The sequence below is a fragment of the Pseudomonas sp. NFACC42-2 genome (genome assembly GCF_900116055.1).
GTDB classification, from domain to species: Bacteria; Pseudomonadota; Gammaproteobacteria; order Pseudomonadales; family Pseudomonadaceae; genus Aquipseudomonas; species Aquipseudomonas marginalis.
Window position 1 is genome coordinate 1 of record NZ_FOZO01000028.1, and the last position, 57,671, is coordinate 57,671.

Genomic DNA, 57,671 nt, shown 5'->3' on the forward strand with positions numbered 1-57,671 from the left:
CACGGGCCAAAATCTCGTCGTCGGTTTTATTTGGGCTGTTGTGAGGTCGCCGGGACAGTTCGGATAAAGACCTCAAGTCGCCGTCGTGCCGGGCAATCCACTTATCGACGGTAGGTCGGCTAACGTCAAAGCGGCGTGCCAACTGGCTTTTGGTGAAGTTGCCAGAAAGCCAATCAGCTACCAGCTTGATTCTTTGATTCATGGGGGACTCTTGGTTCCAGGGCATGATCAGTTACCTCCTGATCATGCGTATTAGCCTGTAAACCATGTCCCCGGTTAGAAATGTAAACGATGTCCCCGGTTTGTACCGGGGCAAGCCCCCTCCCACCTTTGAATGTGTTCACAGATCAAAATGTGGGAGGGGGCTTGCCCCCGATGGAGCCCTTGAGAGCCCCACAAAACCCGAATCAGAACTTGTCGAGGGTCTTGAACTTGGTCTCGCGCACCACTTCCTTCGGCTTGTACGCGCAATACCCCGGGCGCGGCCCGATTTTCGGGTGGTTGCGGCAAGTATCCGGGCGCTTGTCATAAATAGTGCAGAAGCGCGTCTTACGATCCAGGTACAGGCAGTCGTTGTTGCTCATGCGCTGCAGGGTAAAAATCTCGGATTTGTTGTTGTAGCGCTCGACGATGCCTTCCTTCTGCAACCGCTTGGCGATGTTCTTCGGCGGGTCGCCGCGCTCGAATTCATCGACGATTCCAATACGGATCAGGTCCTTGATCTTCACCTCAACCGGCAGCGTGCAGCAGCTGGACACGCAGCCGCCGCACATGTGGGCGGAGTATTTCTGCCAAGTCTCGAGACGGTCGAGTTCCGCGGCGGCGATCAGTTGAGGCTTCATCAGGGTTCCAAAAGGTGGGGCTGTATCCGGGCGCGCGATCATACCGGGATTGGTGGTTTTTTGAACAATATTTTACGGATTTCAGCTCAAAGGCGCGGACGAGGGCTGATCGGGCACGACCCCTGCATCAAAAGCGTATTAAAGGTGAATGAGTTAAAAAACTGCCGAACCAGAGCGTCTACCGTCTGTCAGACCGACTAGGCTCTAGCAACTCCTTCAATCTCGCCCGAGGTCACACCGATGTCTCAGGAACCGCTTGCACGAGAAGCAGAGGTAGCCGCATTCCGCGATGCTGTCTTGACCAAACTCACCTACGCGGTGGGCAAAGACCCGGACCATGCCTTCGACCATGACTGGTTCGAAGCCATTGCCCTGGCCGCCCGCGACCAGATGGTCGACCACTGGATGGACCATACGCGGCGTATCTACCGCAAAGGCCAGAAACGGGTTTATTACCTGTCCCTGGAGTTCCTGATCGGCCGCCTGCTCTACGACAGCCTGAGCAACCTCGGCGTGCTGGAGATCGCTCGCGAAGCCTTGTCCGAGCTGGGTGTGGACCTCGAGCGCATTCGCCTGCTGGAGCCCGACGCGGCGCTTGGCAACGGCGGCCTCGGCCGTCTGGCCGCGTGCTTTATGGAAAGCATGTCGACCTTGGGTATTGCCGGCCACGGTTATGGCATTCGTTATGAGCACGGCTTGTTCCGCCAGGCGATTGTCGATGGCTGGCAGCAGGAACAGACCGAACGCTGGCTGGATTTCGGCAACCCGTGGGAATTCGAGCGGGCCGAGGTGATTTACCCGATCGGCTTTGGCGGCAGTGTCGAAACCCTGCCGGATGCCTCCGGCAAGCTGATCCAGGTGTGGACGCCCAACGAAACCGTGCGCGCCGTTGCCTACGACACCCCGGTGGTCGGTTGGCGCGGCGCCAGCGTGAATACCTTGCGCCTGTGGCGTGCCCGGGCGGTGGAAGACCTGCACCTGGAACGTTTCAACGCCGGTGACCACCTGGGCGCCGTCGCCGAAGTGGCCCGCGCCGAGAGTATCTCCCGAGTGCTTTACCCGGCTGACAGCACCGAAGCGGGGCAGGAACTGCGCCTGCGCCAGGAGTACTTCTTCGTCGCCGCCTCCTTGCAAGACCTGTTGCGTCGCCACAAGAACATGCACGGCTCGGTCCTGAGCCTGGGCGAACACGCGGCGATCCAGCTCAACGACACCCACCCCTCGATCGCCGTGGCCGAGTTGATGCGCCAGTTGGTCGACTTGCACGACATTCCGTGGGAAGCCGCGTGGGATGTCACCGTCGAAACCCTGTCGTACACCAACCACACCCTGTTGCCCGAAGCCCTGGAAACCTGGCCGGTCGGCCTGATGGAGCGCATGCTGCCCCGGCACATGCAGATCATCTACCTGATCAACGCCCAGCACATCGATGCGCTGCGCGCCAAGGGTATTCATGACTTCGACGTGCTGCGCGCCGTGTCCCTGATCGAAGAAGACAACGGCCGCCGGGTGCGCATGGGGAACCTGGCGTTCCTCGGCTCCCACAGCGTCAACGGCGTGTCCGGCCTGCACACCCAACTGATGCGCAGCACGGTGTTCTCCGAACTGCACAAGCTCTACCCGGAGCGCATCAACAACAAAACCAACGGCATTACCTTCCGTCGCTGGCTGTACCAGGCCAACCCCAAGCTCACCGATATGCTGGTGGACGCCTTGGGCCCGGACATTCTCGACACCATGGAAACCCGCCTGGGCGAGCTGGAAACCTTCGCCGAGAAACAGGCCTTCCGCAAAGCCTTCGCCGACCAGCGCCTGCACAGCAAGCGTGCACTGGCCGAGATCATCCACGAGCGCCTGGGCATTTCGGTGAACCCGGCGGCGATGTTCGACGTGCAGGTCAAGCGTATCCACGAATACAAACGCCAACTGCTCAACCTGCTGCACACCGTGGCGCTGTACCAGGCAATCCGCGCCGAGCCGGGCACCGACTGGGTGCCACGGGTGAAGATCTTCGCGGGCAAGGCGGCGGCCAGCTATCACCAGGCCAAGTTGATCATCAAGCTGACCAACGACATCGCGCGCACCGTCAACAACGACCCGACCGTACGCGGGCTGCTCAAGGTGGTGTTCCTGCCCAACTACAACGTCAGCCTGGCGGAAAGCATCATCCCGGCGGCGGACTTGTCGGAGCAGATCTCCACCGCCGGCTTTGAAGCGTCGGGCACCAGCAACATGAAGTTCGGCCTCAACGGCGCGCTGACCATCGGCACCATGGACGGCGCCAACGTGGAGATGCACGAGCGCGTGGGCGCCGATCACATGTTTATCTTCGGCCTCAGTGCGCAACAGGTGGAGGCACGTAAACATGCCGGGGAATTCAACGCCGGGCCCGATATTGCGGCGTCCCATCGTCTGAACGATGTGCTGCAAGCGATTCGCGGCGGGGTGTTCTCGCCGGACGATCCGGGCCGCTATGTGGGCTTGATCGACGGGTTGATCGACTACGACCGCTTCCTGGTCTGCGCCGACTTCGATTCCTACTGGGATGCCCAGGCGCGGGTCGAAGCGCATTGGCATGATTCCAAGGCGTGGTGGCGTTCGGCGGTGCTCAATACCGCACGGATGGGCTGGTTCTCGTCGGACCGGACGATCCGCGAGTACGCTACCGAGATCTGGAAAGCCCTCGACTAAACAGCGCAATCCAAATGTGGGAGGGGGCTTGCCCCCGATAGCGGAAGGTCAGTTGATAAATATGTCGACTGGCGCACCCCTATCGGGGGCAAGCCCCTCCCACATTAGGTTCGCGTCGATATACTGAGCGCCGGTTTGCTTAGGGAATATCGACCATGCAATGGATTTTCATGCTGATTGGCCTGGTGCTCGGCTGGACGCTCGATGAGTCGTTCTACGATGCGGGCATCGGTGCGCTGTTGGGGTTGGGCATCGGCCAGGCGATTCGCCTGTCGAAGCTGGCGACCCAGGCGCAGCAGCAGGCTGTTCAGTTGGAAACCACGCAGAAGGCGTTGATCGCCCTGGGTGAGCGCCTGCGGCAACTGGAAGTACCCACGCCGGCACGCACTGTCATCGTCGAGCCGCCTGTGCCTGAGGCGGCACCTGTCGCCAAGGCGCCTGAACTGGTGTGGGAGCTGCCGGCTGAATTGGCGCCTGTCGCCATGGTTGCCGAACCGAGCCAGCCATTGCCGGATGACGTCTGGACGCCTGCCCCGACGCCACGTCCGCCTCAAGAACCTGCCGCTCCCCGTGGCCCAAACCTGATCGAGCGCGCCATCGGCGGCGCACGCAATTGGCTGTTTGGTGGCAACACCGTGCTGCGTGTCGGCGTGGTGCTGCTGTTTCTCGGCCTGGCCTTCCTGTTGCGCTACGCCACCGAAGGCATGGTGGTGCCGATCGAACTGCGTTACGCCGGCGTTGCCGCGGCGGCCCTTGGCCTGTTGGGCCTGGGCTGGTGGCTGCGGTTGCGTAACAGTAACTACGGCTTGATGCTGCAAGGCACCGGGATCGCGGTGCTGTACCTGACGGTGTTTGCAGCGATGCGCCTGCACCCGTTGATCGACCCGAGCGCGGCGCTGGGCCTGCTGGTGGCGGTCACGGTGTTCTCGGCGATCCTGGCGATTACCCAGGATGCGTTGGGACTGGCCTGTGCGGCCGCGCTCGGCGGCTTCGCGGCGCCGATCCTCACGTCGACCGGCGCCGGTAATCATGTCGCGCTGTTCAGTTATTTTGCCCTGCTCAACGCCGGTATCCTCGCCATCGCCTGGTTCAAGGCCTGGCGCTTGCTCAACCTGATCGGCTTTGTCGGCACCTTCGGTATCGGCTTTGCCTGGGGCATGCGCTCCTACACGCCGGAACTGCTGTGGAGTACCGAGCCGTTCCTGATCCTGTTCTTCCTGATGTACCTGGCTATCGGCCTGTTGTTCGCCCGGCGCAAGTTGCGGGAGATGGGCGACGCGCCGGAATGCCGTGATGCGTTGTTGCGCTGGTCGGTATCCAAAGGCGACTACGTCGACGGCAGCATGCTGTTCGGCCCGCCGCTGGTGGGGTTTGGCCTGCAGTTCGCGCTGGTGCAGCACCTTGAGTTCGCCGCGGCGTTCAGTGCGCTGGGCCTGGGCATCCTCTACATGAGCCTGGCCCGCGTGCTCAGTGGCGGGCGCGCTTTGCTGCTGGCGGAAACCTGCCTGGCCTTGGGCGTGATCTTTGCCAGCCTGGCGATTCCCCTGGGTCTCGATGCGCGCTGGACTGCTGCGGCGTGGGCCGTGGAAGGCGCCGGAATCTTCTGGCTCGGCCTGCGCCAGCAACGGCCATTGGCGCGCGCCTTTGGCGTGTTGCTGCAATTGGGTTCGGCGCTGGCGTTTCTTAGTGAATTGCGCGTCGGCGAACACACGTTGCTGGAGGGCGCTCCCTTGGGGGCGCTGCTGCTGGGCGCGGCGTTGCTGTTCAGCTTTGACCAACTGCGCAAGGCCTCGACGGAGCAGGCGGCAGAGTGGGAGCGCAAGGGCCTGCCGGTTCTGGCCAGCCTCGGCCTGACCTTCGTGTACCTGCTCGCGCCGCTGTTGTTGCTGACTCAAGGCACTGCCATCAGTTGGGCGCTCGCCGGCCTGGCGACCCTGTTCATCGGCTTGCGGATTGGCTCGCGCACGTTCCTGTTCACGGCGTTCGCCGTGCAACTGCTGGGCGGGGCGTTGTTCCTGCTGCGCTTGCAAGGCGGCGACTCGGCAGCGGTATTCAACGCCGGCTGGAGCGGCCTGCTCAGCGCGTCGTTGATCGGCCTGGCGTTGATCGGCGGCATGCTGCTGGCGGCCCGCGACGATATGGTGCGCAGCGATGTGCGCCTGTTGCGTGGGCTGTCCGTGGTGCTGCTGGCCGGGTTGGTGCTGATCAATCTCGCCGTATTGTTTGTACTGCCATGGGAAAGCGCCAGTGGTGTGTGGGCAGCCAGTGGGTTGTTGATCATCTGGCTGAGCCTGTACCTGCAACAGCGCGTCAGTTTCGTGTTCGGGTTGCTGCTGCAAGTGATTGGCGGCGCGTCGTTCCTGCTGGCGGTGCCGGAGCTGCTCGGGCCTTTGACCAGCGAGGGCGTGCGTCCCCTGGGGCATAGCGGGTTCTGGACACCGATGGTGCTGGGCCTGGCCGCCTTGATCGGTGCCTGGCGCTTGCAGCGTGAACCCCATGCGCCGGTGTTTGCCGTGCTCAAGCTGCAACGCCTGTCTGACCTGCTGCTGGTGTGGGGCGCGGCGTGGTGGGCGTTGGCGCTGATCGCTGAAGTGCTGCGGTTTATACCCGATGAGCTGCGGGGTGCGTGCCTGCTGGGTATTGCCGCGATCAGCGTGGCGATCTGGGCGTTGCTCGCGACGCGCCTGCGCTGGGCGTCCCTGGGCATGCTCTGCACCCTGTTGATGCCGGCGACGGGGATGGTTTTGCTGGTGTCTGCGCATAATTATTACCACCCGGCAGCGCACTACGGCTGGCTGGCCTGGCTGGCGGTGTTCGGGGTGCATTTCATCGCGCTGCGGCGTTTGGCGACGCTGGTGCCGGCCACCGTCCTGAGCATTGCTCACGTGTTGGGTGGCTGGATGCTGATCGGCGTATTGGCGCTGGAGCTGCGCTACGGCCTGTTGTTGCTGTCGAGCGAATACAACGCCTGGCGCTGGCTGGGCTGGGCGATCCTGCCAAGCCTGTACCTGGTGCTGGCTGCTGCACCGCGCAACTGGCCATGGCCGGTGTCGGCGTACCCACGGGAATATCGAGTGCTGGCGGCACTCCCATTGGCGGTGCTGATGCTGGGCTGGTTCTGGCTGGCGAATACCTTCAGTGACGGCACGGCCAGGCCATTGCCCTATGTGCCGTTGCTCAACCCGCTGGACCTGGGCTTGCTGTTTGCGCTGCTGGGCGTGTACCTGTGGTCGCGCAGCGTGGCGCCGCAACGCGGGCCGCGTGCTGAATTGATCGCCCAAGGCATTGCCGGTATTTCGCTGTTCGCGTTCTTTATGGCCCTGGTGATGCGCACCGCACATCACTGGGGCGGCGTACCGTTCCATCTGGATGGGTTGCTGGAATCGATGTTGGTGCAAGCCGGCCTGTCGATTGTCTGGACCCTGATCGCCCTCGGCCTGATGATCGGCGGCCACCTGCGCCATCGCCGCGAAGTCTGGCTGATCGGCGCGGCGCTGATCGCGGTGGTGGTGGCCAAGCTGTTCTTTGTCGAGCTGAGCAACCGTGGCGGCCTGGCGCGGATCGTGTCGTTTATCGGCGTGGGCGGGTTGTTGCTGGTGGTGGGCTACTTTGCGCCGCTGCCGCCCAAGCGTGCCGAACCTGTGTTGGAAACTGAAGGAGCATCCTCTTGATCGGTAAGTTGAGCGTGGTCGTGCTGGGCATGTGTACGGCGTTGTCGGCGTGGGCGCAGGAAACGCCGGCCGACTTCAGCAGCCAGGTGCCGCTGAGCGTCAGCGGCAACGGCCCCTGGTATCGCCTTGAGTTGCCCTTGGCCGTGCAACTGAATGCGCGCCAGGCTGACCTCAGCGATGTGCGGGTGTTCAACGCCGCCGGTGAACCCCAGGCCTACGCGCTGGCGCGTCAAGCGTCGCAACGCACCGAAAGTCGTGAAGTCGCCGACGTGAAGTGGTTCCCGCTGTACGCCGCCGACACCGAGGCAACCTTGCCCGGTGTTGTGATGAAAACCACGGCCGAAGGCACCCTGGTGGAAATCAAACCCTCCACCGCCGCGAAGCCGGGCAAGCAGGTGCTGCGTGGCTGGGTGCTCGATGCCAGTAAAATCAAGGCGCCGTTGCAGCAGTTGAGCCTGGACTGGAGCCGCGAGCAGGAGGGCTTCCAGCGCTTCAGCATTGAAGCCAGTGATGACTTGCAGCACTGGGAATCCTGGGGGGATGGGCAAGTGGCGCGTTTGTCGTTTGCCGACGAGCGGGTCGAGCAGCATGACGTCAGTTTGCCGGGCCAGTCCGCGCGTTACCTGCGCCTGGTGTGGAAGGGGCAGGCGGCGCCGTTGCTGACCTCGGCCAGGTTGGCCAGTGCCACCAGCAGCAGCCTGCCGCTGCCGCTGGTTTGGTCGCAGCCGCTCTCGGGCACGCGGCTCAAGGCGGGTGAGTACAGCTGGAAGTTACCCGCAGGGCTGAGCGTCGAACGTTTGCGTATCGAGTTGAAGCAGCCCAATACGCTGGCGCCGGTGACCCTGGCGGGGCGACGTGACAGCAATCAAGCCTGGCAGCCGTTGAGCAATGGTTTGCTGTATCGCCTGACCCAGAATGGCCAGGACGTGGTGCAGGACGAATTGCAGCTGCCCGGCCAGACGGTCACCGAACTCAAGTTGCAGGTCGACGAGCGCGGCGGCGGCCTGGGCGTCGAAGCGCCGGCCCTGCACTTCGCGGTGCGCGCCACGCAGTTGGTGTTCCTGGCGCGGGGCGAGCCGCCGTTCACGCTGGCGCTGGGGAATGCCTCGGTGAAGGCGGCAAACCTGCCGTTGTCGACGCTGATCCCGGATTACAACGCCGAGCGCCTCAACACCTTGGGACAGGCCAAGGTGGCCGGGACCGTCGCGGTCACTTCGCCGCTGGTCCCGGCGGCTGTCGACAGCGGGCCGAACTGGAAAAAACTCGGACTCTGGGCCGTATTGCTGCTCGGCGTGGCGGCACTGGGAGCCATGGCCTACAGTTTGCTGCGCAAGCCGCCGGAGGCAGGTTAAATAAAGTCCATGAACTCTATTGGGTTTAAATCCTCTGATAGGAGGAAATACACCCCCGACTCGCGTTAAACTGCGCGGGTTTTTAGCCCCCCCCTTCATCGGAGCCTTCCATGTCCCGCGTTACCTTGAGTCGCTATTTGATTGAGCAGACCCGCAGCAACAACACGCCTGCCGATCTGCGCTTCCTTATCGAAGTGGTGGCGCGTGCTTGCAAGGAAATCAGCCACGCCGTGTCCAAAGGCGCATTGGGTGGTGTCCTGGGCAGCATGGGCACTGAAAACGTGCAGGGCGAAGTGCAGAAGAAGCTCGACGTGATTTCCAACGAAATCCTGCTCGAAGCCAACGAATGGGGCGGTCACCTGGCCGGCATGGCGTCCGAAGAAATGGACAATGCCTACCAGATCCCGGGCAAATACCCGAAGGGCGCCTACCTGCTGGTGTTCGACCCACTGGACGGTTCGTCCAACATCGACATCAACGCCCCGGTCGGCACCATCTTCTCGGTACTGCGTTGCCCGAACGAATACCTGAGCCAGAACGAAGCCCTGAACGAAAAGGCCTTCCTGCAGCCAGGCACCGAGCAGGTCGCTGCCGGCTACGCGATCTACGGCCCACAGACCATGCTGGTGCTGACCCTGGGCGATGGCGTCAAAGGCTTCACCCTGGACCGTGAAATGGGCAGCTTCGTCCTCACCCATGAAGACATCACCATTCCGGCTTCCACCCAGGAATTCGCGATCAACATGTCCAACCAGCGCCACTGGGAAGAACCGGTCAAGCGCTATGTGAACGAGTTGATGGAAGGCGAAGAAGGCCCGTTGAAGAAGAACTTCAACATGCGTTGGGTCGCGGCGATGGTGGCCGATGTGCACCGTATCCTGACCCGTGGCGGCCTGTTCATGTACCCACGCGACAGCCGCGAGCCGTCCAAGCCGGGCAAACTGCGCCTGATGTACGAAGCCAACCCGATGTCCTTCCTGGTAGAGCAGGCGGGCGGTGCGTCCACCGACGGCCACCAGCGCATCCTCGATATCCAGCCTGACGGCTTGCACCAGCGTGTGGCGGTGTTCCTGGGTTCCAAGGAAGAAGTTGAGCGTGTGACCGCTTACCACAAGAAGTAAGCTGCGGCGATAAGTGAACGGCGTTGTTGTGAGCCGGTTCACCCTTAAAGAAGCCCCGAAACGTTTCAGCGTTTTCGGGGCTTTTTTGTTTTCGTTCGTCGGGAACCAGACACCTCTTTTCCCTTCTAAGCTTCTGGCAGATACCCAAGCTGCTTCGTCCCTCCAGGAGTTATTCCATGTCGTTACGCCGTCTCGCTTTGCTGGCTTTTTGCGTGCTGTTGGCCGCTTGCAGCAAGGTCAATCAAGAAAACTACGCAAAGTTGTCGGCCGGCATGCCTAAGGCCGAGGTGGAGTCGCTGCTGGGCAAGCCGACCGATTGTTCCGGCGCACTGGGCATGTCCAGCTGCACATGGGGCGATAAAAACAGCTTTATCAGCGTTCAATATGCCGGTGATAAAGTTCTGATGTTTTCCGGGCAAGGCCTGAAGTAAACCGGGGCGAAAGCCTGCGGGAGAAGAAGAATGATGCGTTTTGTTTTGTTCCTTTGCGCCAGCCTGTTTTTGGCGGGCTGCGCCAGCCATTCTGGCGATGATCTGCAACCCAAGACAGCGAGCAACGTCAACCTCAAGCGTTACCAGGGCACCTGGTATGAGTTGGCTCGATTGCCGATGTACTTCCAGCGCAACTGCGCGCAGTCCGAAGCCCGCTACACATTGCTGCCTGATGGCGATATGTCGGTATTCAACCGCTGCCTCACCACCGAGTGGAAGTGGGAAGAAGCCAAGGGCACGGCCACGCCGCAGGTGCCTGGCAAGACCGACAAGCTCTGGGTGGAATTCAACAACTGGTTTACGTCACTGCTGCCAGGCGTCGCCAAGGGCGATTACTGGGTGCTGTACGTCAGCGATGACTACAAGACCGCCATCGTCGGCAGCCCGAGCCGGCGCTATATGTGGATCCTGTCACGCACGCCGACGGTCAGCGCGGACACCCGCGAAGACCTGTTGAGCAGGGCGCGGCAGCAAGGGTATGACACCACGCGGCTGATCTGGCGTACGTCGGATAAGCAGATGGCGAAGACTTCGCAGTAATTCTGGATCGCCACAGATCCAATGGTGGGAGGGGGCAAGCCCCCTTCCACATGTTTAACCGAGTAGGTCTTTCAATACTTGTGTAAACGCCCGGCTACTCTCTTCCTCGCCGGCATGTCGCCCATCCCGCACGACCCACTTGCCGTTGACCAGCACATCGCGGACCTGCCGATCACCGCCGGCAAACAGCCAGCGATTGAGGATGCCGTCTTGTGTCGCTGTCGCCAGGTAAGGGTCGTTACCGTCCAGCACGATCCAATCCGCACGCTTGCCCACTTCCAGTCGACCTATCGGCTGCCCCAGCGCTTGTGCGCCGCCGTCCAGCGCCGCATCGAACAACGTCCGCCCGACCATCGGCTGGTCGCTGCGATACAAGCGGTTGCGCCGTTGATCGCGCAGGCGTTGGCCGTATTCCAGCCAGCGCAGTTCTTCCACCACGCTCAGTGACACATGGCTGTCGGAACCGATGCCCAGGCGTCCGCCCTGGGCGAGATAATTCACGGCCGGGAAAATCCCGTCGCCCAGGTTGGCTTCGGTGGTCAGGCACAAGCCGGCAATCGCGCGGCTCTTGGCCATGCGCGTCACTTCTTCCGGGTTGGCATGGGTGGCGTGCACCAGGCACCAGCGTTCATCGACCTCGACGTTGTCGTACAGCCATTGCAACGGGCGTTTGCCGCTCCAGGCCAGGCAGTCGTCGACTTCCTTTTGCTGTTCAGCGATATGGATATGCACAGGGCACGTCTTGTCGCTGGCGGCCAATACTTCATTGATCTGCTGTGGTGTAACCGCGCGCAGGGAGTGGAAGCACAGCCCCAGTTGCTGCGCCGGCTGCGCCGCCAGAATCGGTTTGAGGCGCGCCTGCAGGTCCAGGTAGTTTTCGGTGCTGTTGATAAACCGTCGCTGGCCTTCATTCGGCGCCTGGCCGCCAAATCCTGAGTGGGTATAGAGCACCGGCACCAAGGTCAGGCCAATACCGCTGCTGGCGGCCGCGTGGCTGATCTGCCGCGACAGTTCCGTGCGGTCGGCGTACGGCTGGCCGCTGACGTCATGATGCACGTAGTGGAATTCGGCCACCGAGGTGTAGCCGGCCTTGAGCATCTCGATATACAACTGCCGCGCGATCACCTGCAGTTGCTCCGGGCTGATCTTGCCGACCATGCGGTACATCAGCTCGCGCCAGGTCCAGAAACTGTCATTCGGGTTGCCGGCCACTTCGGCCAACCCCGCCATGGCGCGCTGAAAGGCGTGGGAGTGCAGGTTCGGCATGCCCGCCAGTACCGGGCCCCTGAGCCGTTCGGCACCGTCTGCGCTGGCGTTGGCCTCAATCTGTGTCAGCAGGCCATCGGCGCTGACTTCAAGACGTACATCGTTGGCCCATCCACTAGGCAGCAGCGCGCGTTCGGCAAAGAAAGCGGACATGATTAGAGCACCCCGGTCGTGTGTTTATTTGTATATACATATACAGACGTTTGCCTGCTCGGTAAACTCCGGCAATCTATGCATCTTTTCCCCTTGCAAGGATTCCCTGTGCCGACTCCGCCCGCCAAGTCTTCACTGGCTGCCCACATGGACGAAAGTCCGGCGCCCTTGTATGCCCGCGTCAAACAGATGATCAGCCAGCAGATCCTCAACGGCAATTGGCCGCCCCATTACCGCGTACCGTCGGAGAGCGAACTGGTCAGCCAGTTGGGCTTCAGCCGCATGACCATCAACCGGGCCCTGCGCGAGCTCACCGCCGAAGGTTTGCTGGTGCGCATGCAAGGCGTCGGCACGTTCGTCGCCGAGCCCAAGAGCCAGTCGGCGTTGTTTGAAGTGCACAACATTGCCGATGAGATCGCCTCCCGCGGTCATCGGCATACCTGCCAGGTCATCACCCTGGGCGAAGAGGCTGCCGGTTCCGAACGCGCCGTCGCCCTGGAAATGCGTGAAGGCGGGCGGGTGTTCCACTCGCTGATCGTGCATTACGAAAACGATATTCCCGTGCAAATCGAGGACCGTTTCGTCAACGCCCTAGTCGCGCCGGAATACCTGCAACAGGACTTCACCCTGCAAACCCCCTATGCCTATCTCAACCAGGTGGCGCCGTTGACCGAAGGCGAGCACGTGGTCGAAGCGATTCTCGCCGACGTTGCCGAGTGCAAGTTGCTGCAGATCGAGCCGAGCGAGCCGTGCCTGTTGATTCGCCGGCGTACCTGGTCCGGCCGTCAGCCGGTGACTGCCGCGCGTTTGATCCACCCCGGTTCCCGCCACAGCCTGGAAGGACGGTTCAGTAAATGAGTGCAGTAAAAGTCTGGCGCGCCGCCGATTACGCGCGCATGCCGTGGAAAAACGGTGGCGGCAGCACCGAAGAAATCACCCGCGATGCCGGCGAGGGCCTGGAAGGCTTCGGCTGGCGCCTGTCGATTGCCGATATCGGCGAGTCGGGTGGGTTTTCCACCTTCGCCGGCTACCAGCGCGTGATCACCGTGATCAAAGGCGCAGGCATGGTGCTGACGGTGGATGGCGAGGAGCAGCGCGGGTTGTTACCGCTGCAACCGTTCGCCTTCAAAGGCGACAGCCAGGTTTCATGCCGCTTGATTACCGGGCCTATCCGCGACTTCAACCTGATCTACTCGCCCCAGCGTTACCATGCGCGGTTGCAGTGGGTGGATGGTGTGCAGCGGTTCTTTACTACGGCGCAGACGGTGCTGGTGTTCAGCGTGGCGGATGAAGTGAAGGTGCTGGACGAGGTACTGGGCCATCACGATTGCCTGCAAGTGGACGGTAACGCTGGCTTGCTGGACATCTCTATCACTGGCCGTAGCTGCATCATCGAACTGACTCAGCGCGATTAAAAAATGTGGGAGGGGGCTTGCCCCCGATAGCGGTGGATCAGTCGGTATATCCTGGTCTGACACACCGCAATCGGGAGCAAGCCCCCTCCCACATTTGTTTCTCACTGTTCTTGCGATCTGTTTCCAGGTCTCGCACCAATTTGTTACCGAACGCCCCAGCGTGGCGCAAAACCGCGCTGTCGTGACAAACCCCCTTCGCTATACAACCCCTTCGCAAGAAATTTCATCATGCCTCGAAGCCCTGATTTCCAAGGCTCGTACGCGCTTTTCAGAAAAATCCGAATACCTCCCTCAGAAAGTTGGCCGCTTGATTGCATATGCTTGTATGTACAAGTAAAGATGTGTGCGTAAGACTCTCCTTCGCACCATCCATGTTCGCGCATCGATCGCCGAGGAGTTCTTGTTGTGACCAAGCCTACAAAATACCGTGACGTCGAAATCCGCGCCGCCCGCGGTAACAAGCTCACCGCCAAAAGCTGGCTGACTGAAGCGCCGCTGCGCATGCTGATGAACAACCTCGACCCGCAAGTGGCCGAGAACCCCAAGGAACTGGTGGTGTACGGCGGTATTGGCCGTGCAGCACGCAACTGGGAGTGCTACGACCAGATCGTCGAGAGCCTCACCCACCTGAATGACGACGAAACCCTGCTGGTGCAATCCGGCAAGCCGGTCGGCGTGTTCAAGACCCACAGCAATGCCCCGCGTGTGCTGATCGCCAACTCCAACCTGGTACCGCACTGGGCCAGCTGGGAGCACTTCAACGAACTGGATGCCAAAGGCCTGGCCATGTACGGCCAGATGACCGCCGGCAGCTGGATCTACATCGGCAGCCAGGGCATCGTCCAGGGCACCTACGAAACCTTCGTCGAAGCCGGTCGCCAACATTACGACAGCAACTTGAAGGGGCGTTGGGTCCTCACCGCCGGTCTCGGCGGCATGGGCGGTGCCCAGCCTCTGGCCGCGACATTGGCCGGCGCGTGCTCGCTGAACATTGAATGCCAGCAGGTCAGCATCGATTTCCGCCTCAACAGCCGCTATGTCGACGAGCAGGCCACCGACCTCGACGACGCCCTGGCCCGCATCGCCAAATACACAAAGGAGGGCAAGGCCATCTCCATCGCGCTGCTGGGTAACGCCGCTGAAATCCTGCCGGAACTGGTCAAGCGTGGCGTGCGCCCGGACATGGTCACCGACCAGACCAGCGCCCACGACCCGCTCAACGGTTACCTGCCGGCCGGCTGGACCTGGGACGAATACCGCGCCCGCGCCAAGACCGAACCGGCTGCCGTGATCAAGGCCGCCAAGCAGTCGATGGCGGTGCACGTCAAAGCCATGCTGGAATTCCAGAAGCAAGGCATCCCGACCTTCGACTACGGCAACAACATCCGCCAGATGGCCCAGGAAGAGGGCGTGGAAAATGCCTTCGACTTCCCAGGCTTCGTACCGGCGTACATCCGTCCGCTGTTCTGCCGTGGCATCGGCCCGTTCCGCTGGGCTGCGCTGTCGGGCGACCCGCAGGACATCTACAAGACCGACGCCAAAGTCAAAGAGCTGATCCCCGACGACGCCCACCTGCACAACTGGCTGGACATGGCCCGCGAGCGCATCAGCTTCCAGGGCCTGCCGGCGCGTATCTGCTGGGTTGGCCTGGGCCAGCGCGCCAAGCTCGGCCTGGCGTTCAACGAGATGGTGCGCAGCGGCGAGCTGTCGGCGCCGGTGGTGATCGGCCGTGACCACTTGGACTCCGGCTCGGTCGCCAGCCCCAACCGCGAAACCGAATCCATGCAGGACGGTTCCGACGCCGTGTCCGATTGGCCACTGCTCAACGCCTTGCTCAACACCGCCAGCGGCGCGACCTGGGTTTCGCTGCACCACGGCGGCGGCGTGGGCATGGGCTTCTCCCAGCACTCCGGCATGGTCATCGTCTGTGACGGTACCGACGAAGCGGCCGAGCGCATTGCCCGCGTGCTGCACAACGACCCGGCCACCGGTGTGATGCGTCACGCAGACGCCGGTTACCAGATCGCCATCGACTGCGCCAAAGAGCAGGGCCTCAATCTTCCAATGATCAAGTAACCCGATGTGGGAGGGGGCTTGCCCCCGATGGCGGCGAACCCAGGACAATCCATCAGAGGTTGAATACACATGGCTGCAAACGACACCACCCCGTTGATCGAAAGGCGTTCGATCGACTACATCCCGGAAGCGGAAAGACACGGTCGTCTATTGAGCCAGTTCACCCTGTGGCTGGGTGCCAACCTGCAGATCACCGCGATCGTCACCGGGGCCCTGGCCGTGGTGCTGGGCGGTGATGTGTTCTGGTCGTTGATCGGTCTGTTGATCGGTCAACTGCTGGGCGGCGGCGTCATGGCGTTGCATGCGGCGCAAGGGCCCAGGCTGGGCCTGCCGCAGATGATCTCCAGCCGGGTGCAGTTCGGTGTGTACGGCGCGGCGATTCCGATCGTGCTGGTCTGCCTGATGTACCTCGGTTTCACCGCAACCGGCACCGTGCTTTCCGGCCAGGCCCTGGGCCAGTTGTTTGGTGTCAGCGACAGCGTCGGGATCCTGATCTTCGCCAGTGTCATCGTTCTGGTCACGGTGCTCGGTTACCGGGTGATCCACTTCATCGGCCGCGTTGCCAGCGTCATTGGCGTGATTGCCTTTGTCTACCTGTTCAGCCGTCTGATGAGCCAGGCCGACGTTGGCGCACTCCTGCAAATCCGCCACTTCAGCTGGAGCAGCTTCCTGTTGGCGGTGTCGCTCGCGGCCTCCTGGCAAATCGCCTTCGGCCCATACGTGGCGGACTATTCACGCTACCTGCCGAGCAACACGTCCTCGCTGAAAACCTTTCTTGCCGCAGGCGCAGGTTCGGTGGTGGGTGCGCAGGTGGCGATGATCCTCGGCGTGTTCGCGGCGGCCATGTCCAACGGGCAATTTGCCGGTCACGAAGTGGCCTATATCGTCGGCCTGGGCGGTACCGGGGCCACCGCGGCGCTGCTGTATTTCAGCATCGCGTTCGGCAAGGTCACCATCTCCACGCTGAACTCCTACGGCAGCTTCATGTGCATTGCCACGATCATCAGCGGCTTTCGCGGTCGCCTCGAGGTCACGCGCCTGCAGCGGCTGTTTTTCGTGCTGGCCATCGTCGGTACGGCGACCCTGATCGCCTTGCTCGGGCAGCACTCGTTCCTGGGGGCGTTCAAGTCCTTCATCCTGTTCCTGCTGGCGTTTTTTACCCCATGGAGCGCGATCAACCTGGTCGACTACTACTGCATCACCCGCGATCGCTACGACGTACCGGCGCTGGCCGATCCGAACGGGCGCTATGGCCGTTGGAACCTGCTCGGTATCAGCGTGTATGTCTTCGGTGTGCTGGTGCAGTTGCCGTTCATCTCCACCAAGTTCTACACCGGCCCCCTGGTGGCGGCCCTGGGGGGTGTGGATATTTCCTGGATCATCGGCCTGGTGCTACCCGCCGCGCTTTACTACTGGGCGGCGAAAAAGTGGCCCGCCGCACACCCTGAACACCTGATCCTGCCGCTAGAGCAGGGCGTTGCACCGACGACGACAAACGGGCTGGCTGCACAGGCCTGATGGGACGTGGACAGGGCAGGATGCCTACTGACTGCCGTAATCCATTTCAAGATTTGGGAGCGTCACAACAATGAAAATGCATAAGACCCTGTTGGCCACCGTCTTTTCCGCGGGCTTGCTGGCCACTGCTGGCGCCCAGGCGGCCGGTTGGTGTGAATCCGGCAAACCGGTGAAATTCGCCGGCCTGAACTGGGAAAGCGGCATGTTGCTCACCGACATCCTGCAAACCGTGCTGGAAAAAGGCTACGACTGCAAAACCGACAGCCTGCCAGGCAACTCCATCACCATGGAAAATGCCCTGAGCAGCAACGACATCCAAGTGTTTGCCGAAGAGTGGGTCGGCCGCAGCGAAGTCTGGAACAAGGCCGAGAAGGCCGGCAAAGTCGTCGGTGTCGGTGCCCCGGTGGTGGGCGCCGTCGAAGGCTGGTACGTACCGCGCTACGTGATCGAAGGCGACGCCAAGCGCAAGCTCGAACCCAAGGCGCCGGGCCTGAAAAACATCGCCGACCTGGCCAAGTACGCCGCGGTGTTCAAGGACCAGGAAGAACCGTCCAAGGGCCGCTTCTACAACTGCCCGGCCGGCTGGACCTGCGAGCTGGACAACAGCGAAATGCTCAAGAGCTACGGCCTGGAAAGCACCTACACCAACTTCCGCCCAGGCACCGGCCCGGCGCTGGATGCGGCGGTGCTGTCGAGCTACAAGCGTGGCGAGCCGATCCTGTTCTACTACTGGTCGCCAACCCCGCTGATGGGCCAGGTCGACCTGGTCAAGCTGGAAGAAAAACCCGGTGTGGATAAGACCGTGAGCATCAAGGTCGGCCTGTCCAAGACCTTCCACGAACAAGCCCCGGAACTGGTGGCCGTGCTGGAAAAAGTCAACTTGCCCATCGACCTGCTGAACCAGAACCTGGGGCGCATGGCCAAGGAGCGCATTGAGTCGCCGAAACTGGCGAAAATTTTCCTCAAGGAACATCCTGAAGTCTGGCACGCCTGGGTGAGCGACGAGGCAGCCAAGAAAATCGACGCGGCCTTGTAGGTCAAGTGTGCACGGCTACCCTCAGGGGTGGCCGGGCGCCTGGCCACAACCCACTGGATCGAGAGCACGCTATGTTTCCTGAGAGTTTTACGTTTTCCATCGCCGACTGGGTCAATGGTTGGGTGGATTCACTGGTTACCAATTATGGCGATGTGTTCCGGCACATCTCCGACACCCTGCTGTGGGCCATCGTCAATCTGGAAGGGCTGCTGCGCGCCGCCCCCTGGTGGCTGATGCTGGCCATCGTCGGCGCCGTTGCCTGGCATGCCACCCGCAAGGTGCTGACCACGGCGGTGATCGTCGGTTTGCTGTTCCTGGTGGGCGCGGTCGGCCTGTGGGACAAGCTGATGCAGACCCTGGCGCTGATGATGGTCGCCACGGTGATCTCGGTGTTGATCGGCATCCCGCTGGGCATCCTGTCGGCGCGCAGCAATCGCCTGCGTTCGGTGTTGATGCCGCTGCTCGACATCATGCAGACCATGCCCAGCTTCGTGTACCTGATCCCGGTGCTGATGCTGTTCGGCCTGGGCAAGGTGCCGGCGATTTTCGCCACGGTGATCTATGCCGCACCGCCGCTGATTCGCTTGACCGACCTGGGGATTCGCCAGGTCGACGGCGAAGTCATGGAAGCCATCAACGCCTTTGGTGCCAACCGCTGGCAACAGCTGTTCGGCGTGCAATTGCCGCTGGCGCTGCCGAGCATCATGGCCGGTATCAACCAGACCACCATGATGGCGTTGTCGATGGTGGTGATCGCCTCGATGATCGGCGCCCGTGGCTTGGGTGAAGATGTCCTGGTCGGCATCCAGACCCTCAACGTCGGCCGTGGCCTCGAAGCCGGGCTGGCGATCGTGATTCTCGCCGTGGTCATCGACCGCATTACCCAGGCCTATGGTCGTCCACGGCATGAGGCGAACAAATGACTACTGTCAGCAAAATCGAAGTTAAAAACGTCTTCAAGATCTTCGGCGCCCGCTCCAAGGAGGCGCTGGCGATGGTCGGCCAGGGCAAGACCAAGGACCAGGTGCTGGCCGAGACCGGCTGCGTGGTCGGCGTGAACGATTTGTCCCTGAGCATCGGCACCGGTGAGATCTTCGTGATCATGGGCCTGTCGGGCTCGGGTAAATCCACGCTGGTGCGCCACTTCAACCGCCTGATCGACCCCACCAGCGGCGCGATCCTGGTGGACGGCGAAGATATCCTGCAACTGGACATGGACGCCCTGCGCCAATTCCGTCGGCACAAGATCAGCATGGTGTTCCAGAGCTTCGGCCTGCTGCCCCACAAGAGCGTGCTCGACAACGTCGCCTACGGCCTCAAGGTGCGTGGCGAAACCAAGCAGGTCTGCGCCGAACGCGCGCTGCACTGGATCGAAACCGTGGGCCTCAAGGGCTACGAAAACAAATACCCGCACCAGCTTTCCGGTGGCATGCGCCAGCGTGTCGGCCTGGCCCGCGCCCTGGCCGCTGACACCGACATCATCCTGATGGACGAAGCCTTCAGCGCCCTCGACCCGCTGATCCGCGCCGAGATGCAGGACCAGTTGCTCGAGCTGCAAAAGACCCTGCACAAGACCATCGTGTTCATCACCCACGACCTTGACGAGGCCGTGCGTATCGGCAACCGCATTGCGATTCTCAAGGACGGCCGGCTGATCCAGGTCGGCACTCCGCGGGAGATCCTGCATTCGCCGGCGGATGAGTATGTGGATCGGTTTGTCCAGCGGCGTGCGGCGGTGGTCTGACCCAGGTTCTGTGGTGAGGCCGGCAAAGCTGTAGAGAATATGAAGAGGTCAACAATGTCCCAGGCAGCAAACATCATCATCGCCGACACTCCGCTGCGCTGGCAGGACGTGGTCGCCGTGGCCCGTCACGGTGCGGTGCTCGAACTCTCGGGCCAGGCCTGGGCGCGGATCGACAATGCCCAGGCCATCGTGCAGCGCATCGTCACCAGCGGCGAACGTGCCTATGGCGTGAACACCGGGCTGGGCGCGCTGTGCAACGTGTCCCTTGAGGGCGAGCAGCTGAGCCAGCTGTCGCGCAATACCTTGCTCAGCCACGCCTGTGGCGTCGGCCCGGTGCTCAGCGACGAGCAGACCCGCGCGATCATCTGCGCGGCGGTCATCAACTACAGCCACGGCAAATCCGGCCTGCATCCGCAGGTGGTGCATTCGCTGCTGGCGCTGCTCAACCACGGCATCACGCCGCAAGTACCGTCCCAGGGCTCGGTGGGTTACCTGACCCATATGGCTCATGTCGGCGTGGCGCTGCTGGGTGTCGGAAATGTGAGCTATCGCGGCCGGATCGTGCCGGCGCAACAAGCCCTGGACGAAGAAGGTTTGCAGCCGGTGGTACTCGGCGCCAAGGACGGCCTGTGCCTGGTCAACGGCACGCCGTGCATGACCGGCCTGAGCTGCCTGGCCCTGGCCGACGCTCATCACTTGCTGCAATGGGCCGACGTGATCGGTGCCATGAGCTTCGAGGCCCAGCGCGGCCAGATCGACGCCTTCGACGAAGAAATCATCGCCCTCAAGCCGCACCCGGGCATGCAGCACGTCGGCAGCAACCTGCGTGCGTTGCTCGATGGCAGTGAAGTGATCGCCAGCAGCAAAGGCATCCGCACCCAGGACGCCCTGAGCCTGCGCTCGATCCCGCAGATCCACGGCGCGGCGCGCGACCAGGTGGAACACGCGACGCGCCAGATCGAGACCGAACTCAACAGCGCCACCGACAATCCGCTGGTGCTCGGCACGCCGGACCACTACCGCGTGGTGTCCCAGGCCAACCCCCACGGCCAGTCCGTCGCCCTGGCCGCCGACCTGCTGGCGATTGCCCTGGCCGAAATCGGCTCGGTCGCCGAACGTCGCCTCGACCGCCTCATCAACCCCCACGTCAGTGGCCTGCCGGCGTTCCTGGTGAGCAACCCCGGGGTCAACTCCGGGATGATGATCGTGCAGTACGTCGCCGCCTCGCTGTGCGGACAGAACCGCCAATTGGCGCAACCGGCGGTGCTCGACAACTTCGTCACCTCGGGCCTGCAGGAGGACCACCTGAGCATGGGCACCAACGCCGCGCTCAAGCTGCACCAGGTAGTGGCCAACGTCACCCAGATCCTCGCCATCGAGTACCTGTTGGCGGCCCAGGCCTTCGAATTCCTGAAAGACCAACGCTTCGGCGCGGGCACCGATCGCGCCTGGCGCCTGTTGCGTGAAGTGGTGCCGGCCTATGAGCAGGACCGTTGGCTGGCGCCGGATATTGCGGCCGCCGCCAAGGTGCTCAAGGACACCGCATTACCAAATCTGCACTGAACACTTATTTCAAAAGAATAATTCACAAGGAGTATGAATGTGACTGCGCTAAACCTGATTCCAGGCCAACTGAGCCTCGCCCAACTGCGGGCCATCTACCAGCAGCCGGTAACCCTCAGTCTGGATGACAGTGCCTCGGCCCAGATCGAAGCCAGTGTGGCCTGCGTGGAACAGATTCTCGCCGAGAACCGCACCGCCTACGGCATCAACACCGGTTTCGGCCTGCTGGCCTCGACCCGCATCGCCAGTGAAGACCTGGAAAACCTCCAGCGTTCCCTGGTGCTGTCCCACGCCGCCGGCGTCGGTGAGCCGATCAGCGATGCGCTGGTGCGGCTGGTCATGATGCTCAAGGTCAACAGCCTCAGCCGTGGGTTCTCCGGGATTCGCCGGCAGGTGATCGACGCGCTGATTGCGCTGATCAATGCCGAGGTGTACCCGCATATTCCGTTGAAAGGCTCGGTGGGCGCTTCCGGTGACCTGGCGCCATTGGCGCATATGTCCCTGGTGCTGCTGGGCGAAGGCAAGGCGCGCTACAAGGGTGAATGGCTGGAGGCGACTGACGCGCTGAAAGTCGCCGGCCTGACGCCGCTGACCCTCGCCGCCAAGGAAGGCCTGGCGCTGCTCAACGGCACCCAGGTGTCCACCGCCTATGCCCTGCGTGGCCTGTTCGAGGGCGAAGACCTGTTCGCCGGCGCCCTGGCGTGCGGCGGCCTTACCGTGGAAGCGGTGCTGGGTTCGCGCTCGCCGTTCGATGCGCGTATTCATGCGGCTCGCGGTCAACGTGGGCAGATCGATTCGGCGGCGGCCTACCGTGACCTGCTGGGTGAGAGCAGCCAGGTGTCGCAGTCGCACCAGAACTGCGACAAGGTGCAGGACCCGTACTCCCTGCGCTGCCAGCCACAAGTCATGGGCGCCTGCCTGACCCAGTTGCGCCAGGCGGCCGAGGTACTGGTGGTCGAAGCCAACGCCGTGTCCGATAACCCGTTGGTATTTGCCGCTGAGGGTGACGTGATCTCCGGTGGCAACTTCCACGCCGAACCGGTGGCCATGGCCGCTGACAACATGGCCCTGGCCATCGCCGAAATCGGCTCCCTGAGCGAGCGCCGTATCTCGCTGATGATGGACAAGCACATGTCGCAACTGCCGCCGTTCCTGGTGGGCAATGGCGGGGTGAACTCCGGTTTCATGATCGCCCAGGTGACCGCCGCCGCCCTCGCCAGTGAGAACAAGGCATTGGCTCATCCCCATAGCGTCGACAGCATCCCGACGTCCGCCAACCAGGAAGACCACGTGTCGATGGCCCCGGCTGCCGGCAAGCGCCTGTGGGAAATGGCCGAGAACACCCGCGGCATCCTCGCGGTGGAATGGCTGGCCGCGTGCCAGGGCCTGGACCTGCGCGAAGGCCTGAAAACCTCGCCGAAGCTGGAAAAAGCCCGTGGCATCCTGCGCGCCAAAGTGGCGTTCTACGATAAGGACCGCTTCTTCGCCCCGGACATCATCGCCGCCAGCGAACTGCTCGCCAGCCGCTGCCTGAATGAGCTGGTGCCGGCCACGTTGCTGCCGAGCCTGTAAGCGGCTCGAAGGACGGCATGGCTCTCTGTGGCGAGCGAGCTTGCTCGCGCCGGGCTGCGCAGCAGCCCCAAAAAAGGCCGCGAGCGCTTCGCACTCGAGCGCGAGCAAGCTCGCTCACCACAAACAACTTTCTCAGGATAAAAATAATTAGGGACGAGAAATGCACCAGCAAGAAAAGGGTTTGAAACGCGGGCTGAGCGCCCGCCATATTCGCTTCATGGCCCTCGGTTCCGCGATCGGCACCGGGCTGTTCTACGGGTCCGCCTCGGCCATCCAGATGGCTGGCCCCGCCGTGCTGCTGGCCTACCTGATCGGCGGCGCCGCGGTGTTCATGGTGATGCGCGCCCTCGGTGAAATGGCCGTGCACAACCCGGTCTCCGGCTCCTTCGGCCAATACGCCAGCACCTACCTGGGCCCGTTGGCCGGTTTTATCCTGGGCTGGACCTATGCCTTTGAAATGATCATCGTCTGTCTCGCCGACGTCACCGCCTTCGGCATCTACATGGGCTTCTGGTTTCCCGAGGTCGCACGCTGGGTCTGGGTGCTCGGCATCGTGTTTTTGATCGGCGGCCTGAACCTGTGCAACGTCAAGGTCTTTGGCGAGATGGAGTTCTGGCTGTCGCTGCTCAAGGTCGGCGCCATCGTGGCGATGATCCTCGGCGGTTTCGGCATCATGCTGTTCGGCATCCACTCGGCCGGCGAAACCCAGGCCAGCGGCCTGAGCAACCTGTGGGCCCACGGCGGCTTCATGCCCAACGGCATTGGTGGGCTGATCGCCTCGTTTGCCGTGGTGATGTTCGCGTTTGGCGGCATCGAGATCATCGGCATCACCGCCGGTGAAGCCAAGGATCCGCAGCGCGTGATCCCCAAGGCGATCAACGCCGTGCCGCTGCGCATCCTGTTGTTCTACGTGCTGACGTTGTTTGTCTTGATGGCCATCTACCCATGGCCGCAGATCGGCAGCCAGGGCAGCCCGTTCGTGCAGATCTTCAGCAACCTCGGGATAGGCTCGGCGGCGACCCTCCTCAATATCGTGGTGATTTCGGCGGCCGTGTCGGCCATCAACAGCGACATCTTCGGTGCCGGCCGCATGATGTACGGCCTCGCGCAGCAAGGGCAGGCGCCCAAGGGCTTTGCCCGGTTGTCCAGGCAAGGCGTACCGTGGATGACGGTGGTGGTGATGGGCGCCGCCTTGCTCGGCGGTGTGCTGCTCAACTACCTGATCCCGGAAAACGTGTTCCTGCTGATCGCGTCGATTGCCACCTTCGCCACCGTATGGGTGTGGCTGATGATCCTGTTCACCCAGGTCGCCATGCGCCGCTCGATGACGAAAGAGCAGGTCGCCGAATTGAAATTCCCGGTGCCGTTCTGGCCCTACGCGCCGGCTGCGGCCATCGTGTTCATGCTGTTTGTGTTTGGCGTGCTCGGTTACTTCCCGGACACCCAGGCGGCCTTGCTGGTCGGTGCGGTGTGGATCGTGTTGCTGGTCGTTGCCTACCTGCTGTGGGTCAAACCCGCCGCCGGGCAAGCGGCCAAGGTCCATTACGACCCGGCCTTGTCTCATCGATAACTTAGGGAGGCGTTGATGAAAACCCTTTGGCAACACTGCCACGTCGCAACCATGGCCCAGGGCAAATACTCGATCATCGAGGATGCCGCCCTGGTCACTGCCGGTTCGCTCATCGAGTGGATCGGTCCGCGCAGCGAAGTACCGACGGCGGATTACGCCCAGGTACATGACCTGCAAGGCGCGTGGGTCACCCCCGGGCTGATCGACTGCCACACCCACGCGGTGTTTGGCGGCAATCGCAGCGGCGAATTCGAGCTGCGCCTCGAGGGCGTGAGCTATGCCGACATCGCGGCCAAGGGCGGCGGTATTGCCAGCACCGTGCGCGCCACCCGCGCCGCCACGGAGGATGAACTCTTCGCCAGCGCCCATAAGCGCCTGCGCAGCCTGCTGCGCGACGGCGTGACCACGGTGGAGATCAAGTCCGGCTACGGCCTGGACCTGGCCAACGAGCGCAAGATGTTGCGTGTGGCTCGGCGCCTGGGCGAAGCGCTGCCGGTCAGCGTGCGTGCCACGTGCCTGGCGGCCCATGCATTGCCCCCGGAGTACAAGGATCGCGCCGATGATTACATCGAGCACATCTGCGCCGAGATGCTGCCGGCCTTGGCGGAGGAAGGATTGGTGGACGCGGTGGATGCGTTCTGTGAATACCTGGCGTTTTCCACCGAGCAGGTGGAGCGCGTGTTCAAGGTCGCCCGGCAACTCGGCCTGCCGGTGAAGCTGCACGCCGAGCAGTTGTCGTCGCTGCACGGCTCCAGCCTGGCGGCGCGTTACCACGCGCTGTCGGCGGATCACCTGGAATTCATGACCGAAGAAGACGCCATCGCCATGGCCGCTGCCGGCACCGTCGCCGTGTTGCTGCCGGGGGCGTTCTACTTCCTGCGCGAAACCCAGCTGCCGCCGATGGACGCCCTGCGCAGGCACGGCGTGAAGATCGCCATCGCCAGTGACCTCAACCCCGGCACCTCGCCGGCGTTGTCGGTGCGCCTGATGCTGAACATGGCCTGCACCCTGTTCCGCATGACCCCGGAAGAAGCCCTGGCCGGTGTCACGCAACATGCGGCCACCGCCCTGGGCATGGGCGACACCCATGGATCCCTGGAAGTGGGCAAGGTGGCCGACTTTGTCGCCTGGCAGATCGATCGCCCCGCCGACCTCGCCTATTGGCTGGGCGGTGAGCTGGATAAACGCGTCGTGCGCCACGGCGTCGACGTCACTGTATAAGGAGCACTGTTGTGAATAAGGTTCTGAACTTCAAACAAGGCCGTGTGCCGCTGCTGGTCAGCATGCCCCACGCCGGCCTGCGCCTGACGCCTGCGGTGGAAGCCGGGTTGATCCCCGAGGCGCAAAGCCTGCCGGACACCGATTGGCACATCCCCACGCTGTATGACTTCGCCGAAGCGCTGGGTGCCAGCACCCTGTCGGCGGAGTACTCGCGGTTTGTCATTGACCTGAACCGGCCTTCGGACGACAAGCCGCTGTACGCCGGTGCCACTACCGGTCTGTACCCGGCGACCCTGTTCGATGGCGTGCCGTTGTTCCGGGAAGGGCTGGAGCCGAGCGAGACAGAGCGCGCCAGTTACCTGCAAAAGATCTGGGGCCCGTATCACCGCACGCTGCAAGAGGAACTGGCGCGGCTCAAGGCCGAGTTCGGCTACGCGTTGCTGTTCGATGCGCACTCGATCCGCTCGGTGATCCCGCACCTGTTCGAGGGCAAGCTGCCGGACTTCAACCTCGGCACCTTCAACGGCGCCGCCTGCGATCCGGAACTGGCCAGCCAGCTCGAGGCCATCTGTGCCACCCATCCTCAGTACACCCATGTATTGAACGGGCGCTTCAAGGGCGGGCATATCACCCGCCATTACGGCAATCCGGCGCAGGATATCCATGCGGTGCAGCTGGAGTTGTGCCAGAGCACGTATATGGAAGAGTTCGAGCCGTTCCGCTATCGCCCGGATCTGGCCGAGCCGACGCAGGTGGTGTTGAAGCAGCTGCTGGAAGGCTTGCTGGCGTGGGGGCGCAAGCGCTACGAGTGACGAACGGTCGCCCCTGTGCAACTCACAGTCGCCACAGGTCGTGTTGGGAGAGGTCTCGCTCGGTAAGGTTGTGGTTATGGCGCACCAGACGCCACTTCCCATAATAAAAGCTGCCGAGTGAGACCTCTTTCATGAAAAGACTGTTCAACCGTTACCTGTTGACCCTCACCGGCGCCGCACTCCTCAGTGCCCAAGCCATGGCCGCCGAACCGGCCTCCTGCAAAACCGTGCGCATGGGCGTGGTCAGTTGGACCGATGTGGTCGCCACCTCGGGCATGGCTGACGTGCTGCTCAACGGCCTGGGCTATGACAGCAAGCAGACCAGCGCCGTGCAGCAGATCATCTTTGCCGGTATCCGTGATAAACGTCTGGACGTGTTCCTCGGCTATTGGAAGCCGGCGATGGACAACAACATCGCGCCGTTTCTGGCCGCCAGGCAGGTCAAGGTCTTTGATAAACCCAGCCTCGCCGACGCCCAGGCTACCCTGGCCGTGCCGCAATACGTGGCTGACGCCGGGCTGAAGACCTTTGCCGATATCGCCCGTTTCAAGGACAAGCTGGGCGGCAAGATCTACGGCATCGAGCCCGGCAGCGGCGCCAATACCGATATCCAGAAAATGATCGACACCAACCGCTTCGGCCTGGGCGGCTTCAAACTGGTGGCTTCCGGTGAGGCTGGCATGTTGGCGGCGGTGCAGCGCGCGGTGAACCGCAAGGAGTTCGTGGTATTTGTCGGGTGGACCCCGCACCCCATGAACATCAATATGAAAATGGCCTATCTCACTGGCAGCGAAGACGTGTTCGGCCCTGACGAAGGGCGCGCAACGGTCTCCACCGTGACCGCGCCGGACTTCGCCGAACGCTGCCCCAACGCTAACCGATTGCTCGAGAACCTGACCTTTACCGCGGCCCAGGAAAGCCAGCTCATGGTGCCGATCATGGAGCGCCAGTCGCCGCAGGATGTGGCCAGGCAATGGCTGCGCGACCACCCCGAGGATTTGCAGCGTTGGCTGGCCGGGGTTACAGCATTTGATGGCAGCGATGGCTTGGCGTCGCTCCAGGCCTACCTCAAACCCTAAGCGGGGCTTGCCCCCGATAGCCATGGGTATCTTAAGGGTTGACGCATAACGCTGTGGTGAGCGGGCTTGCCCCGCGCTGGGCTGCGAAGCAGCCCCAATAAAAGCGCCGGGATTTTTCTGTTAGTACTCAGCGCGTGGGGTTTTAGGGCTGCTTCGCAGCCCAGCGCGGGGCGAGCCCGCTCACCACAAGAACTTCATTACCTCAGGTTATGCTTTCACCGAAGATGTGTAGATACGACTGCCCCGATAGCGCCATGCCAGGCCACCTATCAAGTGACTGATCCATCGCAATCGGAAACCCCCGACCTTGAACCTGCCGCGCCAGAGATCATCGCGTATGTACCCGATATCCCCGCAACTCGCCGCCTTCGTCGCAAAAACCGAGTCCTTCACCCGCGCGGACTCTTCCCTGACCAGCCAGCGCCAAAGTTACCGGCACATGTGCCAGGCATTCACCCCACCGAAACCGGAAGGCTTGCAGCTCACGGACTTCACCCTGGCCGGCGTGGGAGTGCGCAGTTATCTGCCCTCCACACCGCCACCCGCCGACGGCTGGCCATGCCTCCTCTATATACACGGCGGTGGCTGGGTGGTCGGCGGCCTGGATTCCCACGACTTCATCTGCTTCGAGCTGGCCAATGCCCTCCGGGTGCTGGTGATCGCCATCGACTACCGCCTGGCGCCCGAGCACCCCTTCCCGGCCGCCTACGACGATTGCCGCGCAGTGTGGCAGGCGATCCAGGAAGGGCAGGCGCCACATGCCATCGATCGGCAACGCCTGGCGGTGGTCGGTGACAGCGCGGGCGGCAACCTGGCGGCGGCGTTGTGCCTGGGGTTGCGCGATGATGGCCAGCCTATGCCGCGGGCCCAGGTCCTTATTTACCCCGGACTGGGCGGCCCGGCTGATTTGCCCTCGCGCCGTGACTGCATGGACGCGCCGCTGCTCAGCACTGCCGACACCGACTACTACCTGGCGCTCTACCTGCGCGGTTTGGATAAACCATCGGCCTATGCCATGCCGCTGTTGGCCGAGGATCTCAGTGGTTTGCCCAGGGCCTTGATCGCAGTCGCCCAATTCGACCCGCTGCGCGACGACGGCATGCTGTACGCCGAGCGCCTGCAACAGGCCGGTGTGCCTGCACTGTTGTATCCGGGCAAAGGCCTGGTCCACGGCTGTCTACGCGCAAAGGGCCAGGCCCCGGAGGTGGATCGGCTGTACGGCTACCTGTTGGATTACCTGAGGAGCGAACTGCTGACGCAGCTCTAAGCGCTCAAGGACATGCTCATTGCACAATTCGGGTTTATAGTGCCAGACGGCAAAATAAAAGACGTCCCCCCAGGGATGAACCCGACCCCCTACGGAGCGCGCAATGCAGACTTGGTACCCGCAGATCAAACCCTACGCCCGGCACGATCTGGCCGTCGATGACACCCACACGCTGTATGTCGATGAAAGTGGCTCCCCCGAAGGCTTGCCTGTCGTATTCATCCACGGTGGCCCTGGCGCCGGTTGCGATGCCCAGAGCCGCTGCTATTTCGATCCCAACCTGTACCGCATCGTCACCTTCGACCAGCGTGGCTGCGGCCGTTCCACCCCCCGCGCGAGCCTGGAAAACAACACCACCTGGGACCTGGTCGCCGACCTCGAGCGCATCCGCGAACATCTTGGCATCGACAAATGGGTGCTGTTCGGCGGCTCCTGGGGCTCGACCCTGGCCCTGGCCTACGCGCAAACCCACCCCGAACGTGTGCATGGCCTGATCGTGCGCGGTATTTTCCTCGCCCGCCCCCAGGACATCGAATGGTTCTACCAGGCCGGTGCCAGCCGCCTGTTCCCGGACTACTGGCAGGACTACATCGCGCCGATTCCCGCCGATGAGCGTCACGACATGATCGCGGCCTACCACAAGCGCCTGACCGGCAACGACCAGATCGCCCAGATGCACGCTGCCAAGGCCTGGTCCGGCTGGGAAGGGCGCATGCTCGGCCTGTGCCCGAGCCCGCAGCACGTGGAGCGCTTTTCCGAGCCTCAGCGCGCGCTGTCCATTGCGCGTATCGAGTGCCACTACTTCACCAACAACTCCTTCCTGGAGCCCAACCAGCTGATTCGCGATATGCACAAGATCGCCCATCTGCCTGGCGTCATCATCCATGGCCGCTACGATATGATCTGCCCGCTGGATAACGCCTGGGAGCTGCATCAGGCCTGGCCGAACAGCGAACTGCAGGTCATCCGTGAAGCGGGTCATGCGGCGTCCGAGCCCGGGATTACCGATGCACTGGTACGCGCGACCGGCGAAATGGCACGGCGCCTGCTTGATCTGCCGCCAGAAGAAGCATGAAGGGCTTGCTGCAACGGGTGCGCGGCGCCCGGGTCGAAGTGGCGGGCGAAATCGTCGGGGCGATCGACCAGGGTTTGCTGGTGCTGGTGGCCGTCGAACCTTCAGATACACCCGAGAGCGCCGACAAACTGCTGCACAAGCTGCTTAACTACCGGGTGTTCAGCGACGACGAGGGCAAGATGAACCTGTCGTTGAAGGATATCGATGGGGGATTGCTGCTGGTGTCGCAGTTCACCCTGGCGGCGGATACCAGGAGCGGCCTGCGGCCAAGCTTCTCAACCGCTGCCCCGCCGGCCCTGGGAGCGGCGCTTTTTGATCACTTGCTGTTACAAGCGCAACAATTGCATGGCAAGGTGGCCTCGGGGCGTTTTGGCGCGGATATGCAGGTGCATCTGGTCAATGATGGCCCTGTGACCTTTCTCTTACAGACATGAATGTATTAAAAACGACTTTAATGCCTAAAAACGTAGGGTTTCGCTACAAATACTTCGTTGTCCCTGATGCGTTGTCTCGCGGGCTACTAGATAATCGCGCGCTACGGGGATCAGCGTTGTTTGGTCCATTTTTGACTTAGGTAGAGACTTGTCCGACAGCCTCAGGGGAATCATTTGGACCCTGGGGAGTCGGAACAATGCTCGCCAACCTGGCATATAGATAGCTGGCCGTTGGTTTTTTGATCTGTTTTCGGCGAGGGTTGCTCGTGATTGTTAGTCCCTGTAATGCACCAAAATTGTCTGCCAAACGGTTACGAAACGCACTGGTGACGGGCTCTGCCCTGTTTTGCCTGTTCGGCGCGGGTCAACTGTGGGCATTCAGTCTGGATGATGTGTCGGCCAAGGCAAAAGAGCTGGCCGGGCAGAAATACGAAGCTCCGCGCAGCAATCTGCCGAACGAATTCCGCGAAATGAAGTTCGCGGATTACCAGAAGATTCGTTTCCGCAATGAAAAAGCCGAATGGGCCGATCAGAACACCCCGTTCAAGTTGTCCTTCTATCACCAGGGTATGCATTTCGATACACCGGTGAAAATCAACGAAGTGACCGCCGACAGCGTCCAGGAAATCAAATACGACCCGACTCGCTTCGATTTCGGCGACGTGAAGTTTGATCCTAAAGCCACCGAACAGCTGGGTTACGCCGGTTTCCGTGTGCTTTACCCGATCAACAAGGGTGACAAGCAAGACGAAATCATGACCATGCTCGGCGCCAGCTATTTCCGCGTCGTCGGCAAGGACCAGGTCTATGGCCTGTCCGCCCGTGGCATGGCGATCGATACCGCGCTGCCGTCGGGTGAGGAATTCCCGCGCTTCACCGAGTTCTGGATCGAACGTCCAAAACCGGGTGACAAGCACCTGGTGATCTTTGCCCTGCTGGATTCCCCACGTGCGACCGGCGCCTATCGCCTGATCCTGCGTCCGGGCACTGACACGGTTGTCGATGTGAAATCCCAGATGTTCCTGCGTGACAAGGTCAGCAAACTGGGGGTTGCCCCGTTGACCTCCATGTTCCTGTTCGGTGCCAACCAGCCGTCCAAGGTGCTCAACTACCGTCGCGAGTTGCATGACTCCAGCGGCCTGTCGATCCATGCCGGCAACGGCGAGTGGATCTGGCGCCCCCTGAACAACCCTAAACACCTGTCGGTCAGCAACTTCACCGTGGAGAACCCGCGTGGGTTCGGCCTGCTGCAACGGGGTCGCAACTTCAGCCACTACGAAGACCTCGACGACAACTACGACAAGCGTCCAAGCGCGTGGATCGAGCCTGAAGGCGACTGGGGCAAGGGCTCCGTCGACCTGGTCGAGATCCCGACTGCCGACGAAACCAACGACAACATCGTTGCATTCTGGAGCCCGGCCGAGTTGCCGGAAGTCGGCAAGCCGCTGGAAGTGGCCTACCGCCTGCACTGGACCCTCGATGATGCCGCGTTCCATTCGCCGGACAGCGCCTGGGTCAAGCAGACCCTGCGCTCCACCGGTGATGTGAAGCAATCCAACCTGATCCGTCAGCCGGATGGCAGCGTGGCGTACCTGGTGGACTTCGAGGGCCCGTCCCTGAAGAAACTGCTGCCGGACGCCCCGGTGCGCAGCCAGGTGAGCGTGAGTGACAACGCCGAGCTGGTAGAAAACAGCGTGCGCTACAACGAACACACCAAAGGCTGGCGCCTGACCCTGCGTATGAAGATCAAGGACGCAGGCAAGCCGACCGAGATGCGTGCAGCCCTGGTCCAGGACATCACGCCGCCTGAGCCTGAGCATGTTTCGACCCAGGTGCTGAAGGCCGACAAGGTCCTGGCCAAGCAGCATGAGAAACAGGCCAAGAAAGACGCGAAAGACAAGGAAGCCAAGCAGCCAGAAGCTGCCCCAGCCACACCGGAGCCGATCAAGACCGAGCAAGTCCTGACCGAAACCTGGAGCTATCAGTTGCCTGCCGATGAGTAATTCTCAAGTCCAGCCAGAGACTCTCTCCGAGTACCTGGCGCATCTTCCGATGACCGCTGAGCAGCGCGCCGAGTTGGCGGGCTGCACATCCTTCACCGAGTTGCACGAGCGCTTGTCGTCCAAGGCGTTCGATGCACCCGTCGACGCCGCCCAGGCGTCGGTGGGTCGCCGCTTGACCCTCAGCACGGCCGAAGAGCTGCAAGACGCCGAAATGCTCGGGCTCGACGCCAGTGGGCGCGTGTGCCTCAAGGCCACTCCGCCCATCCGCCGTACCCGCGTGGTGCCTGAACCGTGGCGCACCAATATCCTGGTGCGCGGCTGGCGGCGGATCACCGGCCGCAGCAACCCGCCGACCCCGCCGAAGGATGAGCGCGTATTGCCGGCGGCCCGCTGGCGTACCGTGGGTTCGATTCGTCGTTATATCCTGCTGGTGCTGATGCTCGGCCAGACCATCGTGGCCGGCTGGTACATGAAAGGCATCATGCCGTACCAGGGCTGGTCGCTGGTCGACTTCGACGAGATCCGCAACCAGACCCTGCTGCAAACCGCCACCCAGGTGCTGCCTTACGCCCTGCAGACCAGCATCCTGATCATGTTCGGGATCCTGTTCTGCTGGGTTTCGGCCGGTTTCTGGACTGCATTGATGGGCTTCCTCGAACTGCTCACCGGCCACGATAAATACCGGATTTCCGGTAAAAGTGCCGGCGACGAGCCGATCCCGAAAGACGCGCGCACCGCGCTGGTCATGCCGATCTGCAACGAAGACGTGCCGCGGGTATTCGCCGGTTTGCGCGCGACGTTCGAATCGGTGGCCGCCACCGGTGACCTCGATCGTTTCGACTTCTTCGTGCTCAGCGACAGTAACGAGGCCGACATCTGCATCGCCGAGCAGCAAGCCTGGCTCGACGTCTGCCGTGAGGCGGGTGGCTTCGGCAAGATCTTCTATCGCCGCCGTCGCCGTCGCGTGAAGCGTAAAAGCGGCAACCTCGACGACTTCTGCCGTCGTTGGGGCGGCGACTACAAGTACATGGTGGTTCTCGACGCCGACTCCGTGATGAGCGGCGAATGCCTGACCAGCCTGGTGCGCCTGATGGAAGCCACGCCGGATGCCGGGATTATCCAGACCGCGCCGCGTGCGTCGGGCATGGACACCCTGTATGCGCGCATGCAGCAATTCGCCACCCGGGTGTACGGCCCGCTGTTCACCGCCGGCCTGCACTTCTGGCAGTTGGGTGAATCCCACTACTGGGGTCACAACGCGATCATCCGCATGAAGCCGTTTATCGAGCACTGCGCCCTGGCGCCATTGCCGGGTAAAGGTGCATTCGCAGGTTCCATCCTGTCCCACGACTTCGTTGAAGCGGCGCTGATGCGCCGTGCCGGCTGGGGCGTGTGGATTGCCTACGACCTGCCGGGCAGCTACGAAGAACTGCCGCCGAACCTGCTGGATGAACTCAAGCGTGACCGTCGCTGGTGCCACGGCAACCTGATGAACTTCCGCCTGTTCCTGGTCAAGGGCATGCACCCGGTGCACCGCGCGGTGTTCCTGACCGGCGTGATGTCCTACCTGTCGGCGCCGTTGTGGTTCCTGTTCCTGGTGTTGTCCACGGCTTTGCTGGCGGTCAACACGCTGATGGAGCCGCAGTACTTCATGGCGCCACGCCAGTTGTACCCGCTGTGGCCGCAATGGCATCCGGACAAGGCGGTGGCGCTGTTCTCCACCACCATCGTGCTGCTGTTCCTGCCGAAATTGCTGAGCATCATCCTGATCTGGGCCAAGGGCGCGAAAGAGTTCGGTGGCAAGTTCAAGGTAACCATGTCCATGCTGCTGGAGATGCTGTTCTCCATGCTGCTGGCGCCGGTGCGGATGATTTTCCACACCCGTTTCGTGCTCGCCGCGTTCCTAGGCTGGGCCGCGACCTGGAACTCGCCGCAGCGTGACGACGACTCCACCCCGTGGGGCGAAGCGATCAAGCGTCACGGCACGCAGACCCTGCTTGGCTTCTTCTGGGCTCTGCTGGTGGTGTGGTTGAACCCGAGCTTCCTGTGGTGGCTCGTGCCGATCGTGGGTTCGTTGATGCTGTCGATCCCGGTATCGGTGATCTCCAGCCGGGTCAACCTCGGCCTGAAGTCCCGCGATGAGAGCCTGTTCCTGATCCCTGAGGAATACAATCCGCCGCAAGCGTTGCTGTCCACCGACAAGTACACCCACGAAAACCGTTGGCACGCGCTGAAAGACGGCTTCGTACGTTCGGTGGTCGACCCGCAGCAGAACGCCCTGGCCTGTGCCCTGGCGACCTCGCGTCACGGTCAGGCCGAGCCGATTGAGTACCTGCGTACCGAACGTGTGCGCCACGCGTTGAAAGTCGGCCCTGCCGGCCTCAACAACGGCGAACGCCTGGCGTTGCTCAGTGACCCGGTAGCCCTGGCCCGCTTGCATGAGCAGATCTGGAGCGAAGGGCATGCCGAGTGGCTCGCTGCCTGGCGTAATTCGATCAAGGCCGACCCGCACGCGCCGTTACTGCCGCTGCAACCGCTGTCGTCCCAGGCCCAACCGGCCTGATTCAGGCGCCCCCGAGGGTTCACTTCGGGGGCGTTCGAAGCGCTGGTCCTACAGCGTTTCTCTATCGCCCTAACTCCTTGTTATTTCGAAACAAAAGTCCCTTGTCCGAGGCGTATTTGCGTGCCCGCGAGTGGGGTAGGATCGCCCCCCAAATTTGACTCGATCACAGGGGGATTCATGATCAAAAGGTATTGTTCGGCATTGCTGATCGGCGTTATCGCATTGATTCACGCTGGTCTGGTGCAGGCCGGTGCCATCGACGATGCGGTTCGGCGTGGTGTGTTGAAAGTGGGTACTACGCCCACCTATGTGCCCTTTGAAATGACCGATAAAGAGGGCCGTATCGTTGGCTTTGAAATCGACCTGCTCAAGGTGATGAGCCAGGCCCTGGGCGTTGAGCTTGAATTGGTCAGCGTGCCCTATACCGAGTTGCTGCCTGGGCTACAGGCGAAAAAGTTCGACCTGATCGGCAGCGGCATGACCGTCACCCAGGAGCGCAACCTGAAGCTGAATTTCAGCGACTCCTTTATCGTGGTGGGGCAAACCGTGTTGCTGCACCCCAGCCTGAAGGACAAGGTCGCCAGTGTCGAAGACCTGGACGACGCCACTTACCGCGTCACCACCGTCCAGGGCACCACTGGCGAGGCGGCGGCGCAACGCTTCCTGGGGGCGGCGCGCTTGAGCAGTTTTGCAACGCCCCGGGAAGCTGTGCGCCAAGTGGTGAACGGTGCCGCCGATGCCTTTATTTATGATGCGCCCTACAACCTGATCGCCCTGAGCTTGCCGGAAAACCGCGAGCTGCTGGCGCTTGAACAGCCGTTCACCTTTGAACCCTTGGCGTTTGGCGTGAAGAAAGGCGATTTTGACAGCCTCAACTGGATCAACCATTTCCTCAATCAAGTCGCCCAGGACGGAACCTACGATCGTTTGCACGACAAGTGGTTCAAGGACATGGACTGGCTGGTAGAGGTCGACTGGAAGTCATAACTTCTTACACATCAATCCGTTGCCAGCGCTGCCAACGCAAGCGTCTATCCCAGCAGTTGGCTGCGCCGTTGTGGGGTTTTTCCGACATACGCAGATAACAAATACCCGTGAAACCTTTGTGACAGGCAATGAGTGGGTTAGGATCGCACCCCGAATTGGTGCAGCCCTTTTGCGCGCCGACCGTATAAGAATCGTTCAGGGGACTTGATGATGAAAAAGTATCTTTCGATGCTGCTGCTCGGCGTCGCCGCGCTGGTTGCGGCCAATGCCGCCCAGGCCGGTGCCATCGATGATGCGGTCAAGCGCGGCACGCTGAAAGTCGGCATGGACCCGACCTACATGCCGTTCGAAATGACCGACAAACGGGGCGAAATCATTGGGTTCGAGGTCGATATCCTCAAGGCCATGGCCAAGTCCATGGGCGTCAAGCTGGAGCTGGTGTCCACCGGCTATGACGGCATCATTCCGGCGTTCCTGACCGGCAAGTTCGACATGATCGGCAGTGGCATGACCCTGACCCAGGAACGCAACCTGCGCCTGAACTTCAGCGAACCCTTCATTGTGGTTGGCCAGACCCTGCTGATCCGCAAGGACCTGGAAGGCACCATCAAGTCCTACAAAGACCTGAACGACGAGAAGTACCGCCTGACCTCCAAGCTCGGCACCACCGGTGAGATGGTCGCCAAGAAGCTGATCTCCAAGGCCAAGTACCACGGCTATGACAACGAGCAGGAAGGTGTGCTGGACGTGGTCAACGGCAAGGCCGATGCCTTCGTGTATGACGCGCCGTACAACGTGGTCGCCGAGAAAAAAGTCGGTAACGGCAAGCTGGTGTTCCTCGAAGAACCCTTCACCTTTGAACCCCTGGCGTTCGGCCTGAAGAAGGGGGACTACGACAGCATCAACTTCATCAACAATTTCCTGCACCAGATCAAGAACGACGGCACCTACGATCGCATCCATGACAAGTGGTTCAAGAGCTCCGAGTGGCTCAAGGACATGGAATAAAGCGGGACTGTTTTCTGGTGTGAGAGGGCTTGCTGTGGGGAGTCCGCTCGCCACCTCAGGTGTGCGGGCCTCGATTTTTTTGGATGCTGAGTAGATGAAACAGAAAAAAGCCCAATGGCCCTGGCACCTGCTGACCGTCGTCGTGCTGGTCGGCCTGGCTGGCGCCTTGTACTACGCCACCTCGCTCATGTCCTACGAATGGCGCTGGAACCGGGTCCCGCAGTACTTCGCCTACCAGGCCGAAGAGTCCCAGCGCGCTGCGGACATCTCCACTGTCGTGGAACTGGTCCGCAAGGGCGATGTGGCCGAAGTCACCCTGCGCAACGATGCCGGCGTCGAGCAACGCGTGAGCGTGGCCGACAACAGCCTGCAAGTGGCGCGCGGCGATGATGTGGCCGAAGGCGATGTCATCGGGGTTAACCGCCATTGGGCGTTGGGCCCCTTGATGTGGGGCCTGTGGACCACGTTGTGGCTGTCGGTGGTATCCGGGATTCTCGGCCTGGCGATCGGTCTTGCCACCGGGTTGTGCCGACTGTCCAATAACCCGACACTGCGCGATCTGTCGACGATCTACGTCGAACTGGTGCGTGGTACGCCACTGTTGGTGCAGATCTTCATTTTCTACTTCTTTATCGGCACGGTGCTCAACCTGTCGCGGGAATTCGCCGGAATCGCCGCGCTGTCGCTGTTCACCGGCGCCTATGTGGCGGAAATCGTCCGCGCGGGGGTGCAGTCCATCACCCGTGGCCAGAACGAGGCGGCTCGCTCCCTGGGCCTGAGCGCCAGCCAGTCGATGCGCCATGTGGTGCTGCCGCAGGCCTTCAAGCGCGTGTTGCCGCCGCTGGCCGGGCAATTTATCAGCCTGGTGAAAGACACCTCGCTGGTCTCGGTGATCGCGATTACCGAGCTGCTCAAAAGCGGTCGCGAAGTGATCACCACCTCGTTTTCGCCGTTTGAAATCCTGTTCTGCGTCGCGGGTTTGTACCTGCTGATCAACCTGCCGCTGTCGAAAATGGCCAGCCGGCTTGAGCGGAGGCTCGCCCAAAGTGATTGAAGTCCGCGATCTGGTAAAAGTCTTCGATACCCGCGGGCACGTGGTGCGCGCGGTGGACCATGTGACCACCCAGGTGGCCAAGGGCGAAGTGTTGGTGGTGATCGGCCCGTCCGGCTCCGGCAAGTCCACGTTCCTGCGTTGCCTCAATGGCCTGGAAGAATTCGATTCCGGCTCGGTGAGCATCGATGGCCTGCAACTGGCCGACCCGAAAACCGATGTGAATGCCTATCGCCGTGAAGTCGGCATGGTGTTCCAGCACTTCAACCTGTTCCCTCACATGACCGTGCTGGAAAACCTGTGCCTGGCGCAAAAAGTCGTGCGCAAGCGCGGCAAGAAGGAGCGCGAAGCCAAGGCCCTGGCGTTGCTGGAAAAGGTCGGCATTGCGCAGAAAGCCAACGAGTTTCCATCACGGCTTTCCGGGGGCCAGCAACAGCGCGTGGCGATTGCCCGGGCGTTGGCGATGGAGCCCAAGGTGATGCTGTTCGACGAGCCCACCTCGGCCCTCGACCCGGAAATGGTCGGCGAGGTGCTGGACGTGATGAAGACCCTGGCCCTGGAAGGCATGACCATGGTCTGCGTCACTCACGAAATGGGTTTTGCCCGTGAAGTGGCGGACCGGGTGCTGTTCTTCGATCATGGCAAGTTGCTGGAAGATGCGGCCCCGGCCGAGTTCTTCGCGGCGCCCAAAGACCCGCGCGCCCAGGCGTTCCTGCGCCAGGTGCTATAGGGCGCGGGGCGTTCATACCTTGAACCGCCCCACGCATTGCTGCAAATCCGTTCCCAGCCGCGCCAGTTCGATACTGGCCGCTGCCGTCTGTTCACTGGCGGCGGCGGTTTGCTCCGAGGCGTCGCGTACTTTCAATACGCTGCGGTTGATCTCTTCGGCCACCGCACTTTGCTCCTCGGCGGCAGCGGCGATCTGCGGGTTCATTTCCTGGATGACCGACACCGTGCGGGCGATCTCCGTCAGCGAGTCCCCGGCGTTGCGGGCCAGGCCGACGCTGTTGTCGGTCAGGGTGCGGCTGTAGTCCATGATATCGGCCACCAGTTGTGTACCGCTGTGCAGGCCGCCAATCAGCTCTTCGATTTCCTCGGCGGACTGCTGGGTCCGTTGGGCGAGACCGCGCACCTCATCGGCGACCACCGCGAAGCCTTGACCGGCCTCGCCGGCCCGTGCGGCTTCTATCGCAGCGTTGAGCGCCAGCAGGTTGGTCTGCTGTGACACTGACTTGATCACATCCAGCACGCTGCTGATTTTCTGGCTTTCCCGTTGCAGCCCAATCATGGCCTGGCCTGCGCGCGCCATTTCATGGGCAAGGTGCTCAATTTGCGCCACGGCATCCGTCACCACCTGATCGCCCAGCTCAGTCTGTTGATTGGCCTGTCCGGCGGCGAACGAAGCCTGCTCGGCGTGGCGCGCAACCTCCTGGGCGGTGGCGAGCATCTGGTTCATGGCGGCGGCGACCTGCTCGGTTTCATCGCGCTGATGATTCACCCCGGCGCGAGTTTGTTCGGTCACGGCGGAGAGCTCTTCGGCGGCGCTGGCAATTTGCCGCGCGTTGTCGCTGATGTTGCCAATCAGCCCCCGCAGGTTCAGCGTCATTTGGCTCATGCTGCGTTGCAGTTGGCCCAACTCGTCACGCCGTCGGGACTGCACGTCGTGGCTCAGGTCGCCTTGCGCAATGCGATTGGCGGCGGACAGCGCTTTGCGCAGCGGTTTCACGATTTGCCCGGCAATCAGCCAGGCCGCCAGGGTGCCCAGCAGCAAGGCGGCAGCGGTCGTACCAAGGGTTTGGGTGCGGGCTTGTTCGGCTTCGCGTTCGCGCCGTTGAGTCTGGTCCTGGCTCAAGAGATCGCTCTGGGCGAGCAGTTGGTCCAGTTGCTGTTCCAATTGCTTTTGCGCGCCCTCGGTTGTGAGTTGCGTGTCCTTGAGGCGTGTCAGGTGGGTGCGGATACTGAGCACGGTATTTTTCAGGGCGCCACTGTCGACCGGCAATTTTGCTACGCCAGCCTGGGCGAGTTCGAGGTTGCGCTCGGCGTCGCTGACGGCCTGGGCGTAGGCATCCAGCGAGCTGGCGGCCCAGGCAGGGCTTTGGGCGCGGTCCTCCGCCTGCTCTATGGCCTGGCGCAGGTTTTCGATGGCATCGAGGGCTTTTTCATCCTCCTGGTCGGGCAAGTCGCTGGCCAGTTGTGCCAGCACGTCACCGGTGCGTACGGAGCTCTGCTTCAGTTGTTCGCGGGCACTCTCACGTTTCTCGACCAGGGCGGGCACCTCCTTGAGCGTGGTTTTGAACGTTGTGGAGAGGCGGGTCATCTCTTGCAGGTACTGAATGGATTTGGGGACTTTGAGCCGGTTGGAAAGCTCGCTCAGGAATCCGTCGATTTTTTCTATGCTCACGCTCAAGTTGTTGAGGCTGTTGGTATCGTCCAGGGTGCGGTAAACGATTCTGTCGGCCCGCAGTTCTTCACCAGCCACTGCCAGTTGTGCGAGTACGGTCAGCGTCTGCGAGCGGTACAAAGAGGCGGCAAGCGCTTGCCAGCCAGTCACGGCAATCACAAGGCTCAACGCCAGGACCAGGGAGAAGCCCAGGGCTAGTTTGAGGGTGACACTGGCGTCACCCAGCAGGTGAGTCATTCGACGAAGCATGATCAACCTCCGACAAGTGAACAGTGGGCGTTCTCAACATGCGCAGGCACATTGAGCTGAATTGAACGCAAGTTCTCTCGGCGCAGAGGTGGGGCTGATAAACGCGTAGGAAATTTCACAGATTGCAGGCGGCGACCCAGGGCGGGTCGCCACGCGGGGAAGGGGTCAGACCCGGAAGCGGCCGACCAGCGCCTGGAGATGAGTGCCCAGGCGCGCCAGTTCGGTACTCGATGCGGCGGTCTCTTCACTGGCCGAAGCCGTCTGCTCGGAGATATCACGCACGTTCAACACACTGCGATTGATCTCTTCCGCCACGGCGCTTTGCTGCTCGGCGGCAGTGGCGATCTGGGAGTTCATCGCCTGGATGGTCGAGACCGTACGTGTGATGTTTTCCAAGGCGCTGCCGGCGCGGCGCGTCAACTCGACACTGCTGTCGGTGAGGCCACGGCTGTTGTCCATGATGTTCGCCACCTGCTGGGTGCCGCTTTGCAGGCCGACGATCAGTTCTTCGATCTCTTCGGTGGACTTCTGGGTGCGCTGGGCCAGGCTGCGCACTTCATCGGCCACCACCGCGAAACCGCGTCCGGCCTCACCGGCCCGTGCCGCTTCAATGGCTGCGTTGAGCGCCAGCAGGTTGGTTTGCTGGGCCACGGACTTGATCACATCGAGCACACTGCCGATCTTGTCGCTTTCGCGCTTCAGATCGGCCATGGCGACCGTGGAGTTGCCGACTTCAGTGGCCAGGCGTTCGATCTGGGCGATCGCTTCGCCGACCACTTTGTCGCCTTCGCGGGCCTGCTGGTCGGCGGCTACTGCGGCTTCGGAGGCTTCCTCGGCATTGCGCGCCACTTCCTGCACGGTGGCGGCCATTTCGTTCATGGCGGTGGCCACCTGGTCGGTCTCGACTTTCTGGCTGTTGACCCCCGCGTTGGTTTGTTCTGTGACGGCCGACAGTTGCTCGGCGGCGCTGGCGATCTGGGTGACCCCTTCGCTGATGCCGCCGATCAACTCGCGCAGGCCCACGGTCATGCTTTGCATGGCCCGTTGCAATTGGCCCAGCTCATCCTGGCGCAAGGAGGTGAGGTTGTGGCTCAGGTCGCCCGACGCGACGCGCTCGGCGACCTGCAGGGTCTGGTTCAGCGGAAGAATGATCTGCCGCGTGATGGCCCAGGCCGCTACCAGCCCGAAGACCAAGGCAAGCACGGTGGCCAGTAGCAACAGGCTCTTGGCTTGGGCTGCGTCGGTATCGCGCACGACGGTCTGGGAGAGGGTCAGTTTTTTACTGCGCTCAAGCAAGATGTCACCCTGCTCGCCCATCTTTTTCATGGCGGCGGTACTCGCGACCTGGGAGTCGCGGTATTGGCTGACGGCGGCGCGGTAGGCTTGCAGCGAAACGCTGGCCTGTTGCAGGTTGGTTGCGTACTGCTCAGGCAGCGTGCCGTTGAGGGTGGCGATTTTCTTCAGGGCGTTATCAATGGCGTCCAGGGCCGGCTGTTCTGCTTCAACCTTGCCGCTGTAGGTGTAGCCGCGCACCTGGAAGCGTGCCTGCTGGATCAGCTTGCTCAGTTCGACCACGCTGTTGAACTGGGTGACGCTGTCGCCTTGCAGCAGGTTTTTTTCGACTTCGCCGATCTTGAGCACCGCATTGTCAGCGGTATCGCCCAGCTTGCTGCGGGCGTTTTCACGATTGGCACCGGCCTGGACCATGTCGTCGAAGGCGCGCTTGTATTGATCGATAGCCGCCAGTTGCTCGTTCACCAGCAGATTGTCGTTGGGTTGATCGATCAAGACGTTGGCGGTTTTCAGGCCGCTTTCAAGTTTGCTCATCAGCTCGTTGACCGCCGCCGGGCCTTGTTCGCCCCGGCGCATTTCGTAGTCCAGGCGCGCCAGGCGCAGGTCCTTGGTCAGCTCATTGAGGCTGGAGATGTAACCCAGTTTGTCGCCCCGGCTGATCACGCTGCCCAGGCCGCTCCAGCCGGTGAAGGTGATCATCAGTGTCAACAGCAATACCAGGCCAAAGCCCACCGCCAGCTTGGTTTTGACGCTGACATTCCCCAGTTTTTCGGCTAACCAACGATACATGCTGCGAACTCCCCTGGAACAAAGCTTGGACTTATTCACGGGTTATCGGCCTGCATACGGGATTCTGTAGCGACGCTCTACCCTGTGGGAGGGAGCTTGCGGTGTGGTTAGAAGAGGCGGGCGAGCAGGGCGGTGACGGCCGTTTCGACGCGCAGGATGCGGGCGCCCAATTGCACCGGCTGCAAGCCGGCCTTGGCCAGCAGGTCCACCTCATAGGGGATCCAGCCACCTTCCGGGCCTATGGCCAGGGTAACCGGTTCATCCAGCCCGCGGGGGCAGGCTGGGTAGTCGCCGGGATGGCCGATCAGGCCAAGGGTGCCTGCGGTCATGGCCGGCAGGCGGTCTTCGACGAAGGGCTTGAAGCGCTTTTCGATAACGATTTGCGGCAGTACCGTGTCCCGCGCCTGCTCCAGGCCGAGGATGAGTTGTTCGCGAATCGCCTCGGGCTCCAGGAAGGGGGTTTGCCAGAAGCTTTTTTCCACCCGGTAGCTGTTGACCAGCACCACTTTCGGCACGCCCATGGCCGCCACGGTTTGCAGGACCCGGCGCAGCATCTTCGGACGTGGCAGGGCCAGCAGCAGGGTCAGGGGCAGTTTGGCCGGCGGTGGTTGGTCGAAGCTCACTTGCAGTTCGGCTTCGCGGGCTTCCAGGCGCAGCAATTGCGCGTTGCCCATCAACCCGCCAAGGCGCCCGACCCGCAGGCTGTCGCCTACGGCGGCGCGGTGGACTTCCTGCATATGCACCAGGCGCCGATCACGCAGGATCACTCGGTCGGCCGCAATGAAGTCGGCATCGAACAGCAGCAGCAGGTTCACGGCTGGGTCGCTGGCGGCTGGTCGTCGTCGGCGGGTTGGTCATCCGGGTGATCGCCACGCTTGCTGATCAGGCCGCTGAACAGGATGCCGATCTCGAACAGCATCCACATCGGCACGGCCAGCAGGGTCTGGGAGAAGATGTCCGGCGGCGTGAGGATCATGCCGACCACGAAGCAGCCGATGATCACGTACGGGCGGATTTTCTTCAGGTACGCCACGTTGACCACGCCTATCCACACCAGCAGCACCACGGCCACGGGGATTTCGAAGGCGACGCCAAAGGCGAAGAACAGCGTCATCACGAAGTCGAGGTAGCTGGTGATGTCCGTCATCATCTCCACGCCGGCCGGGGTGGCGGCAGCGAAGAACTTGAAGATCAACGGGAATACCAGGAAGTAGGCGAAGGCCATGCCGGTATAGAACAGCAGGATGCTCGACACCAGCAAGGGCACGGCGATGCGCTTCTCATGCTTGTACAGGCCCGGTGCGATAAAGCCCCAGATCTGGTGCAGGATCACCGGGATCGCCAGGAACAGCGAGACCATCATCGTCAGCTTCAACGGTGTGAGGAAGGGCGATGACACATCGGTGGCAATCATCGTCGCGCCGGCCGGCAGGTACTGGCGCAGTGGCGTGGAGACGAAGGTGTAGATCTGCTGGGTAAAGGCGAACAGCCCGGCAAAGATTACGAAGATCGCGGCCACGCAACGCAGCAGGCGGGTCCGCAGCTCGGTCAGGTGCGAGACCAGCGGCATATGCTGGTCGTTTTCCGGTTTATCAGCGCTCATGGGGCTCGCGGCGGCAATGTAGGGTCATGGGGCGCGGGCGACGCAGCGGGCGTCGGCGCAGGCTCGGTTGGAGCGGTCGGGGTCGGGGCGGCGGGCGGGGTATTCACCGCAGGCGCAGGCGCAGGCGCGATGCTGTGCTCGGCCACAGGTTCCACCGGTTTGGTGGGTTCCTGCACCGGCGACAGGATCTTCCGGGCCTCCTGCTCCAACGACAGAATATGTTCGTTGTGCAGTTGGCGACGGATCTCGTCGGCGCCGATTTCCCGTTCAACTTCCTGTTTGATGGCGTTGAAACTGCGTTTCAGGCGCCCGATCCACAGGCCGGCCGTGCGTGCGGCACCGGGCAGGCGTTCCGGCCCCAGTACCAGCAAGGCAACCAGGCCGACGAGCAGCAGTTCAGAGAAGCTGATACCAAACATTAGTCAGTGCTCACGAGTCTTTGCGGGTCGGCTCTTCGACTTTTTCAGCCTGCACGTCGAAGGTACGACGCTCGGTGATCGGCTGGGTGGCCTGGGGGTGTACAGGCTGGGCCGGTGGCACCGGGTTGGCGGCCGGGTCGGCAGGCTTCTCATCGTCGTTCATGGCTTTACGGAAGCCCTTGATCGACTCGCCCACGTCGGTGCCGAGGTTTTTGAGTTTCTTGGTGCCGAATACCAGTACCACTACCACCAGAATGACGATCCAGTGTTTCCAGTCAAAAATGCCCATGCTGCAAATCCTCTAGTAAAAGTTATTCAAGCGGACGGGCGCGAGGCCTTTTCGGCGTGCCCGGACAAGCCGAAGCGACGGTCCAGTTCATCCAGCACGGCCTGTGGATGCTGCCCCAGTTGGGCGAGCATGACCAGGCTATGGAACCACAAGTCGGCGGTCTCATAGATGACATCGCTGCAATCGCCGCTGATTTGTGCGTCCTTGGCGGCGATGATGGTCTCGATGGACTCTTCGCCGAGTTTTTCCAGGATCTTGTTCAGGCCCTTGTGGTACAGGCTGGCGACGTAGGAGCTGTCGGCGTCCGCACCTTTGCGGTCCTCCAGCACCTGGGCCACACGGTTGAGGGTATCGCTCATGGTCAGTGTCCTGCCGAGTAGATGGCGTGCGGGTCTTTGAGCACCGGCTCCACGACCTTCCATTCGCCGTTCTCGAACACGCGATAGAAGCAGCTGTGGCGGCCGGTGTGGCAGGCGATGTCGCCGATCTGCTCGACCTTGAGGATCACCACGTCGGCGTCGCAGTCGATGCGCATCTCGTGCAGGGTTTGCACGTGCCCGGACTCTTCGCCCTTGCGCCACAGTTTGCCACGGGAACGTGACCAGTAAATGGCGCGCTGCTCAGTGGCGGTGAGGCTCAGGGCCTCGCGGTTCATCCAGGCCATCATCAGCACGCGCCCGGTCTTGTAGTCCTGGGCAATGGCCGGCACCAGGCCGTCACTGTCCCACTTGATCTCGTCCAGCCAGTCTTTCATCTTCGGCTCCGGCAATTTGCGACAGTGTATAACCGGATTGGCTATCGACGCACGATCAGATAAACACCCACGGCGACCATGATGCCGGCCGGCCAGTGGCCCAGTTGGTTCAGCGGCCCGCCAATGGCCAGCATCACGCCACCGACCAGGTGCGCGGCACCCAGCAGGCGCAGGAACCAGTCGTCCTTGCGCTTCTGCCAGGGCGGCGCGGGGTCTTTGGCATGGGGCTGGGACATGCGCTCCAGCAGGTCGCGGGTCATGTTGGCCAGGTGCGGCAGCTGTTCGAACTGGCTGTGCAGGTTGCCCAGCAGGGTTTTCGGGCTGACCCGCTCGCGCATCCAGCGTTCCAGGAACGGCTGGGCGGTGTTCCACAGGTCGAGGTCCGGGTACAGCTGACGGCCCAGGCCTTCGATGTTGAGCAGGGTTTTTTGCAGCAGCACCAGTTGCGGCTGCACTTCCATATTGAAGCGCCGCGCGGTCTGGAACAGGCGCATCAGCACCTGGCCGAAGGAGATATCTTTCAGGGGCTTTTCAAAGATCGGTTCGCACACGGTGCGGATCGCCGCTTCGAATTCATTGAGCTTGGTTTCCGCCGGCACCCAGCCCGAATCGATGTGCAACTGCGCCACGCGGCGGTAGTCGCGCTTGAAGAAGGCGAACAGGTTGCGCGCCAGGTAGTCCTGGTCTTCCGGGGTCAGGCTGCCGACGATGCCGCAGTCGATCGCGATGTACTGCGGGCTCCAAGGGTTGACGGTGCTGACGAAGATATTGCCGGGGTGCATGTCGGCGTGGAAGAAACTGTCGCGGAACACTTGGGTGAAGAAAATCTCCACGCCGCGCTCGGCAAGCATTTTCATATCGGTGCGCTGGTCGGCCAGGGTCGCGAGGTCGGTGACCTGCACGCCGTAGATGCGCTCCATCACCAGCACTTTCGGGCGGCACCAGTCCCAGTACACCTGCGGCACGTACAGCAGCGGCGAACCTTCGAAGTTACGCTTGAGCTGGCTGGCGTTGGCTGCTTCGCGCAGCAGGTCGAGTTCGTCGTAGATGGTTTTTTCGTAGTCGGCGACCACGTCCACCGGGTGCAGCAGGCGCGCATCGGCAGAGAAACGTTCGGCGGCGCGGGCCAGGATAAACAGCCACGCCAGGTCCTGGCCGATGATCGGCTTGAGGCCCGGGCGGATCACCTTCACCACCACTTCTTCGCCGCTCTTCAACTGTGCGGCGTGCACTTGCGCCACCGAGGCCGAGGCCAGCGGTTCGACGTCAAAGCGGCTGAACACCTCGCTGATCTTCTTGCCCAGTTGCTCTTCGATCAGCTTCATCGACTGCTGGGAATCGAACGGCGGCACGCGATCCTGCAGCAGCATCAGTTCGTCGGCGATGTCTTCGGGCAGCAGGTCGCGGCGCGTGGAGAGGATCTGCCCGAACTTGATAAAGATCGGCCCCAGGTCCTGCAACGCCAGGCGCAGGCGCGCGCCTCGGCTCAGCTCCAGCTGCTTGCGCGGGAACCAGCGCCACGGCAGCACATAGCGCACCGCCAGCAGGAACCATGGCAAGGGCAGGGCGAACAGCAGGTCATCGAGGCGGTAGCGGATTACGACGCGCTGGATACGGAACAAACGGCGGACGGCGAGCAGCTTCATGCGTTATCGCTTGGATCAAGGGAACGGCTCAGGCGCTCGAAGCGGGCCTCGAGGCGTTCCAGGTCGATTTTGGCCTTGTCGAGCTCACGAAAGCGCGCTTGCGCTTCGCGTTCTCCGACCAGGGTGCGCGATTCTTCGCTCAAGTATTCGGCAAGGTTCTGGTTGAGGCTGGCGAACCCCTGCTGGTACCAGCGCGTACGACTGCGCAGGTGCCCGCTGATCAGCTGGGTGGCGACGGGGCCGATCCAGCGTGACAGCTCGTATTCCCAGTCCAGCTCCAGGTCCTGCAGCACGGCGGCCAGGTCCATCAGGACCGCGCTGTCGCCTTCCAGGTGCACTTCAGGGCCGTGGAGGATGGCGGTCTTGTTGCGGCTCAGCGCCAGGTGCAACAGGTTGGAGGCCGGTGCACGCAGGGTGCAGTCGGCTTCGGCAGCCCATTGAGTGGCGAGCAGCAGGCCTTCATCGCTGGGCAGGATAAACAGCTGCAGGGCGGGGCTGGTGCAGTCCACGGCGATGACCTTGCCGTTCAAGTGCGCGAGCCGCGCCAGGGCGGTGCTGTCCAGGCGCAGTACACGGTTGAGGCCGTGTTCGACGCTGGCGAGAAGGCCTTTGAGCAGCATCAGGGCTTGATGCCACGGTGCAGGGCGACAATGCCCGAGGTCATGTTGTGGTAGGTCACGCGGTCGAAACCGGCTTCTACCATCATCGACTTCAGGGTTTCCTGGTCGGGGTGCATGCGGATCGATTCGGCCAGGTAGCGGTAGCTTTCGGCGTCATTGGTGATCAGCTTGCCCATCAACGGCATGAAGGCGAAGGAGTAGGTATCGTAGACCTTGGACATCAGCGCGTTGGTCGGCTTGGAGAACTCCAGTACCAACAGGCGACCACCCGGCTTGAGGACGCGCAGCATCGAGCGGATCGCGTCTTCCTTGTGGGTCACGTTGCGCAGGCCGAAGGCGATGGTCACGCAGTCGAAATGGTTGTCGGGGAACGGCAGCTTTTCAGCGTCGGCCTGGACAAATTCGATATTGCCGGCCACGCCTTTGTCGAGCAGGCGATCACGGCCGACCTTGAGCATCGAGCCGTTGATGTCCGCCAGCACCACCTGGCCGGTCGGGCCGACGAGCTTGGAGAACTTGGCCGCCAGGTCACCCGTACCGCCGGCGATGTCCAGCACACGGTTGCCGGTGCGTACACCCGACAGCTCGATGGTGAAGCGTTTCCACAGGCGGTGCATGCCGCCGGAGAGCACGTCGTTCATCAGGTCGTACTTGGCTGCCACGGAGTGGAACACCTCAGCGACTTTTTCCGCCTTCTGGCTTTCCGGGACGTTCTTGAAACCGAAGTGAGTGGTGGGTTCGGCATCGCTGCCTTTGCGCTGATCAGTCATATCGCTGTCACCAAAAGAGAATGCGGGACATGATAATCCCCAAGGCCTGCTTTGTCTTGGCAAGGCTGCAGGTAAGATAGGCAGGCACCGAGACCTTTTGCCGCATTCAAGGTATTCAAATCCCTATAAAGAGGAGTCATCGCAATGGCCCGTATAACCGTTGAGCGTGCACATTCCCTGGGTAAAGAAGGGGCACGCGCAAAGGCCGAGAAGTTGGCGCATAAACTCCAGGAGCAATATGGCCTGGAGCCCTCGTGGTCCGGCGATACCTTGAACCTCAAGCGTTCGGGGGTTAAAGGCACCGTCTTGGTGGCGGATGATTCGCTGCGCATTGATGTGGAACTGGGCCTGTTGATGTCGGCCATGAGTGGCACCATCAAGTCCGAAATCGAGAAAGCCCTGGATAAAGCCTTGGCCTGATCCGCGAGTACTTAGGGTGCCGATTCTAATTTTCCAGCCTACTTTGTGCCCAGGTCCTCAACTCCTGCGGGCCGTTCCTCCCCCCTTTTCTGCGTGAGGTGCACCATGGCCAAAGTTATCCTGAAGAAAAAAATCGATGCTCAGACCGGCGCGTTGAGTGACGTTAAAACCTATGCCCGCAAGATCTGGTTGGCGGGTCTTGGTGCCTACGCGAAGGTCGGCAGCGAGGGCGGCGACTACTTCAAAGAGTTGGTTAAAACCGGTCAACATGTTGAAAGTAAAGGCAAAAAAGTTGCAGTGGAACAACTTGATGCTGCCAACAGTCAGATTGATCAAGTAAAGAGTAATGTCTCCGCGGTCAAAGGTCTGGTAGAAGTTCAGCTGGATAAAGTTGAAAAAGCTTTTGATACTCGCGTTGCCAGTGCCTTGAATCGAATTGGCATTGCGTCTAAACATGACGTGGAGACACTCTCTGCTAAGCTCGAAGAGCTGACGGCATTGCTCGAACGTGTCGCGCGTAAACACTAAGGAGACATCGGGATGGCTGTTAAAAAGACTACTCAGAAAGAAGGCAGCTCGTGGGTCGGGAAAGTTGAAGAGTATTCCCGCAAGATCTGGCTGGCTGGTTTAGGCGTTTACTCGAAGATCGACAGTGACGGCAGTAAACTCTTCGAGACGTTGGTTAAAGACGGCGAGAAAGCCGAGAAGTTGACCAAGAGCGCAGTGGGTAAACAAGTAGGCGCTGCCAAAGCGACTGCCGGTTCGCGCATCAGCGATGCGAAGAAACAGGTATTGGGTACTTGGGGCGAACTCGAAGGGGCGCTGGACAAGCGCCTCAACAGTGCTATTTCGCGCCTGGGCGTGCCGAGTAAAGCTGAGCTGAAGACCCTGCACAGCAAAGTCGATACCCTGACAAAGCAAATTGAAAAACTGACCGGTGCCAAAGTGGCTCCAGTGAAATCGGCTGCCGCTAAACCGGCTGCCAAGCCTGCTGCAAAAACGGCCGCTGCCAAACCGGCGGCTAAAACGGCTGCCAAACCTCTGGTGAAAGCTGCCGCCAAGCCAGCTGCAAAACCTGCGGCCAAGGCTGCTGCAAAAGCAGTCGCTAAACCGGCTGCCAAAACCGCAGCGGCCAAACCGGCCGTCAAGGCTGCCGCTAAACCAGCAGCTGCGAAAGCAACTGCCAAACCTGCGGCTAAGCCAGCAGCCAAAGCCGCCGCTAAACCGGCTGCCAAAACCGCAGCCGCCAAACCAACGGCCAAGCCTGCCGCAACTAAACCCGTAGCCAAGCCTGCTGCCGCGAAACCGGTGGCCAAGCCAGCAGCCAAACCTGCTGCGGCGAAGAAGCCCGCTGCAGCGAAAAAACCGGCAGCGCCTAAGCCTGCTGTCGCCGCCAAGCCGGCAACCACGGCACCGGTTGCTTCGACAGCCAACTCGGTGTCGGCACCGACGCCTGCTGCCGCCCCGACTGCAACGCCGGTAACCCCGACGCCAACCAGTCAGGCCTGATTTTTCCAGGCCACAAAAATGCCTCACCTGCGAAGGTGGGGCATTTTTTTGCGCGTTGTCAGCGCCAGCTGCGCATCAGTTGTAAGTGATCGAGACAGTTACCGCGCTGGCCAGGGTTCCTTGGGTGATCGCTACGCCGGTTTTGTGATACGCCGCTGTGAGTGGCATCACGGCCTTCTTGCTTTTTGTTGCAATCGTACGGCTGCGCTGCTCGACCGTGCCATTGGCAGGGATGGCATACGCCTTGGCCGCGCGGTGTGATAACACCAGTGCCGTCCCATTCGATGTCCCGGTATTGGAGAACAACAGGGGATTCCCGTCGGCGGGTGTGCCCCCGAACTGGAAAACTACCTTGCGTATATCCGAGTCGCACTCGGCAGAAATCTCGAAATCAAGCGAGCCCGCGGTGGAGCTCGCATCGAAGTCCGAAATCTTGATGGCCGGCAGGGCGAGGCTGCGGTTCAGGTCACCGGCGGCCAGGTCGCAGGTACCGGCATTGACTTGGCCGATAAAGTTTAAAGTACCGGTGGTATCGGCGTGGACAGCAGGCATGGAGGCCAGGCTTGCAGTAATTGCCAGCAGCGAGGCGCGCGTTCGAATCTTCATCAGGAGTGCTCAGGGTTTCAGTTGTAGGTAATGGTGACGGTGGCGGTACTGGCGAGGGTGCCCTGGCTGACCGTGCCGTTCAGGTGATACGCCGCGCCAAGCGGCAAGACTGCACGGTTGCCGGAAACCGGCACCGTGCGGCTGTTCTCGGTGCCGTTTGCGAGAATGTTCTGGACGCCCCCGTCGAGGCGCGAGTAAAGCCACAGGGCTATTCCGCCAGCGGTGCCGGTATTGGCGAATAGCCGGTCATTGCCTGGCGCGGGGGCGCCAGAAAAATTGAAGGTGACGTTGGAGGCATTGGTGCACTGGGCCGACAGCTCAAATTCGCGTGCGCCGACGACGATGGAGTGTTCGAATTCGCTGGCTTGCACCGGGTCGAGCGAGATCGTGCGGTTGGCGTCGCCGGTTTCCAGGTCGCAGGTGGCGGCGGGCCTGACAAAGCGCACTGCGTTGCCGAGCCTCAGGGTAAAACTCTCCGGGCGGTTATCCAGTCTCTGCACCCAAATGTCTCCGGCAGGCACTGTCCCGTCTGTGACCGGCCCGGCCTTATAGAACCTCAACTCCGCGGCCATGAAGCTCGTGAGCGAACCGCTGATGGTGTTTTTTTGACTATGCATGCTAAAGAAAGGGTAAAGCGTGCCGGAATGTCGGATGCGCATGTGTACACCCACACCAGGAACCTCGGTCTCGTAGTACTTTGCGTGAGACCTTGGGCCATAGCGCCCGGTAATCGTTAATAAAGTGTGGCTGCAGTACATGGTGAAATAGGGTGCCGTGCCAGTGAACTCCTTGATGACAATTTCAGACTCCACCGGGAGGCTGTCCGGTACGACGATTGTGGAAGGAAGGGTGAGTGTGAATGTGTCGTTCTGATACCTGTCACACGCCGCTTGAACCGCGATTGGCGAGCCAAGGATCAGCACTGTTGATATGAGTTGCATGGCGCGTTTCATCTTCAGTCCCGCAAAAGAAATAGGGCGTTTGCAGGCAAGCAGTGCAATGGCATTACTCGCCTGCGCCGGATCAACTGCTTGCATTGCTCTCGCTCGACGGCAGCATGCGTTGGGCTGTATCGAGACGGCAGGTGCCCGCGTCCAGATTGAGCAACCGCTGGGTGCCTGCAGCGTTCGATTGTTTGCCCAAGTCGTAATGCAGCTGGCATGCAGCGCGAGTATGGGGGCCCCACCTGATCGTCAATGGCCCCTGCGTACGGGGCACGCGAACAAAGGCTTGACCTCCCTGCCCGACAACCCCGACGCTCGCGCCGTCCTGATCGAACACATCCGCACCAAACGGCAACGGGCTGCCATCCTCGCGCAGTGCCGTGATCAACAAGGCCTGGCCGCTGGTTGTCTCGAACTGCAGCTTCACCACTGCACCGGCGCGCGGGGCCACGTTCCGGGCTGCGGTCTTGAGCTCCACATCGGTGGACAGATCCTTCGGGTCCAGTTCCACGATGTTCTGGCGGTAAGGGGTGAGGTGAGGCACCACGGCAAAGCCGCTTTTGCCGATTTGCGCGCTGTGGTTGCCATTGATTCGCGCACCTTGGGCGTCAGGCGCCTGGACGATGCCGACGGTATCGCCGAGTTCTGGAGCGAAGGTCACACCGTCTGCATGGGCGACAATGCCACCGGTCATGCCAAGCGATGTGGAGCGGTATGTGCTGCTCTGGCCATGGCTGGCGGAGAGTACGCCATGGCTGGTGTGGTATTTCATGTCGGCACTGGTGGCGCTGCTGCTGCCCTGGCTTCGGTTGGCACTGACGCTGTAGCTGAACTGATTGCGCTCACCCAGGCTGCCGCCCAGGCTGGCGCGCTCGCCGCTGCCTTGGTCGCCGCCGTAGGCCGTGGTGGTCAATGTCGGCGAATGGGCGTGGCTGCCCAGTGGCAGGCTCAAGGTGAGCTCCAGTTGCTCGTCCACGCGTTCACTGCGCAGATCGCGGCTGCGCTGTGCGCTCAGCAGATAGTGAAGGCCCCGCCACGTGCCGCTGTATCCGGCGGTAAAGGTCAGGTTGCCATGGGTGCGGTTCCAATAGTGTTGCGAAGAACCGGTCAGGTACACCGAACCGTTGCCCAGGCTCTGGTTGAGGCTGATGTCCATTCTGTTGCGCAGCCGCGACAGGTTATCCGGGTTCAGTCCGTCGATGGCCAGGTCGCGAATGCGTGCGGCATCAGCCACATTCAGGAAACCTTCGGTGGAGTAGCGGTACGCCCCGAGGGCAAAGTGGGTGCCCGTGTCCGTGAAGTTCTTGCTGTAGCGCAGTTGTACGCTTTGCCCCTGGCGTGAACCATGCCCCGGTAGATGCGCGCTCGAATGCGTCAGGTCGCACGACAACGCACCTGCAGAGGTGTTGAACGCCGTACCCAGCAACTGCGATTGGTAGTCGTCGCCGAGCGTCGCGCCGGTGTACCCGGTCAGCAGGTTGCTCAGGCCATACTGATAAGTGGCCTGCACCAGTGCGGGAGGGTGGTGCAGGCCGATTTCATCCAACTGGCCAACGCTCAATGCATAACGGCTGTGGCCCGGACGCAGGAGGTTGGCGTTGGCGGCGAACGGTACGATGAACTCACGCTGGCGGCCGTCGGCCTCGGTGATGGTGACGTTCAGGTCGCCCCCATACCCGGTGGGAAACAGGTCGTTGAGGACAAACGGGCCGGGCGCTACAGACACTTCGTCCAATAACACGCCGCGTTGGCGCACACTGACCCGCGCGTTGGTCTCGGCAACGCCACGCACTACCGGCGCAAATCCGCTCAATGAGTCGGGCAGCATCCGATCGTCGCTGGACAGGCTGGCACCCCGCAGGCGCACGCTATCGAACAGCTCTCCCGGCGTGTAGATTTCGCCTGCCATCAGTTGGGACCGCAACGTGTCCACTTCGCGCTGCACATAGGTGGCGGTGCTTTGATAGCTCGAGGCAACCTCTGAATGGCTGTAGCTGCCGCTATGCCGCCAGTGCCAGTCGCCAAGATTGAGCCCCGTGTTCAGGCCCAGGTAGCTGGAGCCGAGTGCGCGCGTATCGGTCTGAGTGGCGAACGTATTGGCGTTGTACCGCACAAAGGCGGCATCGATCCCGCTGTCCCAGTGCTGCGGGTCGACATAGCCCCGTGCCTTGCGCACCAGGAAAACCTGCGGCACTTGCAAATCCAGACGGTTTTCACCTGAATCAAATTGGCTGCTGGCACCCGGCAGGTAGGTGCCGATATCTGCACAGCGCGCAAACGGCGTACGGGACGCCTGATTGGCTTCAGTGGTTTGCAGGTCAATGCCAAACCTGAGCAGCACATCACGCTCCAGGCACAACTGCGCGACCTGCTGACCTTCCACGGCAATGAACGTCAAGGTTTCACGCCCGACCCATTGGCCGTTGAGGTGGATGTCGGTGCGATAGTTGCCCGGGAGCACGACGTTGCCTTGGCTGAACCGTGCAATATCGATCTGCAGGCCGCCCCGGCCACCGGTAAAGAAAGCCGGGTTGAACTCGGCCTGTTCTGCACTATTGGCGGCCATGGCATGGGCACCGCTTGCCAGCAGCACACTACGCAGCGTCTGCTTTAAACGGGGCCGGCTTATGAGCCTGGCAGGCGTGTAAAAACTCATTTTTCGCGTTTCCATAAACGGGCTCCCCGAATGTCGGCAAAGGGCATCCCTACCCACTGAATGGGGTATCAATCGACGGTGCGTTCAATAAGGCGAAGTGGGATTGCTACAGAAGAATGGTCGTCATGGAGAGACCTCGCTGCTGTGGTGGGTCTTGACCCCGAAATCGTCGAGCGTCTGGAACTCGACGGTTGCAGCGCTGCCCATCGGGGTTTTCAGGCGAGGCCACTCAAAGCGGGCGCGCCCACCGGGCGTCACCATATTCTCCGTACCCGACGCCGCCGGTTCGCGGACATGGTGCTGCCCTGCCACTTGCACTTCGATGCGCTCGAACGTCACGTGGTAAGGCGTCGGATTGAAGACTTCCAGCGCCTGGCCATGTTCGCCCGGGACAGACCGCCACTGCAGCTTCCCGGGTGCTTCCTCGACCTGGTAAGGCAGGCCCGATGGGCGCAAAAACACCTTGATGCGCGAGCGGAAGGCGAACTGCACCTGATCGCCCTGCTGGCCGCCCTGGGGGCGTGAGGGCACCTCCAGCACGTTGAACCAGAACAGGCTTTCCTGTGCCCTGGACAAGGCTTCGCCGGTGTAGGCCATACGTACCACCTGTTGCTTGCCTGGCTCCATGCGGAAGATCGGTGGCGTGAGGACGAAGGGCGCTGTCGCCAGATCCGGTGTTGATTGCTCATCGCCGCTGTCCAGCCACGCCTGGATCAGCACCGGTGCCTGGTTCTTGCTGTGCAGCCTGATCGTCACTTCCTTGTCGTCCTGCGGGTAGACAATTCGGGTGCTGTTGATGACCACGCTTGCCTGCACGGGGAGGGTGCTCAACAGCGCAAGCACCAACGCCATGCACCGGGTCGGCACGTGTGAGCGAGTGGCGGCCTTCATGTCATCGATCATCCTGCGGTTGAAGGGCAAGGTGGGCCGAGTGACGGACTCGGGCACCAAAGTCGCTGACGGTGGTGAATTCGACCGTGGCGGCATCGACGGGGTGATGGCGCAGCAGGGGCAGCACAAACAGTTTCACGTCACCGTCCGGCATCAGCAGGCTGTCGTTGGCGTCTTTGTTGGCGGCTTTACTGAACCGTTTACCGTCGTTCAGCAACTCGATCGAGGCGATGGAAATATGGTACGGCGTGGGGTTGGTGGCTTGCAGGGCGAAACCCTGCTCATGGGCCACCAGCTTCCACTGCACTTTTTCGGGGGCGCTGTCGACGGGGTAGGGCAATGCCGGCGGGCGTACAAACACACGCAAACGGGTGCGGAACGACAATTCGATCTGGTTGTTGTGTGCGGCGTCGGCGGCAAGCGGTGGTACTTCCAGTACGTTCAACCAAAACAGGCTTTCACGGTCGACTGGCAAGGGGCCTGCGCCGTAGCGCAGGCGCAAAGCCTGTTGCTGGCGCGGCTCAATGCGGAAGATCGGTGGCGAAAGAATGAACGGTGTGTGTGCCGTTACCGGTGTCGAATGCCGGTCGCCCGTGTCCAGCCAGGTTTGCACCAGCGCCGGAAGCGGCCCCTTGTTCTCCAGGCGCACCACGACTTCCTGCTGCTGCATGGGGTAGATCACGCGTGTGCCATGGATGATCACGCCTGCGCGGGCAGCAAGCGGCAACAGCCAGAGCCACGCGCAAGCCGCGGTGGCAACCAGCGTCAGGCAGGCGATTCTTTTCATCGTGTCAGGCCCCTGGGTTGTCTTACTCGGCGTACTCGATCAAAAAGCCCACACGGGTATTGACCTTGCCTTCGGTCGCGGGGCCGCTGGCGTACATCTGCGCTGCCAGAGGGATAACGGCCTGGTTGTCGACGATCACCGCGCCCGCCGATTTCTCGGTGTAGACGTTGATCGGCGTGCCATCGCGTTGAGTCACTTCCACCTGTACGTTCTTGGCGGTGCTGGTGTCGGACGGGTCATCGTAGCCGTCGATGTTCAAGCGCCCGGACGCTACATCGATGGCCGGGCTGGTCGGATCGAAGGCAACCATGGCGGTACGCCCGTTACTGCAGCTGCCTTCACCCGGCGCGCCGATACGGATGGTGAAGCCCGTCGGGTTGGCACGACTGCCCGCACTTGCCAGGCGTGCCGCCGAGATGCCTCCGAGGTTGACGTCCTTGACGACTGCGCCAGTGCCGGGCGCTGCACCTTCGACCGTGCAGGTCAGGTCCGTCACAAGACCACTGAACTTGATGATGCCATCTGCTGCGTGCACCGGTTGTAAGGCGGCGGCGGTCAAGGCCAGCGCGGCCGCAATCGTGGAGAGGGGGTTAACGTTCATGATATTTCCAGTCTGATTCATGGGTATTGCCCGTCGCCGATGAAATCGCTGATCTTTCGAATGGCGGGGTGCCCTAATTTGTCGCGTTTGCCAAACGGTATCCATAGTGAACTAACGAGACTTATCTCGTGATCGTTCGATAAGTCAGTTTTAACTTTTGTAGGGGCTTTCTGTAGTACTGGGAAATATCTGTAAGTTATGGCTGAAGGGCTTTCGCTTATTGAGTTGTCGTATTGATCCTCGCCTGTAACTGGGTATACCGTGTATTTAACCAGAGCGATTATGGGTGTGGTGCTGTATTCA

At 61.8% G+C, this 57,671-nt stretch carries 51 protein-coding genes and 1 pseudogene; 31 read left to right on the forward strand and 21 right to left on the reverse strand.

The annotated features are described in order from the left end of the window. A partial coding sequence (locus BM416_RS28300) for a helix-turn-helix domain-containing protein (RefSeq protein WP_139237787.1) occupies nt 1-226 on the reverse strand: 226 nt, incomplete at its 3' end. 181 nt (nt 227-407) lie between these two features. Continuing rightward, a complete protein-coding gene (locus BM416_RS28305; protein WP_024072902.1) occupies nt 408-842 on the reverse strand; it encodes a YkgJ family cysteine cluster protein in 435 nt (144 codons plus the stop codon). Between the two features lie 240 nt (nt 843-1,082). On the opposite strand from BM416_RS28305, the gene BM416_RS28310 reads away from it, so the two are divergent. The 6 genes from BM416_RS28310 to BM416_RS28335 all read left to right on the forward strand — a co-directional run bounded on the left by BM416_RS28310 (nt 1,083) and on the right by BM416_RS28335 (nt 10,708). Then, nucleotides 1,083-3,533, forward strand: a complete 2,451-nt coding sequence (locus tag BM416_RS28310; RefSeq protein ID WP_092490187.1) for a glycogen/starch/alpha-glucan phosphorylase — start codon at nt 1,083-1,085, stop codon at nt 3,531-3,533. Nucleotides 3,534-3,688: 155 nt separating this feature from the next. Further along, nucleotides 3,689-7,204 (forward strand): DUF2339 domain-containing protein, encoded by a 3,516-nt coding sequence (locus BM416_RS28315; RefSeq protein WP_092490188.1) that lies wholly within the window; start codon nt 3,689-3,691, stop codon nt 7,202-7,204. After that, nucleotides 7,204-8,556, forward strand: a complete 1,353-nt coding sequence (locus tag BM416_RS28320) for a DUF3999 domain-containing protein (protein ID WP_092490218.1) — start codon at nt 7,204-7,206, stop codon at nt 8,554-8,556. The genes BM416_RS28315 and BM416_RS28320 overlap by 1 nt, the downstream gene beginning before the upstream one ends. A gap of 110 nt (nt 8,557-8,666) precedes the next feature. After that, nucleotides 8,667-9,677: a class 1 fructose-bisphosphatase gene (locus tag BM416_RS28325; protein ID WP_027605062.1), complete on the forward strand. Its 1,011-nt coding sequence runs from the start codon at nt 8,667-8,669 to the stop codon at nt 9,675-9,677. A gap of 176 nt (nt 9,678-9,853) precedes the next feature. Beyond that, complete coding sequence (locus BM416_RS28330; protein WP_027605061.1) at nt 9,854-10,108, forward strand: hypothetical protein; 255 nt, start codon at nt 9,854-9,856, stop codon at nt 10,106-10,108. 30 nt (nt 10,109-10,138) lie between these two features. Then, a complete protein-coding gene (locus tag BM416_RS28335) occupies nt 10,139-10,708 on the forward strand; it encodes a lipocalin family protein (protein WP_027605060.1) in 570 nt (189 codons plus the stop codon). Between the two features lie 54 nt (nt 10,709-10,762). Here BM416_RS28335 and BM416_RS28340 read toward each other — a convergent pair whose 3' ends face one another. Continuing rightward, nucleotides 10,763-12,127, reverse strand: coding sequence for a formimidoylglutamate deiminase (locus tag BM416_RS28340; protein ID WP_092490189.1), 1,365 nt, complete (start codon nt 12,125-12,127; stop codon nt 10,763-10,765). 147 nt (nt 12,128-12,274) lie between these two features. Between BM416_RS28340 and hutC the strand changes: the two genes are divergently transcribed. The 22 genes from hutC to BM416_RS28450 all read left to right on the forward strand — a co-directional run bounded on the left by hutC (nt 12,275) and on the right by BM416_RS28450 (nt 38,851). Then, the gene (gene hutC / locus BM416_RS28345) at nt 12,275-12,985 is read left to right on the forward strand and encodes a histidine utilization repressor (RefSeq protein ID WP_223841674.1); all 711 of its coding nucleotides are present in this window, start codon (nt 12,275-12,277) and stop codon (nt 12,983-12,985) included. After that, nucleotides 12,982-13,542, forward strand: a complete 561-nt coding sequence (locus BM416_RS28350) for a HutD/Ves family protein (RefSeq protein ID WP_092490190.1) — start codon at nt 12,982-12,984, stop codon at nt 13,540-13,542. Before hutC ends, BM416_RS28350 begins: the two co-directional genes overlap by 4 nt. Nucleotides 13,543-13,947: 405 nt before the next feature. Beyond that, on the forward strand, nt 13,948-15,618 hold the full coding sequence (gene hutU, locus BM416_RS28355) for a urocanate hydratase (RefSeq protein WP_065940753.1): 1,671 nt from the start codon (nt 13,948-13,950) through the stop codon (nt 15,616-15,618). A gap of 69 nt (nt 15,619-15,687) precedes the next feature. After that, entirely contained in the window at nt 15,688-17,136 is a 1,449-nt protein-coding gene (locus BM416_RS28360; protein WP_092490191.1) for a purine-cytosine permease family protein, read from the forward strand. A 70-nt stretch (nt 17,137-17,206) separates the two neighbouring features. Beyond that, nucleotides 17,207-18,172, forward strand: a complete 966-nt coding sequence (locus BM416_RS28365) for an ABC transporter substrate-binding protein (RefSeq protein WP_092490192.1) — start codon at nt 17,207-17,209, stop codon at nt 18,170-18,172. Between the two features lie 71 nt (nt 18,173-18,243). Then, nucleotides 18,244-19,095: an ABC transporter permease gene (locus BM416_RS28370; RefSeq protein WP_092490193.1), complete on the forward strand. Its 852-nt coding sequence runs from the start codon at nt 18,244-18,246 to the stop codon at nt 19,093-19,095. After that, complete coding sequence (locus tag BM416_RS28375; protein ID WP_051429333.1) at nt 19,092-19,916, forward strand: quaternary amine ABC transporter ATP-binding protein; 825 nt, start codon at nt 19,092-19,094, stop codon at nt 19,914-19,916. The genes BM416_RS28370 and BM416_RS28375 overlap by 4 nt, the downstream gene beginning before the upstream one ends. A 54-nt stretch (nt 19,917-19,970) precedes the next feature. Next, nucleotides 19,971-21,479, forward strand: coding sequence for a histidine ammonia-lyase (gene hutH, locus BM416_RS28380; protein WP_092490194.1), 1,509 nt, complete (start codon nt 19,971-19,973; stop codon nt 21,477-21,479). Between the two features lie 33 nt (nt 21,480-21,512). Beyond that, the gene (gene hutH / locus BM416_RS28385; RefSeq protein ID WP_092490195.1) at nt 21,513-23,051 is read left to right on the forward strand and encodes a histidine ammonia-lyase; all 1,539 of its coding nucleotides are present in this window, start codon (nt 21,513-21,515) and stop codon (nt 23,049-23,051) included. A gap of 160 nt (nt 23,052-23,211) precedes the next feature. Further along, the gene (locus BM416_RS28390; protein ID WP_065925740.1) at nt 23,212-24,621 is read left to right on the forward strand and encodes an amino acid permease; all 1,410 of its coding nucleotides are present in this window, start codon (nt 23,212-23,214) and stop codon (nt 24,619-24,621) included. 15 nt (nt 24,622-24,636) lie between these two features. After that, on the forward strand, nt 24,637-25,842 hold the full coding sequence (gene hutI / locus BM416_RS28395; protein ID WP_092490196.1) for an imidazolonepropionase: 1,206 nt from the start codon (nt 24,637-24,639) through the stop codon (nt 25,840-25,842). Nucleotides 25,843-25,853: 11 nt separating this feature from the next. Next, nucleotides 25,854-26,654: an N-formylglutamate deformylase gene (gene hutG, locus BM416_RS28400; protein WP_092490197.1), complete on the forward strand. Its 801-nt coding sequence runs from the start codon at nt 25,854-25,856 to the stop codon at nt 26,652-26,654. Nucleotides 26,655-26,785: 131 nt separating this feature from the next. Further along, nucleotides 26,786-27,733 carry a choline ABC transporter substrate-binding protein gene (locus tag BM416_RS28405; protein ID WP_092490198.1) on the forward strand — a complete coding sequence of 316 codons (948 nt, stop codon included), beginning with the start codon at nt 26,786-26,788 and terminating at the stop codon, nt 27,731-27,733. Between the two features lie 337 nt (nt 27,734-28,070). Further along, complete coding sequence (locus tag BM416_RS28410; RefSeq protein WP_092490199.1) at nt 28,071-29,000, forward strand: alpha/beta hydrolase; 930 nt, start codon at nt 28,071-28,073, stop codon at nt 28,998-29,000. A 103-nt stretch (nt 29,001-29,103) separates the two neighbouring features. Continuing rightward, nucleotides 29,104-30,075, forward strand: a complete 972-nt coding sequence (pip, locus tag BM416_RS28415; protein ID WP_027605045.1) for a prolyl aminopeptidase — start codon at nt 29,104-29,106, stop codon at nt 30,073-30,075. Continuing rightward, on the forward strand, nt 30,072-30,509 hold the full coding sequence (dtd, locus tag BM416_RS28420) for a D-aminoacyl-tRNA deacylase (protein ID WP_092490200.1): 438 nt from the start codon (nt 30,072-30,074) through the stop codon (nt 30,507-30,509). The genes pip and dtd overlap by 4 nt, the downstream gene beginning before the upstream one ends. 323 nt (nt 30,510-30,832) lie before the next feature. Next, nucleotides 30,833-32,512 (forward strand): glucan biosynthesis protein G, encoded by a 1,680-nt coding sequence (locus BM416_RS28425; RefSeq protein ID WP_222935589.1) that lies wholly within the window; start codon nt 30,833-30,835, stop codon nt 32,510-32,512. Beyond that, nucleotides 32,505-35,075: a glucans biosynthesis glucosyltransferase MdoH gene (gene mdoH / locus BM416_RS28430; protein ID WP_092490201.1), complete on the forward strand. Its 2,571-nt coding sequence runs from the start codon at nt 32,505-32,507 to the stop codon at nt 35,073-35,075. The genes BM416_RS28425 and mdoH overlap by 8 nt, the downstream gene beginning before the upstream one ends. 177 nt (nt 35,076-35,252) lie before the next feature. Then, nucleotides 35,253-36,062: a transporter substrate-binding domain-containing protein gene (locus BM416_RS28435; protein ID WP_027605041.1), complete on the forward strand. Its 810-nt coding sequence runs from the start codon at nt 35,253-35,255 to the stop codon at nt 36,060-36,062. A 210-nt stretch (nt 36,063-36,272) separates the two neighbouring features. Beyond that, complete coding sequence (locus BM416_RS28440; RefSeq protein WP_065940764.1) at nt 36,273-37,070, forward strand: transporter substrate-binding domain-containing protein; 798 nt, start codon at nt 36,273-36,275, stop codon at nt 37,068-37,070. 94 nt (nt 37,071-37,164) lie between these two features. After that, nucleotides 37,165-38,124, forward strand: a complete 960-nt coding sequence (locus tag BM416_RS28445) for an amino acid ABC transporter permease (protein ID WP_065925730.1) — start codon at nt 37,165-37,167, stop codon at nt 38,122-38,124. Then, nucleotides 38,117-38,851: an amino acid ABC transporter ATP-binding protein gene (locus BM416_RS28450; protein WP_027605038.1), complete on the forward strand. Its 735-nt coding sequence runs from the start codon at nt 38,117-38,119 to the stop codon at nt 38,849-38,851. Before BM416_RS28445 ends, BM416_RS28450 begins: the two co-directional genes overlap by 8 nt. Before the next feature lie 12 nt (nt 38,852-38,863). On the opposite strand, the gene BM416_RS28455 is transcribed toward BM416_RS28450, so the two are convergent. The 12 genes and pseudogenes from BM416_RS28455 to ubiE all read right to left on the reverse strand — a co-directional run bounded on the left by BM416_RS28455 (nt 38,864) and on the right by ubiE (nt 48,954). After that, nucleotides 38,864-40,771 (reverse strand): methyl-accepting chemotaxis protein, encoded by a 1,908-nt coding sequence (locus BM416_RS28455; protein ID WP_175539110.1) that lies wholly within the window; start codon nt 40,769-40,771, stop codon nt 38,864-38,866. A gap of 165 nt (nt 40,772-40,936) precedes the next feature. Continuing rightward, nucleotides 40,937-41,809, reverse strand: a complete 873-nt coding sequence (locus BM416_RS31295; RefSeq protein ID WP_371856075.1) for a methyl-accepting chemotaxis protein — start codon at nt 41,807-41,809, stop codon at nt 40,937-40,939. Then, a pseudogene (locus BM416_RS31300) lies at nt 41,795-42,853 on the reverse strand (methyl-accepting chemotaxis protein); the annotation flags it as partial. The gene BM416_RS31295 and the pseudogene BM416_RS31300, both read right to left, overlap by 15 nt. 107 nt (nt 42,854-42,960) lie before the next feature. Further along, the gene (locus BM416_RS28465; protein WP_065940768.1) at nt 42,961-43,668 is read right to left on the reverse strand and encodes a 16S rRNA (uracil(1498)-N(3))-methyltransferase; all 708 of its coding nucleotides are present in this window, start codon (nt 43,666-43,668) and stop codon (nt 42,961-42,963) included. Then, nucleotides 43,665-44,456 (reverse strand): twin-arginine translocase subunit TatC, encoded by a 792-nt coding sequence (gene tatC / locus BM416_RS28470; protein WP_092490204.1) that lies wholly within the window; start codon nt 44,454-44,456, stop codon nt 43,665-43,667. The genes BM416_RS28465 and tatC overlap by 4 nt, the downstream gene beginning before the upstream one ends. Continuing rightward, nucleotides 44,453-44,875 carry a Sec-independent protein translocase protein TatB gene (gene tatB / locus BM416_RS28475; protein ID WP_092490205.1) on the reverse strand — a complete coding sequence of 141 codons (423 nt, stop codon included), beginning with the start codon at nt 44,873-44,875 and terminating at the stop codon, nt 44,453-44,455. The genes tatC and tatB overlap by 4 nt, the downstream gene beginning before the upstream one ends. 10 nt (nt 44,876-44,885) lie before the next feature. Continuing rightward, a complete protein-coding gene (locus BM416_RS28480; RefSeq protein ID WP_003171180.1) occupies nt 44,886-45,164 on the reverse strand; it encodes a twin-arginine translocase TatA/TatE family subunit in 279 nt (92 codons plus the stop codon). Nucleotides 45,165-45,190: 26 nt separating this feature from the next. Further along, complete coding sequence (locus BM416_RS28485; protein WP_027605032.1) at nt 45,191-45,523, reverse strand: phosphoribosyl-ATP diphosphatase; 333 nt, start codon at nt 45,521-45,523, stop codon at nt 45,191-45,193. 2 nt (nt 45,524-45,525) lie between these two features. Then, nucleotides 45,526-45,918, reverse strand: coding sequence for a phosphoribosyl-AMP cyclohydrolase (gene hisI / locus BM416_RS28490; protein WP_012721796.1), 393 nt, complete (start codon nt 45,916-45,918; stop codon nt 45,526-45,528). A gap of 41 nt (nt 45,919-45,959) precedes the next feature. Then, complete coding sequence (gene ubiB / locus BM416_RS28495; protein WP_027605031.1) at nt 45,960-47,564, reverse strand: ubiquinone biosynthesis regulatory protein kinase UbiB; 1,605 nt, start codon at nt 47,562-47,564, stop codon at nt 45,960-45,962. Next, nucleotides 47,561-48,184, reverse strand: a complete 624-nt coding sequence (locus BM416_RS28500; RefSeq protein ID WP_092490206.1) for a ubiquinone biosynthesis accessory factor UbiJ — start codon at nt 48,182-48,184, stop codon at nt 47,561-47,563. Before BM416_RS28500 ends, ubiB begins: the two co-directional genes overlap by 4 nt. Next, nucleotides 48,184-48,954, reverse strand: a complete 771-nt coding sequence (gene ubiE, locus BM416_RS28505) for a bifunctional demethylmenaquinone methyltransferase/2-methoxy-6-polyprenyl-1,4-benzoquinol methylase UbiE (RefSeq protein WP_003171186.1) — start codon at nt 48,952-48,954, stop codon at nt 48,184-48,186. The genes BM416_RS28500 and ubiE overlap by 1 nt, the downstream gene beginning before the upstream one ends. A gap of 144 nt (nt 48,955-49,098) precedes the next feature. Between ubiE and BM416_RS28510 the strand changes: the two genes are divergently transcribed. From BM416_RS28510 to BM416_RS28520, 3 genes are all read left to right on the forward strand, one after another. Continuing rightward, complete coding sequence (locus BM416_RS28510; protein WP_027605029.1) at nt 49,099-49,374, forward strand: polyhydroxyalkanoic acid system family protein; 276 nt, start codon at nt 49,099-49,101, stop codon at nt 49,372-49,374. Between the two features lie 105 nt (nt 49,375-49,479). Further along, nucleotides 49,480-49,902 carry a phasin family protein gene (locus BM416_RS28515; protein WP_027605028.1) on the forward strand — a complete coding sequence of 141 codons (423 nt, stop codon included), beginning with the start codon at nt 49,480-49,482 and terminating at the stop codon, nt 49,900-49,902. 12 nt (nt 49,903-49,914) lie between these two features. Beyond that, nucleotides 49,915-50,883 (forward strand): phasin family protein, encoded by a 969-nt coding sequence (locus tag BM416_RS28520; RefSeq protein ID WP_092490207.1) that lies wholly within the window; start codon nt 49,915-49,917, stop codon nt 50,881-50,883. A 75-nt stretch (nt 50,884-50,958) separates the two neighbouring features. On the opposite strand, the gene BM416_RS28525 is transcribed toward BM416_RS28520, so the two are convergent. The 6 genes from BM416_RS28525 to BM416_RS28550 form a co-directional block, all read right to left on the reverse strand. Next, nucleotides 50,959-51,489 (reverse strand): fimbrial protein, encoded by a 531-nt coding sequence (locus BM416_RS28525; RefSeq protein WP_092490208.1) that lies wholly within the window; start codon nt 51,487-51,489, stop codon nt 50,959-50,961. Nucleotides 51,490-51,506: 17 nt separating this feature from the next. Continuing rightward, the gene (locus BM416_RS28530; protein WP_313904193.1) at nt 51,507-52,526 is read right to left on the reverse strand and encodes a fimbrial protein; all 1,020 of its coding nucleotides are present in this window, start codon (nt 52,524-52,526) and stop codon (nt 51,507-51,509) included. Continuing rightward, nucleotides 52,513-55,089 (reverse strand): fimbria/pilus outer membrane usher protein, encoded by a 2,577-nt coding sequence (locus BM416_RS28535; protein WP_092490209.1) that lies wholly within the window; start codon nt 55,087-55,089, stop codon nt 52,513-52,515. The genes BM416_RS28530 and BM416_RS28535 overlap by 14 nt, the downstream gene beginning before the upstream one ends. A gap of 123 nt (nt 55,090-55,212) precedes the next feature. Then, a complete protein-coding gene (locus BM416_RS28540; protein ID WP_092490210.1) occupies nt 55,213-55,980 on the reverse strand; it encodes a fimbrial biogenesis chaperone in 768 nt (255 codons plus the stop codon). Nucleotide 55,981: 1 nt separating this feature from the next. Then, on the reverse strand, nt 55,982-56,767 hold the full coding sequence (locus tag BM416_RS28545) for a fimbrial biogenesis chaperone (RefSeq protein ID WP_092490211.1): 786 nt from the start codon (nt 56,765-56,767) through the stop codon (nt 55,982-55,984). Nucleotides 56,768-56,789: 22 nt separating this feature from the next. Next, nucleotides 56,790-57,368 (reverse strand): fimbrial protein, encoded by a 579-nt coding sequence (locus BM416_RS28550; protein ID WP_092490212.1) that lies wholly within the window; start codon nt 57,366-57,368, stop codon nt 56,790-56,792. Between the last annotated feature and the right edge of the window lie 303 nt (nt 57,369-57,671).

Coding starts and splice junctions, on each gene's coding strand:
- BM416_RS28305 (WP_024072902.1), bottom strand. CDS start 842: ATGAAGCCTCAACTGATCGCCGCCGCGGAACTCGACCGTCTCGAGACT.
- BM416_RS28310 (WP_092490187.1), top strand. CDS start 1,083: ATGTCTCAGGAACCGCTTGCACGAGAAGCAGAGGTAGCCGCATTCCGC.
- BM416_RS28315 (WP_092490188.1), top strand. CDS start 3,689: ATGCAATGGATTTTCATGCTGATTGGCCTGGTGCTCGGCTGGACGCTC.
- BM416_RS28325 (WP_027605062.1), top strand. CDS start 8,667: ATGTCCCGCGTTACCTTGAGTCGCTATTTGATTGAGCAGACCCGCAGC.
- BM416_RS28330 (WP_027605061.1), top strand. CDS start 9,854: ATGTCGTTACGCCGTCTCGCTTTGCTGGCTTTTTGCGTGCTGTTGGCC.
- BM416_RS28335 (WP_027605060.1), top strand. CDS start 10,139: ATGATGCGTTTTGTTTTGTTCCTTTGCGCCAGCCTGTTTTTGGCGGGC.
- BM416_RS28340 (WP_092490189.1), bottom strand. CDS start 12,127: ATGTCCGCTTTCTTTGCCGAACGCGCGCTGCTGCCTAGTGGATGGGCC.
- hutC (WP_223841674.1), top strand. CDS start 12,275: ATGGACGAAAGTCCGGCGCCCTTGTATGCCCGCGTCAAACAGATGATC.
- BM416_RS28350 (WP_092490190.1), top strand. CDS start 12,982: ATGAGTGCAGTAAAAGTCTGGCGCGCCGCCGATTACGCGCGCATGCCG.
- BM416_RS28360 (WP_092490191.1), top strand. CDS start 15,688: ATGGCTGCAAACGACACCACCCCGTTGATCGAAAGGCGTTCGATCGAC.
- BM416_RS28365 (WP_092490192.1), top strand. CDS start 17,207: ATGAAAATGCATAAGACCCTGTTGGCCACCGTCTTTTCCGCGGGCTTG.
- BM416_RS28370 (WP_092490193.1), top strand. CDS start 18,244: ATGTTTCCTGAGAGTTTTACGTTTTCCATCGCCGACTGGGTCAATGGT.
- BM416_RS28375 (WP_051429333.1), top strand. CDS start 19,092: ATGACTACTGTCAGCAAAATCGAAGTTAAAAACGTCTTCAAGATCTTC.
- hutH (WP_092490194.1), top strand. CDS start 19,971: ATGTCCCAGGCAGCAAACATCATCATCGCCGACACTCCGCTGCGCTGG.
- hutH (WP_092490195.1), top strand. CDS start 21,513: ATGAATGTGACTGCGCTAAACCTGATTCCAGGCCAACTGAGCCTCGCC.
- BM416_RS28390 (WP_065925740.1), top strand. CDS start 23,212: ATGCACCAGCAAGAAAAGGGTTTGAAACGCGGGCTGAGCGCCCGCCAT.
- hutI (WP_092490196.1), top strand. CDS start 24,637: ATGAAAACCCTTTGGCAACACTGCCACGTCGCAACCATGGCCCAGGGC.
- BM416_RS28405 (WP_092490198.1), top strand. CDS start 26,786: ATGAAAAGACTGTTCAACCGTTACCTGTTGACCCTCACCGGCGCCGCA.
- BM416_RS28410 (WP_092490199.1), top strand. CDS start 28,071: ATGTACCCGATATCCCCGCAACTCGCCGCCTTCGTCGCAAAAACCGAG.
- pip (WP_027605045.1), top strand. CDS start 29,104: ATGCAGACTTGGTACCCGCAGATCAAACCCTACGCCCGGCACGATCTG.
- dtd (WP_092490200.1), top strand. CDS start 30,072: ATGAAGGGCTTGCTGCAACGGGTGCGCGGCGCCCGGGTCGAAGTGGCG.
- mdoH (WP_092490201.1), top strand. CDS start 32,505: ATGAGTAATTCTCAAGTCCAGCCAGAGACTCTCTCCGAGTACCTGGCG.
- BM416_RS28435 (WP_027605041.1), top strand. CDS start 35,253: ATGATCAAAAGGTATTGTTCGGCATTGCTGATCGGCGTTATCGCATTG.
- BM416_RS28440 (WP_065940764.1), top strand. CDS start 36,273: ATGAAAAAGTATCTTTCGATGCTGCTGCTCGGCGTCGCCGCGCTGGTT.
- BM416_RS28445 (WP_065925730.1), top strand. CDS start 37,165: ATGAAACAGAAAAAAGCCCAATGGCCCTGGCACCTGCTGACCGTCGTC.
- BM416_RS28455 (WP_175539110.1), bottom strand. CDS start 40,771: ATGCTTCGTCGAATGACTCACCTGCTGGGTGACGCCAGTGTCACCCTC.
- BM416_RS31295 (WP_371856075.1), bottom strand. CDS start 41,809: ATGCAAAGCATGACCGTGGGCCTGCGCGAGTTGATCGGCGGCATCAGC.
- tatC (WP_092490204.1), bottom strand. CDS start 44,456: ATGAGCGCTGATAAACCGGAAAACGACCAGCATATGCCGCTGGTCTCG.
- tatB (WP_092490205.1), bottom strand. CDS start 44,875: ATGTTTGGTATCAGCTTCTCTGAACTGCTGCTCGTCGGCCTGGTTGCC.
- BM416_RS28480 (WP_003171180.1), bottom strand. CDS start 45,164: ATGGGCATTTTTGACTGGAAACACTGGATCGTCATTCTGGTGGTAGTG.
- BM416_RS28485 (WP_027605032.1), bottom strand. CDS start 45,523: ATGAGCGATACCCTCAACCGTGTGGCCCAGGTGCTGGAGGACCGCAAA.
- hisI (WP_012721796.1), bottom strand. CDS start 45,918: ATGAAAGACTGGCTGGACGAGATCAAGTGGGACAGTGACGGCCTGGTG.
- ubiB (WP_027605031.1), bottom strand. CDS start 47,564: ATGAAGCTGCTCGCCGTCCGCCGTTTGTTCCGTATCCAGCGCGTCGTA.
- BM416_RS28500 (WP_092490206.1), bottom strand. CDS start 48,184: ATGCTGCTCAAAGGCCTTCTCGCCAGCGTCGAACACGGCCTCAACCGT.
- ubiE (WP_003171186.1), bottom strand. CDS start 48,954: ATGACTGATCAGCGCAAAGGCAGCGATGCCGAACCCACCACTCACTTC.
- BM416_RS28510 (WP_027605029.1), top strand. CDS start 49,099: ATGGCCCGTATAACCGTTGAGCGTGCACATTCCCTGGGTAAAGAAGGG.
- BM416_RS28515 (WP_027605028.1), top strand. CDS start 49,480: ATGGCCAAAGTTATCCTGAAGAAAAAAATCGATGCTCAGACCGGCGCG.
- BM416_RS28520 (WP_092490207.1), top strand. CDS start 49,915: ATGGCTGTTAAAAAGACTACTCAGAAAGAAGGCAGCTCGTGGGTCGGG.
- BM416_RS28525 (WP_092490208.1), bottom strand. CDS start 51,489: ATGAAGATTCGAACGCGCGCCTCGCTGCTGGCAATTACTGCAAGCCTG.
- BM416_RS28530 (WP_313904193.1), bottom strand. CDS start 52,526: ATGCAAGCAGTTGATCCGGCGCAGGCGAGTAATGCCATTGCACTGCTT.
- BM416_RS28535 (WP_092490209.1), bottom strand. CDS start 55,089: ATGAGTTTTTACACGCCTGCCAGGCTCATAAGCCGGCCCCGTTTAAAG.
- BM416_RS28540 (WP_092490210.1), bottom strand. CDS start 55,980: ATGAAGGCCGCCACTCGCTCACACGTGCCGACCCGGTGCATGGCGTTG.
- BM416_RS28545 (WP_092490211.1), bottom strand. CDS start 56,767: ATGAAAAGAATCGCCTGCCTGACGCTGGTTGCCACCGCGGCTTGCGCG.
- BM416_RS28550 (WP_092490212.1), bottom strand. CDS start 57,368: ATGAACGTTAACCCCCTCTCCACGATTGCGGCCGCGCTGGCCTTGACC.